This is a genomic window from Cyclobacterium sp. 1_MG-2023, from assembly GCF_030546805.1.
In the GTDB taxonomy this organism is placed as follows: Bacteria; Bacteroidota; Bacteroidia; order Cytophagales; family Cyclobacteriaceae; genus Cyclobacterium.
On the sequence record NZ_JAUOPC010000002.1, the window covers coordinates 1 to 57,671 of the forward strand.

Sequence of the window (57,671 nt, forward strand, 5' to 3'; positions counted from 1 at the left end):
AGACTTTCAACCATAAAAAATTCAGACATCATTTATTTGCTCAAGGATGGACAGATCTTAAACCATGGTAATTTTGAGTCACTTACGAATGAGTCTTCCAATTTTAAAAAGATGGTGGCTTTGCAAAACTTTGATAATTAATTTGTGAGCACCACACTCCGATGATCATATATTTATGGCGTAGAGGGGGTATTTGGAGATTGTTACAAAGTTTTGTCTGCTGAAATTACTGTGTTATAGTTTTGGTATAAAAGATTACTTGGTAAATAATACTAGAAACCTAAGTATAATTTTCAATTTTAAGATTTCAATAAAGCTTTTAGGTATGAAAAAAATTACTTTTCCCTTGACGTATGAGTATTTGCAAGAAATAAGAATGGCTCAGGCTGTGATGGAATCTGATTTCACATTGTGTGTGGAGCCTTGGCAAGATAATCGGTTTAAAAGACTTAAAGAATTTTTCCCAGTAAAATACGAATTGATTGAGCCAGATAGTAAAAATGTAACTGTCATTTCAGATATTCTTGTTGCTCATAAAACAATTACTCCGGAAACCAAAATTGGAGCACTTTCGCGACCATTGATCCTTCCTCATGCAATGCTTGACTATTGTAAAAAATTATGGCCGAAAAAAAGAAAATACAAATACGCATTTATTGGGAAAATCAATAAAGCTCGAAAAATATGGCTGCAAACATTTCTAAGCTCAAAAGTAAAGGGATATATGGGGATATCCGGAAAGGTGTTTATTGATTACCCTATTTTTAAAAAGTTAAGTGTAATTTTTAGAAATTTTGATAAACTTATAGTAACGGAATCTTTGAGAGGGAGAGAATTCCCAGGGAAAGCATGGGACGATGAGTATTTTCGAATTCAGTCCCAAGCTGAATTTATACTTTGTCCGTCAGGAGATGTAGGATGCCCTTGGACTTACCGATTTTTTGAGGCGATGCTTTGCGGGGCGATACCTATTATTGAAGCAGAGTCACCTTGCTATGAACCATTTAAATTCTATAGGGCAGAGCAAAATCCTGATTCATTTATTTATGACCAAGAAATTGTTGACTATAATTTCAAGCAATGTGAGAAATACCTCACCATTGATACCAAAGAATTAAATAGTGAATTGTCTAAACTTTATGATAAGTTGAATGCTCTTTCGGATAAATAGTTAAAGTATGGATGGTTTTATAATGAAATAAAATATTGAGCAAACCTTCGCTTAATAGCCCATTGTGATGAAAGAGGATAATGCTTATATAGTTAGCCACCTATTTCTTGAAAATTTAGCAATTCCCAACTTAACTGATACTTGTAATCAAGGAGTATATCTAACAGTTTGGTGGAAGGAGATACCACTTGGTCATTTTGAATTGGCACCAAATACCAGTTTTTCCGCAAATGACTTTTATCAAAAGGTTGTCTGGTCTATTGAAGCAACCCTTGAATTTTATTTAAAAAACCAAAATACGCTACTTAAAGATGATTGGAAAAAAATGATCCTAGAGGGGAGGGGAAATGATTTAAGGGTATTTCTGGAAAAGGTTTTTTTTTCGATTACTCATGTTGAATTTCCAAAAGTCGTACCCATATCAATAATAATTTGCACTCGAAATAGAGCTAAGGATTTAAAAAGATGTTTAGATTCTATTATGAGAATGGCAAGTTTACCGGCTGAATTGATAGTCATAGACAATGCGCCTAATGATGATCAAACTAAGGAGTTGGTAAATGACTATGGCAATGTCAAGTACTATGAAGAAACAAAGCCAGGTTTGTCCAATGCCAGGAATAAGGGTGTAGTTGAGAGTTCTCAAACGATAATTTCATTCACTGATGATGATGTAGAAGTTCATAAAGATTGGGCCTTTAGGATATGGGAAGCATTTGAAAATAATAAAAAATTATATGCCATCACAGGGCTTGTGTTGCCCAAAGAACTTAATTCACCGGCACAAGTGCTTTTTGAGAAATCTTGGAGCTTTAATAGAGGTTATATAAATACAGAATATGGTGCTATCTACTGGAGAAAAAATCTTTCTAAAGGCCCTCCTGTTTGGCAATTGGGAGCTGGAGCCAATATGGCTTTTAGGAAAGAGGTTTTCAACACAATTGGTTATTTTGATGAAAAGTTAGGAGCCGGGGCTTCTGGATGTAGTGAAGATTCTGAAGTTTGGTTTAGAATTTTAAACAATCATAATTATATGGAATACTGTCCTTTGGCAGTTGTTTTTCATAAACATCGGTATCAGCTCTCAGAACTAAAGTCCCAGATTTTTCAATATATGAAAGGGCATGTTGTTGCTGCCTTGGTCCAACAAACGCAAAATAATAATGCTGGTTATAGGAAGTATGTGTATGTTACATTACCAAAATATTATTTAAATAAAATTGTAAAAATTTGGAAAGGTAAGGGGCGGAATTTTAAGTTTCTTCGTAATGAGATTACGGGTGTTTTAGCAGGCGTTTTCTTTTATTATAAAAATTATAAGCATTAAGTTATACTTATAATAAAATATATAAGGTCATGACATCCAATTTTCTAATTGCTGCTGGAATTCTTTACCGCTCCAATTATTAACCTGAAATCTACCAAATAATAAGGGATCTGCTTTATACTTAATTAGTCGCGGTTTAGTTGTAAAAGCTGTCTCAAATCCTTGTGATTTTAATATTTCTAAGGTGTTTTGGTCAAATTTACCCGAAGGGTAGGCAAAAGAGTCTATAGGGGAGTTTATGGCCGATTCAAGAAATTGTTTGTTTTCACAAATTTCTTTCTCTTGTTCTACCTCATTTAACTGAGGTAATAGCGGATGACTGTTGGTATGTCCACCTATCTGAAATAATGGGTTGGATGATAAAGATTGAAGATGTGGTTTTTCCATGGAAATGTTATTGAACTCCAATTGTTTACTATTAATTCCAGCCCATTCTCTAAGCTTTTTCATAATTAATTGTTGTTCTTGGTAATCCAAAGTACTCAATAATCTCCAGAGATCTAAGTATAGTTGAGCCCTTAAACCGGGTGGGGGTAAGGTTGCATTCCAATTTTCATATAAATGCCTGAATTTTTCGGTTAGGATTATTTCATTTTTAAGGTCAAAAGAAAAGATTGAATCCCTATAATTTAAAACCAATTTATCAGGTAATATGGGGCTTTCTAGTATGATATAAGTAAGCTCATCCCACCAGAAAGATTTTTTAGTGCCTAAATGCTTGGTGGAGATAAAAAATGTCGCTGGTAAATCATAGGCTTCTAGGATAGGTTTGGCGTATAGGAAATTATCCATATACCCATCATCAAAGGTGATGAAGATGGTAGAATTGGGCTTTTTTTGATTGATCCCTTTGATGTTAGAAAGAGGAAGAACTAATTTACTTGCTTTTAAAATTTCCAGATGTTGCTCAAAATTCTGAGGACTAACTACTAAATTCCATGGGTCTAACGATGAGTTAATAACTCTATGGTACATTAACACCAACACTGGAGGGGTTGAGTTTATTTGTTTCCATTGTTTTTTTACCCAATTTTTAATTTTCATTTTCTTCTTTTATTGCCTTGACAGTTACTATTACCTGCATGCTAGGGTCTTGATAATCCAGCATTTCCTTATTGATTTCAGGAAGCCCCATGCCATAAAGAAAAGCAGTTGCTGCATACACATTTCCATAGGTCTTTATATCTAAATGACTTTGGGGGAAATACTCGGCCATTATTTTTTTCATTGCCTGACCTGTAAAAGACCAATACCAAGTGTAACCCCACTCGCCATAATCGATTGGTGTAATTCCCGGAACAGTTAATAACAGCGTTCCTCCTGGTTTTAATATTCTATGACAGGTTTTAATTACTGATTGATAATCGTAAACCAAATGAAGGGTTTGTGTTAATAAGATACAATCAAAGCTATTGTCTTCGATATGAGGGGCTTCACTAAGATCTCCTACGATGGTAGCCTTAGGGTTTGTATCATTTATGTGGAGAATGTCGCTGGTTTTAACCATTTCTTTTCCAAAGCGAAGGGTATAGTCATTGTCTCCGATTTCGAGGGCCCTTCCATAGATACTATCAGAAGATTCCGCTAAAAAATTCTCGATATAATATCGGTCTATTGGGCCACCTCTATCATAACCAAAGTTTTTACTAAATGGACGTAAACGCTTAAAATCCCCTGATTTTACATTTTTTATTGGCGGGATAAATCCTTTATAAATGCCCAAATTGAATAGTATGCGTTTACCTTTGAGCGGTATAATGTTTTTCAAAAATTTATATTTTTTAAATCTACCCATAAGGTTTGCCTTTATCTTTTTATAGAGAATACTAATGAAATTGCTGTCAAATAAAAATAATATATACTTAGAAGGATTGGGACTGTTTTTAAATTGATCATATAATAATTTCTGGTAATATTTTGTAAAGTTTTGTTTACCTTCTTGTAAGGCCAAAAGATCTTTTTTTGTTGATAAATTATCCTTTTGGCGGTCCAAAACTTTCAATACAGTTGAAAGCATCAATGAAATATTATTAGACATGTTTTCTTGATGCATCCTATAAACTGATAATACCTTTCTGTGGTGAGCAATAGGGTATTTTTGTGCTATTCTTAAATAAAGGTCATAATCTTCACAAGCTTTCAAAGTTGAGTCATACGATATTTCATCAAAAACCTTTCTTCTGAACATCACGGTGGCATGCATTCCTATGTAATTTCTTTTTAATAGCGTCTGGAAGTGATCTGAGGCAACATTTTCCCGGATTGTTTTTATTTTAATATTATCTATTGTGCTGACTTGATGTGCTCCTGAAACAAATGCCAATTGGGTCTCCTTTATCAAATATTCAATATTATAGGCGACAGCATCTTCAAACAGCAAATCATCTGCGTCCAAAAAAACCAAAAAATCACCCTTACTGTGTTTTATACCGGCATTTCTGGCTGATGGTAAACCTTGATTTTCCTGATAAAGGTAAATTATATTAGCATAATTTTTCGCTACATTTTTTGTGTTATCTGTAGACCCATCATCCACAATAATAATCTCTATCTTCTTATATGTTTGCCTTAAACAACTATCAATTGCTTCCGAAAGGTATTTCCCATGGTTAAAGCATGGGATGATTATGGAAACTAGCGGTGAATTCACCTTTGAGAAGTTGTCATGTTTTTCCATAAAGAGATTAGCTTAAGAAGCTCGATGTTTACTAGACGGTTGGATTTTTTTAAACAGTTGATGAAATATCTCTAAACCGCTTTTATTTGTTAGTTTGACAATCCTTTTTCTATACCTTTTCAAATAGGTTAATTGCTTGTGAAAAGCCGGGTGTTTTAATGAGAATTGTGCTTGGCTAATGATTTTCCCCAGTTTTTTAGGTGATCCGGGGTTTGACTTTTGGTATTCGTCTAGCCAATTTAAAAAAGAATACCTATGCCCATGGTAGGTTCCTTGTTGGTGTGAGGTGTTTACCATAGATTCCTGTCGTTGACGATAGAAATTGTTACAGCTGGAAGAAATGTAGACCTTTTCGTTAAGGTAGAACTTTGACAAGAAAATTTGATCCTCATACATCCCTTTGAAGTTCTCTTCAAACCCGCCATGTTTTTGTAAGATTTTTTTGTCGACTAAAATGCCACACATGCAAGGTGCTGCACCGGTACCCAATGGGTATAATGTGAAAATCAAATTAGGGGGTTCATGAATACAGTCTTGATCTGCTCCTACCGGTATGATAATGTTTTTGGAATTAGAATGACACCAATTGTTCCAATAATAGGTGGCTTCACAATACAAAGGTGAGGAGTTGATTAACATAGTGTAAACACTTGTGGTCAAAAAATCCGGTAGCCAAACATCATCGCCATCTAAAAATGCAATAATTTCTCCCTTTGCTAAATCAACAGCCAAATTTCTGCTTGCACTTAAACCTTTATTAATATGGCCATCATGGTCATGGTATTTGATTTTAGAGTATTTTTTGGCAAAGGATTTAGCTATTGTTGTACTCCCATCTTTCGACCCATCGTCAACTAATATTAATTCCCAATTGCTGTATTTTTGGCCTAAAACACTTTCAATAGCTTCCGTAAGGTATTTCTCTTCATTAAAAAAACAGGTGATTACCGTCACAAACAATTCGTTTGTATGATTTCCTGATTTTTTTTGCATCGTTAGAGGTTTCGTAGCTATCATTTTTCGCCAATTAAATACTTTTTGATTTAGTTTGTACCAAGCATTTCAGTGTTCCATTCAAACTTGGGACGAACCAGCCCCCCTATATAATCGGTGTACTCTTTTCTCATATTACCAGAATCCACAATAGTAAAAGAAACAGCTTCTTCTATAAATGCAATACTTGTAGATGCTTCCCGATTTATTAAAGCATTGATGAAATACCCTCCTTCATTTAAAAAGTACTTTGGGATTTTTACTCTGGAACGATAAGTACCTGCGTTCAAATTCACATTTGAAAATTTGTCAATATTTGTGGTGGTAGAGGGCCAGTTTCCTGATGATAATATCAATATTCCACTTTCGGAAAATAACTGAATATTACTTGTAAGTTGATTGCCATTTTGATTGGTTTCAAATTCAATTTCAATAAAAAACGGATCATTGTCATTTAATATGTTACCTATTTGATGAGACTGATCTAAAACCCTTACGGCATTAATTTTGACACCATATTTCCCTACTCCTGTCATTCCAGGCTCAGATAACCACACGGCCTTTGATTTATTAAAAGCGATTTCACTATAAGTAGAGATTGTTGCATTAGTGGGGCCATCCATTGTCAAATTTCCGGCCTGTAATAAAATTGCTCTACTACATAGCGCTTGTACAGCACCCATATTATGACTAACAAAAAGAATCGTTCTTCCTTCCTTGCTTACTTGCCCTAGCTTTCCCAAACATTTTTTCTGAAATTCTGCATCTCCTACAGCCAATACTTCATCCACTATAAGAATTTCTGGTTCTAAATGAGCAGCTACAGCAAAAGCTAAACGAACATACATTCCACTACTATATCGCTTTACAGGGGTGTCAATGTGTTTCTCAACCCCCGAAAAGTCAATGATTTCATCAATTTTCCCTCTAATCTCAGCCTTGGTCATTCCCAAAATCGCACCATTGAGAAATATATTTTCTCTACCTGTTAACTCGGGGTGGAAACCTGTGCCTACCTCCAATAAACTTGCTATCCTACCCTTTGCCTTTATAATGCCAGTAGTAGGGGAAGTTACCCTAGAGAGGATTTTAAGAAGGGTTGATTTACCCGCTCCATTCTTGCCTATTATTCCCAAGACTTCTCCCTGATTCACATTGAAACTTATATCTTTTAATGCCCAATAGTCCCCATATTGGGTAGGTTTAAAGTTGTCTTGTTCAATACTTTTAAATGGGTCTTCCTTCCCTCGTATTTTTGCCCACCATTGGGTTAAATCCTGACTTAGTCTACCTGTGCCAATAACCCCAAGTCTGTACTTTTTACCTAAACCATCTATACTTATAACTGTGTCTGACATACAATTAAGATTAAACAACATCCATAAAACTTTTCTCAATTCTATTGAAAATTAACACGCCAATAAATAGAGATAAAAAAGTAATTAAAGTACTGTATAGTAAGTGCCAAGGATTAAATTCACCAACTCCCAAAAGTGAATATCTAAATAACTCAATAATTGGTGTCAAAGGGTTAGCTAGAATAAATAGCTTATATTTTCCTTCAAAAAAAGACAAAGGATAAATGACAGGAGTTGCATACATTAACAGTTGTGTCCCAAAAGAGACAAGGTGTACCATATCCCTATATTTCGTAGTCAAAGAAGATATGATTATTCCAACACCCAATCCCAATGCCGCTACCAATAATAGTAAAAATGGGATAAAAATCAGGTAGGTGTTTAATTGAATATTAATGCCTAAAACCCAATGGTGATAAGCAATAAGCAAAAGAAGTAGTGTTAGTTGAATTGCAAATCCAATCAGTGCTGAAACAACATTGGATAAAGGAATAATTAACCTTGGGAAATATACCTTTCCGAATATTCCTGCATTGGCAGTGAAGGTAACAGATGTTTTATTTAAACAAGAGGAAAAATAGTTCCAAATTACCAGCCCGGAAAGGTAAAACAATGCAGGAGGAGCACTATCCGTTGGGATTTTCGCTACCTTATCAAAAACCAGAATAAACATTATGGTAGTTAGTAATGGTTGAATAAGAAACCACAATGGGCCAAGAATAGTCTGTTTATAAACTGCAATGAAATCTCTTTTTACAAACATGAGTAATAAATCACGATAAGTCCAAATGTCCTTAAGATGGAGATCAAACCAAGAGGTTTTAGGTTTTATTATTAAAGTCCATTTTTCCATTATCGTCTGTTGTTTCCGAAAGTTACTTGATGAGTAGGCTTCAAAATAGTCTTGACCTTGCGGTAGGTTAAAGTTTGGGAGGAGTAATTTTCTTTGAAAAATAATTTGAATAGTTAACCTCGTTTTTCTTTATTTTGAAGATGATTTTAATGTATAGCTTGAATAATAAATAATAAAAATTGCGGTCACTAGTTTGAATTGAAAGGGCTTTCTTTATTAATTGATGAGCTTTTTTTCTATCGCTGATTTGTTGCCAAATTAGGTTTGCACTTTTAATGAAGGATTTTTTACATGCTAATTTTTGATCCCACATAATGTGTTTCATGTCTTCAGGAAGTTGTTTCTCAATATTTAAAATTGTCTGAGCCAAGTCGATTACATTTTGTCCGGTTTCCTGTTCCGGGTAGGATATAGAACCAATATGTCTTCTGTATTCCGCCAGTATAGAAGTGGAGTAGGCTATGGGATAATTTTTTGCAATTCTTACCCACATTTCCCAATCTTCTCCGAAAACTACTCCATAAAAGCTTCCTAATTTTTCATATACTTCCCGCTTAACCACAGTTGCCACATATTGTGTAGGTTGTTCGGCTGACATTATGTGTAATGCATCCTTTAATATTCCTTCTCTATCATGGTTAAATTTACCTTCCTTCTTTATTTGGCCATTTCCGTCAATAAAATGGTACCTACAAAAGGCTGCGCCCGCTTCAGGATGAACTTTAAATAAATCTGAAATTTTATCATAAAACCCTTCCTTCACTCGATCATCTCCATGCAGAAGGTGTACCAATTTCCCTTTTGATCTATTGATGCATGTCTCAAAATTCCTTAAGCTACCAACATTTTTTTGTTGCCTGTAATAAGTCACCCTGTCACCTCCTATTTTTTTAACCAAGCTTTCAACGTCCGCATCAGTGCTGCAATCATCAATTACTTCTATCTGCATAAGGTTTTCACCTAAATCCTGAGCCAATACACTATTTAAGGAGTCGATTATAAATTCAGAGCAATTATAGACTGGGATCATTATCGACCAAAGTGGTCTTTCGTCAAAGGGGGGAATTGGTTGAATTTTAGGTGGTGATTGGGGGATTCGTTCCATTTAAATACATGCTTATTATGAGATTTTGAAAACGATAAGAAATTATACTTACCGTTATCCATAAATGGTTATATAAATAAAATTAAAATAGTATTTAATAAATTTTGAAAGAAACTAAGGAATAAAGGATTGATGATTAAGCTTCCTTTAAAATTACATATTAAAATTAGTTAAAACAATAAAAATACACTTAAAGCTATTTTAAATAGTTAAAAGTGTTGTTTGTTTTTTTTGTTAGGGGTTATGGTTTTTGATTTTGAGGAAAAATACCATTGAAGCGAGTGTTGTATTCATTGCTGACAAATACAAAAAATGGGAAGGCTTAAATCACTTACTAGTGAAACCAAAATCATTGCAGCTAATTTTAAAAAAGTTTTATTAAGGAATGGAAGACTTATTGTTAATTTAATTTTTTGAAGGATTCGCTAGAATTGTGTACTTGCAAAAGCCACTTTTCTTGCCCATTTAACAGAGAATAGTGAATGGGTTTTATTTCTAAATTAAATGACAGGTGGATAAATGAATTTTATCCACGTAACAGCATGTGAAAAAATTATATCCTCCCTTCAGATTTTAGCTTCCAATACCTCAGTAAGCCTCCCACAGACATCCAGCTGGGGTTGGCAAGCTCATACAACTTCTGAATTTCTTTGCCTGCCCCTTTACTTTCCAATTGCTTGGCTGTGTATTTCATAAATTCCGGCGTTATATCTTCAGCTTGATCCTTATTGTCAAACCGTCTTTTTATATAAAGGGCCCAGTCCTCAAGAATTTCTATCAATTGAGATAAGTGTTCTTTTGGATTGGTGATTTTACCAAAATGAGTTAAGTACAATTCCTTTGGATGACGATCTAAAATTTTGATTATGGAAGCCTTCCATGCTTCAATATCAATATCCGGAGGAGGGCAAGGAGGCACTACAGGTCCATTTTTTATTTTGACTCCGCCTACATCACCTGTAAATACCAAGTCATCTAATTGCCAAGCAATATGATGACTGGCATGGCCCGGGCTGTGAATGGGAATGAATGTTAGCTCTTCAATCAAAATCTTTTTTGTGTCTTCCACAGGTACCAGTAAACTTTGGTCAATGCTTTCCATTGGCCCCCATAAGGTGTCCATTTGCTCATGTCCATAGATTTTAGCAGCAGAGTTCCAAAGTCTTTCAGGCTTGGATAAGTGTGCCAAACCTTTTGGGTGGAGGTATACCTTAACTCCGGCTTTAGCAAATTCCCATGCAGCACCGGCATGATCAAAATGTATATGGGTTAACAGAACAGCAGCTAAATCTTTGGGTTGAAGACCAAGGTGCTGCAGGCTAAACTTCAACTGATTCCAAGTACTGTGGGGGCCTGTTTCAATTAATACAGGCTTGCCTTTACCTTGAATAAGAAAACTGGCTATCGTTTCTTCAACTTGCTGAAACTTCAGGTCAATTATGTGGATTGAATACATTATCCAAAAAGGGTATAGTTGCCAAACTGATCCATAGGAAGTGTTTTCCTAATCACAAAAGGGCTGTCGTTTACTACTTGGTTAACCATAGGTGATACGGTATATTTGGTCATATTCTCATCCGGATAGGGGGATAGCATATCCAAAAGCTCTTCTTCGCTACTGTTTAGGTTCAGCCACTTTTCTTCATTCTCTTTTTTTAAGATTACCGGCATTCTATCATGTATTTCTGAGGTAAGACCGTTGGGGCGGGTTGTTAATATGGTAAATGTGTGAGCAATTTCTCCTTTTTCAGTTTCAAACTCTTCCCATATTCCTGCAAATGAAAACAAAGACTCATCAAGGAAGACAAATCTGTAAGGAACCTTGGTTTTTTTACCCACTTTTTTCCATTCAAAAAAGCCATCTGCCGGAACCAGGCACCTGCTCTTTTTAAAGGCATTCTTAAAAGAAATTTTTTCTGTGATGGTTTCTGACCTTGCATTGATAAGTCTATTGGCCACAGGCTTGTTTTTGGCAAAAGCCGGGGTGATCCCCCAATAAAAATGAGAAAAGCCTTTGGGGCTGTCGGAAGTGATGACCGGAACAAGTTGAGAAGGGGCAATATTGTACCGAGGTTTGAAGTCTTCCAGCATTTCTGCTTGAAATCTTTCTTCCAGTTCCATTTTTGATTTTGCTAGCGAATATCTTCCACACATATTATTTATATCAAAATCCTAATTAATATTTTCATTTTGGATAAATTCCAAAGCCCTTGTTTCCGACCAGAATCTTTCCTTAACTGTTCTTGGGCTAAACCCAACATGACCTCCATGTTTTGGGTATTCCAAGTATAATGATGCTTCATAGCTTCCGGCATTGGTTGGAAAACAATCCTTACTTAAAAATGGATCATTTTGTGCATTCAATACCAAGGTTGGATGCTTAATTTGGGATAAAAAATGCAGGGAGGAGCACTGTTGGTAATAATCTGAAGCATCCTTAAACCCATGAAGTGGGGCTGTATATTCATTGTCGAAATCCCTTAGTGAATGAATGCCGGAGAGGTTTTCAACCGATAATTTTTCCGGAAATAGTAAAGCTTTTTTTCTTATTTTCTGCTTTAATGAATAAAGGAAGTTATAGGCATATAATTTATTTCCAAATTCGTCAATTTTGTCACAAGAGCCACCCAAATCCAAAGGTACGGAAATAGCAACTGCCTTCTTTATGTGCTTTTTACTTTCCCAAGCGGTCTCACCTAGATATTTTAGCGTAAGATTGGCCCCCAAGCTAAATCCTATAAGGTGAATAGTAGAATAGTGCTTGGCAGCATGAGAAATTACCAAGTCTAAATCATGAGTTGCTCCGGAATGATAAAATACAGGTTGAGCATTCATGGATTCACTACAGCCTCTAAAATTCCAATTGAGGACATCGTAGCCTGATTCAAAAAACATTTTTGCCATCCCTGTCATATAAGGTCTCTGGCTATTTCCCTCCAAACCATGACTCAAAATAACTAAACTGTTTTTGCCGTTTTTTAACCAGTCAAGATCTAGGAAATCCCCATCAGGAGTGTTAATTCTCTCCCTTTCAAATGGTAAAGCCTCTTTTTTTCTGAAGATGGCAGGGTATATGGTTTGTAAATGGCCATTGAAAAGAAGCTGATTTCGGAGATATTTTGATGTTTTAACTACTGGCATTCTATGACTTTACTCGATTCACTTTTCTATCTTACGTGAAAATACTATTATTAAATTTGAATAAACATATTTTAAGAACTATTTTTGGATTGCTGAAAATATGAATTCGAATAATTTAACTTATGGCCGAAATAATACGAATGCCCAAAATGAGCGACACCATGGAAGAAGGGGTGATTGCTCAATGGTTGAAAAAGGTAGGTGATAAAGTAAAACCCGGAGATATTCTGGCAGAAGTGGAAACTGATAAAGCGACCATGGAACTAGAATCTTACGATGAGGGTACCTTGCTTCACATTGGCGTAAAGGAAAAGGATGCTGTTCCTGTCAATGGAGTAATTGCCATTCTGGGTGAAGAAGGTGAGAATATAGACGATCTCTTGAAAGATGTGGACTCAGGAGGAAGCTCAGAAAGTGTAGCTTCTGAAAGTAAGGAAGAAACAACTGAGGAAAAGTCTGAAGATAAAGCTAAGGAAACAACCACTGCTGAAATAGATGTGTCTGGAATTGCTGCTACGGTAATTACCATGCCTAAGATGAGTGATACCATGCAGGAAGGTACCATCGCCAGTTGGTTGAAAAAGGAGGGAGACGAAGTCAAGTCAGGTGATGTCTTGGCAGAAGTGGAAACCGATAAAGCGACCATGGAATTGGAATCTTATGATGATGGAACGCTACTTTACATTGGTGTGTCTGAAGGTGATTCGGTTGAAGTGAATGGGGTCATTGCCATTATTGGTGAGAAAGATGCTGATTATGAAACCTTGCTTAAAGCCCACCAACAAAAATCAACAGGTGCTGAAGAAGTAAAAGAAGAACCTGCAAAAGAAGAGAAACCTGCTCCAAAAGCAGAGGAAAGTAAGCCATCTAGTGCTGTAGCTGATTCTACTACCAATTCAACGGATAAAGGTAGAATAAAAGCCTCTCCTCTTGCCAAGAAAATGGCAAGCGAAAAAGGTATTGATATTTCACTTGTAAAAGGAACGGGTGATAATGGCAGGATAATTAAAAAGGACATAGAGAATTTTGATCCTTCAAAGGTTGCTGCAGCCAGTACATCAAGTAGTGATGTGGCGGCAGGCGTTGCCATAGGCCAAGAGTCATTTACTGATGTGAAAGTCTCTCAAATGAGGAAGGTGATTGCCAAGCGATTGGCCGAAAGTAAATTTACTGCGCCTCATTTTTACTTGACCATGGAGATCAACATGGACAAAGCGATCGAGGCTAGGAAAAGTATGAATGAAGTTGCTCCAGTGAAAATATCTTTCAATGATATGGTCATCAAAGCAGCTGCTGCCTCTCTTAAACAACATCCGGCAGTTAATTCTGCATGGATGGATGACAAAATCAGATACAACGATCATGTTCACATAGGCATGGCTGTGGCCATAGACGATGGGTTATTGGTTCCTGTTATTCGATTTACAGATAGTAAATCACTATCTCAAATTTCTAATGAAGCCAAATCTTTGGCAGGGAAGGCCAAAAATAAAGAATTACAACCAAAAGATTGGGAAGGTAATACCTTCACAGTTTCTAATTTGGGGATGTTTGGCATTGAAGAATTTACTGCTATCATAAATCCGCCGGATGCTTGTATTTTGGCTATTGGAGGAATCAAACAAACACCAATTGTAAAAGATGGAGAAATCAAGATAGGCAATGTAATGAAAGTTACTTTGTCTTGTGATCACCGAGTAGTGGATGGAGCTGTAGGTTCAGCTTTCCTTAAAACTTTGAAAAGTTTACTTGAGGATCCGGTTAGGTTGTTAATCTGACATATCCAATCATTAAACAATGTCAAAAAGTCCTAGAAATAGGACTTTTTGTTTTAAGTATGGTTTTTGAGAAGTAGTATAAAAACAAAAATGGAAAAAATTAAATCGACTACCGTAGTTGCTATAAAACATGATGGTAAAGTAGCCATAGGTGCTGATGGGCAAGCGACGATGGGAAATACTATTGCCAAAAGCAGTGTTAATAAAATCAGGAAACTGCAAGGAGGTAAAATCGTAACCGGCTTTGCAGGATCAACTGCTGATGCTTTTACGCTCTTGGAAAAATTTGAAGAGAAACTTGGCGCCTACAGCAACAATATGAAAAGAGCTGCAGTGGAATTGGCAAAGGAATGGAGAACAGATAGGATGTTAAGCAAGTTGGAAGCCATGATGATTGTGGCAGATGCTGAGGATATACTGATCATTTCAGGAACTGGCGATGTCATTGAGCCGGATATGGGGATAGCTTCTATTGGTTCCGGTAGCATGTATGCACAGTCTGCGGCTAGGGCACTAAAGAAATTTGCCACCAACCTATCGGCAAAGGAAATGGTGGAAGAAAGCTTGACCATAGCAGCCGATATTTGCATTTATACCAACCACAATACGATAATCGAAGAAGTGATTAATTAAAATTAATTGAGGCTTTCTTGGAGAAAGAAAGCCTCAATTTAATTAAACTTCAAAATCATAGATCTTGACAGAAGCCCATTTATCTTTATGATCTTTTATAAATTTAAGGTGGATTGGATCTATTTGATACTGGTCATGATCCGCAATGCTATCAAAATTAACCATTAGGGCAATATCATAGCTATCATCAATTACCTCTCTTTTTTCCGTAGCCGCCGGTTTGCCTATGGAATAACTTTTCACACTATCTGCTTGAGCAATTTCTTTGCAGCCTTCAAGCACTGCGTTTAAATCTTTTTCTGGCTGGTGAAGCCAAAAGAATACTTGGTGTACAATCATAATAATATTTTGTTTGAAATGGGTTTTTGGGACCAAATAACCAACAATAGTGATTGTGAGTTATTTGGTTGGTTCTATTAATAGCTTGAACCAACAAAAAATAAAGGTAAAAAGATAAGTTTAAAAAAGATATAAACTCGACGATTATGAAAAGCATAAATCAAAGAAGAACAAATTTGGTATTAGGCTGGCTTTGATGCCAGGGCTAGAGGAGACACTGAGACGTAGGATTACATGTTAGCGGCTATCCATTGTATTTTTGCCTTTCCTTTCTTCCAAAAAGCGGTGTATAAGATGTTAGAAGTATAAAACATAAACCCTAGATGCAGGATCGCATATGCTTGCTGTATCTAGGATTTATGTTTGCTTAGAAATCAGGCCTTGGACTTATCACCTAAAAGCAATACATCGTTGATCTGGACTTCTGTAATGTATTTTTTTTGTCCTTCTTTGTCTTCATAAGACCTATTTACCAACTTACCCTGGACGCATATTTCAGAACCTTTGTCGGTGTATTTATTTATGATTTCGGCCGTTTTTCCAAAGGCCACCAGGTTGTGCCAATAGGTTTCTTCCACTTTCTCCCCTTTGCTGTTTTTGTAGAACTCATTAGTGGCAAGGTTTAATTTTACCATCGGAGTATCTCCTTTAACTGTTTTAAAATCAGCTTTTGCGCCTAATCTTCCAATCAATTGTACATTGTTTCTAATACTGTTCATGATATTGTTATTTAGTGTGAATAGATAAATTCGTTTCCGATTTTGGAACAGTACAAAGTTGGGGTCAGCAGCTGTATTTAGCCCGATGTTATACGTTTATTTCCGTTTGTAAACGTTTGTAAACGTTTACAAACGTTTTTTTAAATTTATTTTATGCTTATATTATGTTTAAATAAGCATTTTTATCGAAGATGTCCCCACGAATTCAAAATTGTATAGACTGCGGAGCTCCCCTAAACGGAAGGGCTGATAAACGGTTTTGTGATGATTATTGTAGAATTCATTACAACAATAAAATGAAATCCGGTAGCAATAATTTGGTTCGAAACATCAACAATGCCTTGAAAAAAAACAGAAACATTCTTGCAGGCTTTCTTAAGGATGGAGAAGATACCACTAAAATTTCAAGAGAAAAATTATTGGAAAATGGCTTTATCTTTAAGTATGGAACCCATAGTTACACAACAAAAAAAGGCAGTAAATACATTTACTGTTATGATTATGGCTACCTAAAACTGGAGCACAATTTGTTTTTGGTAGTACGATTAAAGAATGAACATTTGGACAAGCCTAATTTTATCAAAGGATAAAATTAGGCTTGTCCAGTTTTTTGTCAATTCTGTAGGCTGCATTCAATAGCCCTACGTGGCTGTAGGTTTGGGGGAAATTACCCCACTGGCTACCTGTATGCTGGTCCACATCCTCTGAAAATAATTGCAAGTGGTTGCAATATTTACTGAGTGTCTCAAAACCTTCTAAAGCTTCATCCAAACGATTGACGCAGGCTAAGGCTTCAATGTACCAAAATGCACATATTAAAAAAGTGGTTTCTGGAGCGCCAAAATCATCTTGATGTTTGTACCTGTAAAACAAATAGTTTTTGGCCAAGAGGTCTTCTTCCAATGCTTTCAAATGATCGTTGGCTTTTTCTATATCGTCACCAAAATATCCCATGGTGATCAATTGCAAGGTGCTCGCATCCATGTGTTTGGACCCTATGGCTTGTGCATAAGCTTTTCTTTCAGGGATATAACAAGCTTCTATTTTTTGGATGGATTTATTTTTCAAATCGATGGCTTTTTCCATCATTTCTGTGTCGTTCATCCTTTCCGCTATTTTGATGGCCGCACATGATCCCGCCCAATGGAATAGAAAGGTGTAACAGTGCTCTTGCTGTAAATTTCTAAATTCCCACAGTCCGGCATCTTTTTCATCCATTGTCTCTTCTATTTTATCAAGTAGGTTATTGATAAAAGGTTTTGAATGACTTTTTTCGGATTCTACGAATCTTTTGTCAGCGTAAAGAGGGAGTAAGGTTACCAATACTTGTCCATAAAGGTCGTTTTGAATATGGGTATAAGCATCGTTTCCAAACCTGACGGGTTTTTCTCCTTTGTAACCGTCCAGATCGGAGATTATCTCAATAAGTTTGGATGAACCAGTAATCGCATACAGGGGCTGATACCTGCCTCTATTGTCTGTTGGGAGATTTTGTAAATATTCAAAATACCTTTCCAGTTCCTCAAAATGGCCAAGATGATTAAAAACATTCAGGGTATAGTAAGCATCTCTCATCCAACAATACCGGTAATCCCAATTTCTTGTTGAGCCGGGAGATTCAGGCAGGCTGGAAGTGGAAGAGGCAATAATCCCACCAGTATCTTCGTATTGGTGAATTTTCAGAATCAGAGAAGATCGGACCACCAACCTCTGGTGAAAATTCGGGATACTTGTGGATTTCACCCAATTTCTCCAATATTTGAGTGTGGCAATTAAAAATTTCTCAACTGTACTTTCTATAGGGGCTTCCAAAGGACTGCCATAAGTAAGCACCAAATATACTGTCTTTTGAAGATGGAAAGCCTCGTCCTCCATTATATAAGTAATGGAGCAGTTGGTTGTAAGTCTCACTTCTTGATCTCTTCCTGAGTATTGGATGTGATTGCTTTCCGGAATCGCTTTTAGTTTATTTTTACCATAGTCAGAAACGGGATGGCAATTGATTTTGATCTTAGGCTCACCTTTAATCGGCTTAATTTTACGGATTACCATTGATGGTTTAAAATACCTTTCGTAATTGAAAAACCTTGGGGCAAAATCTGTTACTTTATAAGCCTCTCCATCGGCCGTTTCAATAAATGTATCTAGGATGTTTGAATTTTCACGGTACTCTTGGCGAGAAGTAAAGTTATTGTCAGGAGGCAGGATGGTGAATTCTCCGCCTTTTTCCTTATCAAGCATGCTGCCAAATAAAAAATCACTGTCAAACCTTGGCATACAAAGCCAACTTATATTTGTGTTTTTTTCGATGTGAGCGATATAGCTACAATTGCCAATTAGTCCGGTGCCGTAGGTGTGTTTTTCCATAAAAGTAGGATGTATTTAGAATGATTAGATTATTGGTTTTTTAACAATATGAAACCAAAAACCGCCATCGGTGGTACAAGTTATTAAAAATATTGTGCTTTATTAGTGATTTGATAATAATTTATTGTATGATTTTTAAAAATTTTCTTGGGACATTCACGAGCATACTTTGATTAATGCTGGGAATACGGATAATAAAGTAATCCTGATTGGACTTTTTAATACATTCTCCTTGCAAACCTTGCAAAGGCCCCCCGAGAATTTTAACGGTTTCTCCTTTTTCAATATTATCAGTGTCAACTTCTACAGAAACCCCCGTTTCAATGATGCGTTGGATGGTTTCAATTTCTTCTTGTTGTATGTAGGAATGTTCCCCGGAAAAGTTGATAAACTTAACTGCTCCCGTTACTTGTAGCGATTCCCATAATCTCTCTTTGCTTGTATGAACGAAAACATAACCGTTGAATAAAGGTTTTTGAATTTTTTTCTTTCGATCACTCCACTGTCTAATTTCTTCAACCATAGGGAGGTACACTTCTGTGCCCTTCTCTTTTAGCCTCTCGGCTACTTTTTTTTCTGCTCTTGGGGCGGTGTACATCACATACCAATTAAGCTTTTCAGTCATATTTTACTTAGGGTTAAAATCCGAAAGTACCAAAAATATTGGCCATACTTCAAATATGAAATGATAAAAAAAATATTTTTTCTAAAAATTAACCTTTTTCTACAACTACAAAACAATATAAATGTGTTTTAAATATAATAAAATGCTATTTAAAAAAATATTAACACAATAGGCAATTTTTAATTACTTTTGTATCAGGCTTTATTTACATATTGTTTTAGTTTTAACAAATTAAAAAGCCTCTAATTTTGTTAGGTATTTTTGTTGTTACCACCTATTTTTGAAAAATATTAAAGAACCTATTTTGAATTTTAATTGATTATATTTTGTGGAAAGGTAGTCAAATAGGTTTTGGTCTACCACTAACAGTGAAAATGCAAATACATGAAAATCGTTAATGTAATATTATCAGGGGGAGTAGGCAGTAGATTGTGGCCTCTGTCCCGGAAAAGCAGACCCAAACAATATTTACCCATTTTTGAAGATCAATCACTTTTTGAGAAAACTGTTATTAGAAATTCAAAAGTATGCAACCAGGTAATGGTGGTGGGAGGAGTAGACAACTACCAACTCTCAAGAGATATTTTAAATAAAGAAGAAAGCGCCAATTATTTGGAATTGGTAGAAGCAGCACCTAGAAATACAGCTGCAGCTATAGCCTTTGCAGCACTTTCATTACCTGAAGACGCAATCATGTTGGTTACCCCTTCAGATCATTTGATTGGGGATCAAGAGGTGTATGATGCGTCAATAAATCAGGCGATTGAAATGGCCAAAAAGGGTTTTTTGGTTACTTTCGGACTTATTCCTAGTAAACCCGAAACAGGATTTGGATACATTGAGCATGAGGGGAACGATGTACTTGGCTTTAGAGAAAAACCAGGTTTAGCACAAGCTCAGTCCTATTTGGATCAAGGAAACTTTTTATGGAATAGCGGCATGTTCTGCTTTGAGGCAGGAACTTATCTAAGTGAACTGAAAAAACATGAGCCGGAAGTTTATAAAACTTCTAAAATAGCTTTAGAGAATGCTAAGGATGGCTTTTTGCCACTGGATTTAAGTATGAAAATTCCATCAATTAGTGTAGATTATGCTGTGATGGAAAAATCAGACAAAATTAAAGTAGTACCTTCAAGCTTTTCATGGTCAGACATGGGGTCGTTTGAAGCCTTGTTCGATTATTATCCTGAGGGAAGTAAGGAAAAGATAGATGGGAATTTAGTATTGGGCTCCGGAAAACATGTTGAATTTGTAGGCTTGGAAGACGTTGTGTTGGTGGAGACAAAGGATGCTATTCTTGTTTTGAACCGGAGTAATGCACAAGATGTTAAAAAAGTATATGAACGTTTGGAAAAGGAAAATCCAGGATTACTAAGTTAAGGAAATGGTAGATAAAAACACTAAAATATATATTGCAGGGCACCGAGGAATGGTAGGTTCTGCTATTCAAAGGTCTCTTGAAAGTAAGGGATATACAAATATTATAGGCTTTAGTAGTAAAGACCTGGATTTGACCAATCAGTTAGCTGTTAAAGATTTTTTTGAAAAAGAAAAACCACAAATAGTAATTGATGCAGCTGCAAGGGTAGGAGGAATTCTGGCCAATAATAATTATCCATATACTTTTCTTATGGATAATATGTTGATTCAAAATAATTTGATCAACTGTTCTCACCAGTATGGGGTGGAAAAGTTTATTTTCCTTGGAAGCTCTTGTATTTATCCTAAGTTGGCACCTCAGCCATTGAAAGAGGATAGTCTACTCACCTCCTCATTGGAGCCAACCAATGAATGGTATGCTTTGGCAAAAATCACAGGCGTCAAGGCTTGTGATGCGATTCGAAAGCAATATGGTAAAGACTTTATAAGTTTAATGCCTACCAATCTTTATGGTCCTTACGATAATTTTGATTTGGAGACTTCACATGTGATGCCTGCCATGATCAGGAAATTTCATGAGGCCAAAGAAAATGACAACAGCCCAGTTACCCTCTGGGGCTCAGGCTCTCCTATGAGAGAGTTTTTACATGTAAATGATATGGCAGATGCTGTTGTATTTGCTGTTGAAAATAGCTTTAAAGATAATCTTTACAATGTAGGGACAGGTAAAGATTTAACCATAAAATCCCTAGCGGAACTGATTCAAAAAATTACAGGACATACTGGTGAAATTGAGTGGGATAGTGAAAAGCCTGATGGTACTCCTCGTAAATTAATGGATGTGAGTAAAATGTCTGATGCCGGATGGCAGGCAAAAATTGGCCTTGAGGAGGGTGTAAGAGAAACCTACGAATGGTTTTTGAATAACATCGGCCAGTATAAACAAGTGAAACTTTAACTATAAAATTTATTAATTTAACAGCTCATTAATTTAGATGTCTATGAAAACGGCGTTAATAACAGGTATAACAGGACAGGATGGTGCTTATCTTGCAGAACTCTTATTGTCAAAAGGATATATTGTTCACGGAATAAAAAGGAGAGCCTCTTTGTTTAATACAGATAGGATTGATCACCTTTACCAAGATCCACATGAAGACGAAAAGCGTTTATTCCTTCATTATGGTGACTTGACAGATTCAATGAACTTGACAAGAATCATCCAGGAAACTAAACCGGATGAAATTTACAATCTGGCAGCAATGAGTCACGTAAAAGTGAGCTTTGACACCCCAGAATATACGGCAAATGCTGATGGAATAGGTACCCTAAGGATTTTGGAAGCTGTACGTCTATTGGGAATGGAAAAAAGCACCAAAATTTATCAAGCATCTACTTCTGAGCTTTATGGTTTGGTACAGGCAGTTCCTCAGTCAGAAACTACCCCGTTCTATCCAAGATCTCCTTATGCTGTTGCTAAGCTTTATGGTTATTGGATAACCGTGAATTACAGAGAAGCTTACGGTATGTATGCTTGTAATGGTATCCTATTCAACCATGAATCCCCTTTAAGAGGTGAAACTTTTGTAACCAGAAAAATTACTAGAGCTGTTGCAAAAATTGCATTGGGTTTTCAGAAAAACCTTTATATGGGAAACTTAGATGCCAAAAGAGATTGGGGACATGCTAAGGATTATGTTGATGCCATGTGGAGAATACTTCAGCAAGACGAACCTGAAGATTATGTGATCGCTACAGGGGTAACTACTAAAGTAAGAGACTTTATTAAAATGGCTTTTGAATTAGTTGGATTTACCTTGAAGTTCGAAGGTGAAGGTTTGGAAGAAAAAGGGATTTTAGAATCCATTGACAAAGAAAAAGCATTTGAGGTTCTGGGAACTTCAACTTTTAATGTAAAAGTTGGTGATGTTTTGGTTAATGTTGACCCGGCATATTTTAGACCTACCGAGGTTGATTTATTAATTGGTGATCCTAATAAGGCGATGACCAAACTGGACTGGAAACCAAAATATGATCTAAAACTATTGGTTGAAGACATGGTTCTTTCAGACGTAAGTTTGTTTAAAAGAGATGTTCACCTAATGAAAGGTGGTCACAAAGTCTTAAATCAGGCTGAATAGTCATTTTATTAAACAATTGAGTTTAATAGGGAGCAAAACATTTATTTGTTTTGCTCCTTTATATTTTACAGAAATTTGAATTAATTTTGTATACTGTTATTTAAGTTTGGAAATTAATTGTACTTCACTTTTTAGTCTAACCTCATAGTTATACGGTTAGAGGAACCCTTTTCTTTTTAAACAAACCTTAAAATAGAGATTCCGTATTTACCAATGGTTTAATTTATGTTCACTTTCCATTGTGAAAAGTTCCATTAAATTTCGACCAGTAAGACTATGGATTTAAAAATTCCATGTTATGTTAATTCCATAGGTATTGCTTACTTTTGTGGTGTAATTTGAATAGGGCCAATTCTTTGTGCAATTGGGCCATTTCATTGATGGAATGCTCTATTACTAAATGTAACTGAGGTGGCGAAGCTGTAGGTTTTTGTAAACATGAATCTCCAAAAATTCATCAGTTTTTATTCTTCCTTTAAATTAAAGAATCCTTAAAATGATCAGTAAATTCATTCATAACTTAAGATTTTCACCAATAATACTTCTTCTTTTTGTTGGTTCAATAGGTTATAGCCAGTCTATTCAAGACATACAAAACCTTAAAGTAGACGAGCTTTCAGATGCTCAGATAGAGCAATTGATAAAACGCGCAGAATCTTCCGGTATGAATGAAGTTCAACTGGAAGCCATGGCCAGGGAGAAAGGTATGCCGGCAACTGAGATTGCTAAACTACGGCAGCGTATTGAATCCTTAAAGTCCGGGAATAATGAAGAAGCAGCCGGTAGAAGTACCGGAAGAAATAGTCAGAGAGAGGTAGTGGATGCAGACCAGCAACAAAATGTTTTTGATAGCTTAAGGAAAGCTGATCCTTATTATGACCTCAGTCCTCAACAAAAAAAGATTTTTGGCTATACTTTGTTTCACAATCAAGAATTAAATTTCAATCCTAATTTAAATATACCTACACCTGAAAGTTATATACTCGGGACAGGGGATCAGATTTTGGTAGATGTTTATGGTGCCTCTCAGGCTGCCTTTGATATGACAGTTTCCCCTGAAGGTAAAATCTTAATTCCAAATGTTGGTCCTGTAAATATTGGTGGTTCCAGTGTGGAAAGTGCTAGGTTAAGGGTAAAGAACGCTTTAGGGCAAATTTATTCAGGATTGAAAGGGGCGAATCCAAATACATTTTTACAATTACGAGTGGGGAATATAAGGAGCATTCAGGTGACCATGGCCGGAGAATTGAACAAGCCGGGAACCTATACTTTGCCTTCCTTTGCCAATGTTTTCAATGCCCTTTATTTGGCAGGTGGACCAAATGAAATTGGTTCGTTTAGAAATATCCAGGTTTATAGAGACAGCAAATCTGTAGGACAGGTGGATGTGTATGATTTTTTGGTGAATGGAAACCAGAAGGGGAATATTGTTTTACAAGACAATGATGTAGTGATCGTACCCCCTATTCAGACAAGGGTGGAACTGGAAGGCCCGGTCCGCCGATCTGGACTATTTGAAGTTAAGGGGGATGAAAATATTCATGATTTATTGACATTTGCAGGAGGTTTCAAAAGCGAGGCCTACAAGGAGCTTATAACAGTTAAAAGAACGACCAATCAAAATTTAAGAGTGGATAATATTTTCAACAAAGATTTTGATTCCTTTTCTATCAAGGATGGAGATTTGTTTGTGGTAGGTAGTATACTTGAAAGGTATGACAACAGGGTTCAAGTTTCTGGGGCTGTTTTCAGGCCCGGTGAATTTGCTATTACTGATGAGATGACTGTACGGTCACTTGTAGAGATTGCAGGAGGTCTTCGAGGAGATGCCTTTTCTGAAAGAGCCACATTATACAGAACAAACCCTGATTTTACCATGGAAGTTTTAACCCTGGACTTGGGTGCGATTCTTTCTGGGAATGCAGAAGATGTACCCCTTGTGCGTGAAGATATCTTAAATATTCCAAGTAAATATGATCTGAAAGAAGAGTATTATGTGCAGATTTCGGGGGAAGTAAACAAGACCGGGGTATTCCAGTATGCAAAAAACATGACCGTAGCCGATTTGATTACCAAGGCCAGTGGTTTTAAAGAGTCTGCATCTAGCGCGAATATCGAGATAGCAAGGAGAGTGAAGGGGGAAGTTGGAGGTGAGATTGCAAAAATATTAACGGTTTCTATTGATGAAAACTTAAGAATAAGTGAAGCTGAGAGGGAAATAATTTTAGAACCCTTTGATCATGTATTTGTTAGAAAAAGCCCTGGTTTTCAAGAAGAAAAGATTGTATATGTAGAAGGTGAGGTTTTTTATCCCGGAGGCTTTACCCTTGAAAAAAGAGATGAGAGGATTTCCGATGTCCTAAAGCGGGCTGGAGGACTAAATAATTATGCCTATCCTAAAGGAGCCACACTGATTAGAAGAACAGAGTTTTTTAAAACCAAGACAGAGGAAAACATTAAGCTTGAGCAATTGGAATCATTGCATAGGAATATCATTCGTGAAGATGAGATTGAAAATGCTGAAGCAGAAGGGAAACTTTTAGAAAGGATTGATGATAGAATGGCGCTGCTTATGCATGAGGAGAGAAAAACCAACGAGGAGTTAAAACAGTCCGATAGTATATCCGAAGACAAATATCAATTCTTAGGTGAGGGAGACAGTACGGTAATGGAGGTAGCAACTAGAGATAAAGAGCTAATTGGTATAGATCTTATGAAAATTCTTTCTCAACCTGGCTCTAAGTATGATTTGATATTGCAAGAAGGAGATGTTATAAGTATTCCAAAAGAGCTGCAAACTGTTAGAATGCGAGGAGAAGTACTCTATCCAACTACGGCCAGGTATGACATGTCACGCGGTTTTAGAAATTATATATCAAGGGCCGGAGGTTTTACGGAACAGGCTAGAAAATCTAGAGCTTACGTAGTCTATGCTAATGGAGATGTTCATCGAACCAATAAGTTCTTGTTCTTTAACTTTTTCCCTAAAATAGAGCCCGGAGCAGAGATAATTGTTCCGCAAAAGCCGAAACGTGAACCAATGTCTGTCCAAGCATGGATAGGAATAGCATCAAGTCTTGCAACTTTAGGGATTTTGATAGACCGACTGTCTAATTAGCAAGTTTGTGTTTCACCCTTTCCAATCCATAATTGATAAGGGAGCCTGGAGGAATAGACCTGGTTTCACGATAAATTGTGTAGGATTATTTAGAATGGTCAACCGTATTTTAAAGGAAAAAAGGGAATGGGTAAAGCATTTTTTCTTAATCCTAAATGGCTTTTTGAAAAAAATGAAGCGGGTATCATTGCAAACCTGAAATTTAAATTTAACAAGCGTTAATTTCTTTTGAGCAAATTAAAAAAGCAAGCCTTAACCGGCGTGATTTGGAATGGTATTCAATTAGTGATCAACCAGTCCTTTGGATTTATTATCAAACTGGTTTTGGCAAAGTTACTTTTCCCGGAGCAGTTTGGGCTTGTGGGGATGGCTACAGTATTTACTGGATTCGTTCAAGTATTCAATGACCTCGGTATAGGAGCAGCATTGATACAAAGGAAAGATGAAGATTTAAAGCCTGTTCATTATCACACAGCATTTTGGACAGGAGTTGGTTGGTCTATTTTAATGTATTTAATAATGGCCTTTGTTGTAGGCCCATTAGCCACCCAGTTTTACGATGAGCCTCTTTTAGAAAAATTGGTACCTGTTTTAGGTTTAGGGGTCCTGTTTAGTCCAGTTAACCTTATCCATAAGGCCCAGCTAACCAAAAAAATGAACTTTAAACGCATGGCGTTTATTGAAAATACGGCAACCATTATTTCTGGAACCTTGGCCTTGCTGTTGGCTTATCTGGGTGCCGGTGTTTGGACGCTTGTCTTCAACGCAATTGCCACCATGGTTTTTGCTATGCCACTCTATTTTATTTCCACAAAATGGCTACCAAAGTTAATCTATGATAAAACTGCATTTAAAGATGTTTTCGGCTTTGGTATATTTACTACAGGAACAAATATTGTAAATTATTTGATTTCAAATGTGGATTATTTACTCATCGGGAAATTTGTTTCCTCAAGTGCACTTGGGGCTTATACCTTTGCCTTTGTGCTTACCAACACATTTAGGGGAAGGTTAATGGCTGTAATGAATAGGGTTTTTTACCCATTATACAGTAAGATGCAGGATAATCCGGACACACTAAAAAAGTACTACCTAAAAGTAGTCAATTACAATAGCGTTGTAATTTTCCCTATTATGGTCTTCTTTATACTTTTGGCAGACCCTGTTATTGTCCGCGTCTTCGGAGAAAAATGGATCGACTCCATAAGTCCTTTGCAGATACTTTCTGCTTCTGTTATGGTACATATGATGGTCAACAGCAATACCTCTTTAATCCGAGGTATAGGGAGGCCTGATCTGGAATTTAAAATTCAATTGGTAAAAGCTATAATATTTGTTCCTGTATTAATTTTAGGAGTGTTGAAATTTGGAATTGTAGGAGCTGCTTATGCAACACTTATTAATAAAGTGATGGCGGTGATAATTGCTCAATATACTTTCAATAATCTATTGAAAATCAAAATTTCAACTTTAGAGTTTTTGAAGGCAGTAAAGGAACCTTGGATAGCCTCATTTATTTCTTTTACAATTTGCTATTCTTTGCTTCATTTCATGGGTTTAAATTATATCGTTACTTCTATCCTCTTTTTCATTTTATATGGTTTGTCAATTTGGTGGCTGATGAAAGCAGAGTTGGCATCTATTATTAAAGAGTTGAAGCAGTTGAAAACGAAAAAAATATGACGATGGATAATTTTTTAAGAAAAGTATATTACCGTTTAGCTCTTTTTGTTTTTTATAAATTTAGGGCAGCTTCCAATTGGTTTTATAAAGAGAAATTGAGAAGGGAAAGCTTTATTGTAGGAAACGGGGTAAGGATAAATGGGAAGGCTGAAATAGTTTATCCCAGAGGACTGACCTTGGGGAACAATGTACATTTGGGTAAAGAACTTTATGTAGATGCACGTGCTGGGGTTTCTATAGGAGATCATACCCATATTTCAAGAAGGGTGACAATTTATAGTACCAATCACAATTATGAAGGTCAACTAATTCCTTATGATGATAACCTAGCAGGTAAACCTGTAATCATAAAGGAGGCTGTTTGGATTGGAATGAATGTGTCCATTACTTCCGGAGTTACCATTGGAGAAGGAGCGATAATAGGTATGGGAGCCATAATAAGTAAGGATGTACAGCCCTACGAAATTGTTGTCTCAGCCGGGCAAAGAGTGGTGGGGAAGCGTGATGCGAATACCTTTAAAGAAAAAAATACTCATAATCAATTTGGAGGAGTAAGTGGTAAGCCTCTTCATTCTGATCTCTATAAAGATTTTAAATTAAATCCAATCTCGCAATCAGAATCAGGGTTGGGCATAGTGTTTATTTTATCCACCGGTAGAGCTGGTTCTAATGCACTTGCAAAAATTCTTGAGGATGTACCCGGAGTGTCTGCCTACCATGAACCCATTTATGTTTTCTTAAAAACAATATCCGCCCAATACCTGTGTGGTAAAATAGATAGAGAAACTGCGAAAAACCAAATTTTAGAAATATACAAAGGTTTGTCACTTATTAAGAAGGGAACAATTTATGTTGAGTCGGACCAGAAATCTGTTGCAATTTTGGATATACTCCAAGAAATTTTCCCTAGTGCCAAATACATTTGGTTGATCAGAAACCCATATGCCTTTGCCTTGTCCGCCAGTTCAAGAGGTTGGTTCTCAGATGGGGATAAAATTCAATTTAACTCCAAGGGCACCGCGCTTATAAATCCTAAATTTCATTCTGAAGGATTACGGAATTTTTTAACTTATGGCTCAGGTATACCTGACGAGGAGTTCGATAAATTATCTGTGTTTGATAGAAATGTTTATTATTGGAAAGTTTGGAATGGTAAAATATTTGATTTCTTCAAGGGTCTTTCGGAAGAAAAGAAACTATTCGTTCAATTGGAAGAGTTGGATTTAAGTCTACAAGAGATTAGAAAATTCTTAGGTTTAGGTGAAGAAATAACCCTTAAAAATATTCAAACCAATGAAGTGAGGCGAGGCCATAAAACCAATTATGAAAAAACAAAGGCCAAGTTAAATACCTATATAGATCAATGTAAAGTGGATATTTCTTTAGAATTGGAACAATGGTTTCCTGAAAAAAAATAAAACCTGATGCCTAAGATATCCATTATCGTCCCCGTTTATAATAGAGAGAAATTACTTCCAGAGACGTTGGAAAGTATAAGTAACCAAACTTATACAGATTGGGAATGCGTTTTGGTGGATGATGGATCTACGGATAATAGTTTGCAACTATTACACAACCTGGCCTCTAAAGATTTTAGGCTTAAAGTATATTCTAGGCCGGAGGAGTATAAAAAAGGAGCTCCATCATGTAGGAACTATGGCTATGAATTAGCCACAGGGGAATATATTCAGTTTTTTGACTCTGATGACCTCATGCTACAAGACATGCTAGAAAGGAAAATTACAGTTCTTGAGCAAAACAAGAACAGTCCTTTTGTAGTAGCAAAAATGGGGGAGTTTAATTCTCAGGGAACTTTACCTACTCCCAAATATAACCTGAAAACGCCAACAAATAACCTTTGGAATTTTATGAGGTACCGTGTTTTCTTTTTAACTCCGGGGCCCTTATTCAGAAAAGATTTTCTCGATACTTTTGCTTTAAAGTTTGACACGAGTCTTGAAAGAAGGCAAGAACGGGAGTTTTTTACAAGAATTATGTTAACATCTCCCAATTATTTGGTTATTGATGAGGTTTTGTGTCTTAGGCGAATTCATGATTCTTCAATCAAGAAATTTCATGAAGAGTTATCTAAATTGCAAAAATCTAAATCCAGTTATAACTTTTACCTGAAGCTATCAAAAAATGCCGGTTCAAAATATGCTGGATTACTTTTCAATGCCTATAATGAATTGATCTTTCATTTGATTGTGACCTTTGTAAAGGAAAAATCAATAAAATTTGCATTCAAAGCTACCATTCTTTTTTGTTCCTTGTATTTAAAGAAGACACTATTAAAACAAGTTAATTACTGAAGTGAAGACCAGAGAATCAGAAAAAAGTAAGGATTCATTAGTAGAAGTCTCGGTAATAATCCCAACCTATAAAGATTGGGAAAGATTGAATCTTTGCTTACTTGGATTAAAAAAGCAGAGCTTCCCTTCAAGTAAGTTTGAAGTTATCATAATCAATAATGACCCCACCGACCCAATTCCTGAATTATTGATCGAGGAAGGATGGAAAATAATTGAAGAGAAAAAGCCGGGTTCCTATGCTGCTAGAAACGCAGGCATGGGAATTGCCAAAGGGAATATTTATGCCTTTACGGATTCAGACTGTATTCCTGATCCTAATTGGATTAAAGAAGGGGTACGAGCATTGGAGAGTACTAAGATTCCGAGAGTAGGGGGTAAAATTAACTTGTTTCGCCCTGAAAAGGGAAGCTATTTTGCATTTGTTTACGAAAAGTATTTGGCCTTTCAACAAGAACGAAATGTTAAAGTCTATAAAAAATCAGTTACGGGAAATTTTTTTGCAAAAAAACATCTTTTTGAGCAATATGGAGGCTTTGATGAAGAGTTGATGTCGGGAGGTGATTTTTTTTGGAACCTTCGATTAAGTGAACATGGTGAAAAAATTGCTTTCGCTGAAATGGCTATCATAAATCATCCTTCACGTACATCCTTGTCAGAGATAGCAATTAAGAAAAAACGAACAATTTCAGGTTATTATAAAGAAACATATTCTAAATTTAACTTTGGGGAGAAGTTGCGATTACTATTAAAACGATTAATGCCTCCAATAAATAGGATTAATCATATAGTATATGAGTCAACAATGGATTATTTCCAAGTGCTTTTTATTCGCTGGTATGTTGAGTTAGTAGGTGTCAAGCACTTGATTATGCTACAGTGGAAGGGTGACAAAAATAAAAACAATTAAAATTCCAATTAATGAAAAAGTACATTTCCGGCTTGGATTCATTTATCAAAAAATCCTTTACTCAAGAAGAAATTCTTTTCAAGGAATTGATCAATGAAATTATAGCTTTTAAAAAGTGGATGATTATGGTGATCATTACGGTCTTTTCTTTAGGCTTACTATATATTTTTACGTCATCTGATGAATATTCCACCACATCCAAGCTATTAATGGAGCAGTCAAATGGGCTCAACTCCAAGGCTTTGGGAGGCTTGGCGTCTATTTCGGGCTTAGGTAATTTAGGAATTGGAAACCAAAATACAGAAGCCCTACCTCCAGAATTGATTCCTGAACTTGTACTAGAAAGTGACTTTTTAAAACGTCTTATGTATGAAAAGGTGTACTATGAGGAGGCTGGAGACAGCATTACTTTATTACAATTCGTCAATGATTATGAAAAACATAATTTTTACTATCATTTGTTAAGATTGCCTAGTAAAGTAAAAGCTATTTTTTCAGCCGACAAAAAAGAGGTGATAGAAGACACCATCCAAACTAAAAAAATTGAAGAAGAGGCCATTTTAGCCTTTGACTCCAGAGAAAGAAAGACCATTGCTCAATTAAAAAAGCGGATTGAGGTAGAGAAAGAAGAACGTTTATTGGTAATTCAAACCAAAATGCCGGAACCATTGGCCAGTGCTCAGTTCAATGAGGTTTTAAGCAGACTTCTCAAAGAGTATTTAACTAATATAATATTAGATAAGGATGTCCAGAATTTTGAGTTTATAAAAGAGCGTACCCATGAAGCTAAAAATAGGGTGGAAAAAACGCAAATGAAATTGGCAAACTTTAGAGATAGCAATAGGGGAATCAACTCCCAGTTGTTAAAAACCGAAGAAGACAGACTTTTGGCTGATTTCAATCTTGAGTTTAGCCTTTATAACTCACTGGCCCAACAAATGGAGCAAGCTCGAATCAAAGTACAAAATGCTACGCCCCTTATGACCGTATTCCAGAAACCTCAATTGCCTACCTCACCAAGTGAACCGAAGATTGTTTTATTAAGTATTGCATTTTTGGTTTTGGGTGGAATTATCGGAGTATTGTTCTTTTTTGGACTATTGATTTTAAGAATGCTAATGATACATTTTACAAATGTTTAGTGTAATAATTCCCATATTTAATAAATTCCCACACTTAGATCGTTCGATTAATTCGGTCTTGAATCAAAAGTTTAAGGATTGGGAACTACTTCTAGTGGATGATGGCTCTACTGATGGTAGTTTGGAGAAAGCCAAATCTTTTTCAGATGAAAGAATTCAGGTATTCCAAAGAAATGAACCAGGCCCGGGAGGGTATGCTGCTAGAAATTTAGGTATATCCAAAGCCAAATATGATTGGGTTGCATTTTTGGATGCTGATGATGAATGGTTGGAAAATCATTTGTTAAACTTTTGTGAGCTTATTGATCATCAGTCTGGGGCTAAAATAGTTTCCAGCTCCTGGACGGATAATTTTGAAGGAAATAAGGAAGGAAGGTTCTTTCCCAACAGTTACCACAAAAAACACCAAGCAAAAGGAATACATGAAATTGAGCTCAAGTCTTATTTAAAGAATAGTATCAATGGAGCCCCTCCTTTTTGGACAGGAGCTGTTGGTTTTCGCAAAGATCTCCTTACTGAAATTGGTGGTTTCCCTGAAGGAAGATGTAAAAGGGGAGGTGATGTAGATACTTGGTTAAGAGCAATTTTTTATGGAAAATTGGCCATTTGGTCTCCAGAACTAACTGTTGTTTACCACAGAGATTCTGTCAATATGGTGACAAAGGTTGAGGGATTTGAAATAGGCTGTGAAGCGACTACGGTTAAACAATTGGCCTCCTTAACCAAAGACAAACAAATCAAAAGACTTTTATTTCAATTTCTTAATGCTAGGGTTGTAAGTAGATGGTTACAAACTTTAAGGGTTGGAAAAAACCCGGATCCATTATGGGGTAAAGTAAAATGGAAGTACCTTACTAGAAAAGGGTTTGCTATTGCATTTTGGTCTATTCTTCCCACAGCTATTACCCAGCAATTGTACCGTTTGGCGAGCAAAGCTAAATATGATTAATTAGAATCAATTGAAATTTCAACTACCAAATAGCATTCAATTAAAAGAAATCCAACAATGGGATTTCTTTTCTGTCTTAATAATGGTTCTGCTTTTTATGAGAATTCTCGTAGACAGGTCGGGTTTTGGAGCTGTTATTGGGCTAGTCTTGCTTGGATGTTTTTTTCTATTGTTTGTGTTTAAGTTAAGGTTGCCTAAATACCTCTTACTTTATTCCTCCTTGTTTTTTCTTTTAGTAGGTTATGCAGCTACCAATGCCGTCTTAATACATAATGAGCCAATATTTACTATTCGGGGAGTAATTCGTTACTTTTCCTATTTTGCTGTATTTATTGTGGCTTATTACAGCAAGGTTTCTTTTAAGCAAATTTTCTTGTTGTATACAGTTATCGTTTTAATTGAGAGTGGGTTGGCAGTAGTCCAGTTTTTGTTTTTTGGGAAGGCAAGGCCAAGTGGGACATTTATCAATTCAAATCACTTTAGTTATTTTTTAGTACCCTATTTCTCCATTTTACTGATCGTCTATAAAAGTTACATTCCGGCCTTTTTTGTCTTTCTATTATCAGCCTTTCTAGGGGGAATGGGAGGAGTTATTAGTTTGCTTTTGGTTCTCTTCCTTTTCTTATCTCATTATGCCAGAAGATGGCAAAAATTAGTGGCCATTCTTCTCTTTCCTGTTTTTATTGCAGGAGCGGGTTTTTTAATGCAAAATAGAGTTAAAGAATTAACGGATGTTACTGCTGTTTCAGAGCGATTGGCCGAAAATCAGGCAGGTGGAGGTAGTTCCCTTGTATGGAGGATCGTGACATGGAAACTTATGTACGATGAACTTGTTGAAAAAGATGGATTGTATTCAGGGATGGGCTTAGAGTATGCTTCACTTGTAAGCCCTTATTTTTTGGAAAGTAGTATAAGGGAACCGCACAATGATTATTTAAGGGTACTGTTGGAGTTTGGTTTGTTTGGGTTTGCACTTTTTTTATATGCCCTTTATTATGGTTTATATAAGTTGAGGAAAAATGCCATCAAACAGAACTCTTCCTATTACTATGCCATATATGCTGCTTTGGCAGCGATTTATTTAGGAATGATTGTTGGTAATATTGTAGTATTGAACACACTTTGGTGGTTACTACTGACGATAATAGCTATCATACATAAAGGAGAAAAGCAAAAAGAATCAAAAGCGTTCGTATAAAATGACAGGAAAACTTGCTATAGTAACACCGGCGAAAAATGAGGCCAAAAATATCCCCAAATTAGTTGGAAGTATGGCTGGGCAAACAAAAAGGCCGGATTTATGGATATTTATAAATGATGGAAGTACAGACAATACAGTTGAAGTATTTGAGGAGGAAATAAAGAAATACAGTGTTGCTTTTGAAAATACTAGTATTCAACTCATCAATTATGAAGATGAAGATCAGTCTTATGCCTTGGGGCCAAAGTATAGCCGAATTATTAAATTTGGACTGAACAAGCTATTATCGCATGAAAAGGAATTTAAATATGAGTATGTAGGGATTCTAGATAGCGATGTATTCCCTGAAAAAGCATATTATGAAATTCTACTAAATAAATTTGAGAATAATCCTAAACTAGGGATTGCTTCGGCATCAAAGCAACAGGAAGATTATGGGAATGAAATTATTACGAGCTATGTAAACAAAAGCTTTGCTCCAAGCGGTTTTAGAGTTTGGCGTAGGGCTTGTTTAGATCAAACCGATTATTCAATCTCCATTTCACAGGATTCTGTTTCTGCTGCTAGAGCCATTATGTTAGGCTGGGAGGTAAAGTCGTTTCCTGACTTAGAAGTGAGCCTTAGGCAACGTGGTGCGAAATTTGGGTTTGAATACTATGGCAAATCGGCCTATATGCGACATGTCCCATATTTATACGTACTAGCCGGAGCTGCAAGAATGTTTCTCTTGGGAAAAAAAGATGATGCAAGGCAATATATCAATGGCTACAAAGAATCAGCTAAAAATAATATAGATAGGATTGAAGACCCCTTGGCAATAAAATACTTCAAAAATAGGTTCTTTTATAAACTACTGGGCAAATAATGAAACCTAAAGTTATTCTTTTGATTTATGGTTCAGGAGGTCATAAGGCTCAGATGGAGAAGTTGTTAATTAAAATCAACAAAGAGTATGAAGAAGGGGGAGTGAGCTTTATTGGCATTACTGAAAGTGAAGCATCAATTCTTCATCCAGATATTATTGAGACCTTCGAACAGCCACCATTTAGAAATAAGTATTTTTCTTTTATAAATCTTTTTAGCATTCCGCGGAAATATTATAATTTTATTTCGTGTTTTTCTAAGATTAATAAGAAATATAAAGTGCTTTCTGTGATTTCAACAGGTCCTGGATTGGCCATTCCTTTTTCTCTTTTATTTAAAATAAAGAAAACAAAAATAGTTTTTATTGAAACATGGTCACGATTTGAAACCCAGTCTTATGCTGGAAAAGTGATGTACAAAATTGCCGATAAATTCTATATTCAAAACAGGTCTTTATTTAAGTTTTACCCTAAAGCCATCTATTCGGGATTATTATGAAAATTTTGGTTACTGTAGGAACAACCAGGTTTGACTCCTTAATTAGGTATTTGGATGAAACATTTGCCGGATTAGCCTATGAATTCACCTTTCAAATAGCGGACGGGAAATACAAACCAATTAATTTTCCCTATTTTAGATTTAGCGCTGATATTAAAACTTATTATGAAGCTTCGGATTTGGTGATTTGCCATGCAGGGGCGGGTACTATTTATAAATTACTTGAGATAAAAAAGAAAATAATCATTGTACCAAATACCGAAAGAGTCGATAATCATCAGTTAGATATAGCGGGTTATATGGCCTCCAATGGGTATGCTATTTCCGTACAAGAATTCACTGAATTAGCAGAAGGGATAAAAAAAGCAAGTGTTGCTGAAATGAAAGTTTTTGAAAAACATGATTTTGATAAAACCCTGGAAATTATTTCTTTTTGTATGGGAGATCTTGAAAACAAGAAAATCAGGAATAATTAAATGATAGAGAATTACCAATTACAAAGGTGGCTGATTATCCTGCTCTTTTTTTTCTGGATAAATAATGCTTTCTCCCAGAATTTCGCCCCTGGCACAGCTATTTTTGAAGAGTATGGCAGGCGAAGACAATTGCTGGTAGATGGATTGGATTCGCTTAAACAGGAAGGCTTAAGGCCTGACCTTTCAGTTCAATCCTTGTTCTTATCTCCTCAAAAAAAGTCTGAAAGCCAGATAAGCTATACTGTGTTTCCAATACAGTCAACCATGCTTTATAACAATAAAAGGCCTTATGGGTATGGTGGATTTGGTATGCACAATGGAAGAGGGTACGAACAATTTATAAGTGCAGGAGTTTATGGTAGACTTGGATTTTTACACCTTCAATTGCAACCTGAATTCGTCTTTGCACAAAACAAAAGTTACCAAGGGTTCGGTAGCGATTTTCCCAGTCAGGTTTTAAAAGACAGGTTTCATTATTGGAATAGAAATGACAAGCCGGAATTACTCGCAAAAGGGAATTCCAGCAGGACATGGTGGGGCCAATCTAGTCTAACTGCACGGTTTGGAGGTTTTGAAACGGGGATTTCCACCCGTACTATATGGTGGGGACCGGGACAATGGAGTTCTTTGACATTTTCCGGTAATGCTGAAAGTTTCCCTCACCTTACCTTAAACTCCCACCGTCCCCTAAAAACCTTTTTGGGACATTTTGAAGGACAATTGATCTTGGGTAGGTTAGAAAGTTCAAGAATGGCAGCCTCACAAGATGAGGAGCTTAATGAATTGTATTTTCTTCCACTAGATGACGATTGGAGGTATTTGAATGCCATTAATATAAGTTATCAACCAAAATGGGTTCCCGGTTTATATTTAGGATTTATTCGAACATTTCAACAGTACAGCGCCAAACAAGGAAACCAATTCCGAGATTATTTCCCAATTTTTGATGCTTTCCAAAAAAAGGGATTTTTTGAAGACGGAAACTCCGTGGCCTTTGATAGCGAGGCCAGAGACCAGCAAGCAACCCTGTTTTTCAAATTCCTAAATAAGAAGGCACAGTTTGAAATATATGGGGAGTATGGCAGAAGAGACCATGCCTTGACTTGGAGGGATGCCATACTGAATCCCGAACATTCTCGTGCCTATTTAATAGGTTTTCAAAAACTAGTAAGCCTTGCCAAGGAAAATTCCTACCTGCAAATCCGAAGTGAGATCCTCCATCAACAGGAATCTGTTAATAGATACATCCGGTATGAAGGCCTTGGTGGAAGAACTTCTTGGGCTGCACATTATCAAGTAAGAGGTTTTACCAATAGAGGAAAAGCCTTAGGTTCAGGGATTGGTACCGGTAGTAATAGCCAAACTTTTGAGGTGGCCTTTGTTGAAGATTTCAACAAACTGGGGATAATGGTGGAACGGATAGCCAACCATCAAGACTTTTATTATCGTGCATTTGGTCAGAATAGCGAGATGTTGCCTTGGATCGATTTTACAGTGGGTATTCTGGCCAATAAAAAATGGAAAAACTTTTTGTTAGGGTCTCAATTCCAATTGGTGAATAGCACAAATTATCAATGGCAAAGTGAATTATCTACTTCCGAATTATTTCCTAAAGGAAAAGATATGCTTTCTTTTCATGGGAAAATCCATTTGGTGTATTTAATAGGGGCCAACAAATAAAAATCTAATTTCCTTTTTATTTTAAAGAAGGGTAATAAATATTTTGATTACAGAAAGCGAAGGTTTTATAAAGAGGCATTTTGGTTAAGTGTGATTAGATAAAGGAGAAGAAGTAATAAGGCTAGATAGCATTACTGATTTTACATCTTAATTCTTTTCAGTGATTGATTTAATGGAACAGGTATTTACCCAAATAAAATTCACTATGGGTGAGCACTTAATGAATATTTCCGCTCCAAATCACATTTTTTATAAATTTAATTTAAAATATAAAAAAGGTTTAGATAAGCTTTTCAAAGAATTATGTTTTCCTAAAGGGAAGAAATTCTGATTGCTTAGGCTGGTTTACGGTACTACCCGATAAATATGAAAGTCTATTCCCTGTCAATCAGTACAAAGGTTGAAATAGGGTGGAGCCCTAACGACACAATAATATAGGGTATTTAAACTATGCATTTTACGCTTCTATTTTTGGTTTAAATACTGAAAGACTATTTCCACCCCGCAAATTGAAAATCTTCCGGTTTCTGCAACTTCCATTAAACCAATCGAACTAATAGAGGATAGTTGTAATAATATTATTTAACTGTATATCAAATGTTTATGGTTTTTATCTATGTATGGGCGTTGGGGTAGACAAGGTATGGCACTATTTCTGTTTATTAGAACTATAAATATGGGAAAACAGCTATATGTTTTCAATTAGAAAAAAGCACTGAGATTTCGGCTTTATTGATGACGTAGTAATAGGCGTATTAAAAGTTTTGGATAATACTGGGGAAGCTGATTCTAATTGGCTCCTAAATAAAGGGAGTATAGTAAATCTAAAGTGCCTTATGCGATTTATAATATAATACTATTGGTAACTTCAGGCCAAACTGTTTGCCGGATGTTATATTAGAAATAGAAAAGCAACTTGATTTGAAAGCCAATTTAAATTTACTTCCTTTGCTATCTGGGGATGTTGTGAAAACCTGTGTGGAGGCCATTAAAACGAAAGAGAAAAATTTAGGTTATAAGCCAGATACACAGTTAAGTTACGGTGTAACTCTATTTGTAGATTGGATTAGAAACTATTATAAAGTGTAAGCGTTAATGATTTTTTTATGAAATTTTATAGAGTAATTATAATATTGTAAGATGCTTATGTGTATTTTTGTCAAAATCCTTTTACTATGAACATTTTTCTGGCAACAGTAACTTCATTTTTCTTTGGTTTTTTAATGACTCCTGTTCTGATTTTGATTCTTAAAAAAATCAATTTTACTGAGACTCCAGGCGGGAGGAGGATTCATGCAGGAAAGATTCCGTCAATGGGGGGTATTGCTATTGTGTTTGCTACTTTTGTGGGCTTGTTTGCTTGGTTAAGTTTTGATCAGATTGTTGAAACCCGTTATTTTTTAGTTGCCTTAGCGATTATGTTCTCGGTTGGTTTAAGAGATGATCTTATCGAGTTAACTGCCGTGCAAAAGTTGATAGGGCAATCCATACCTGCTTTTTTTGTAATCGTAATGGCTGATATTAGGATTTCCAGCTTGTATGGTTTTATGGGAATATATGAAATTCCCTATCTTATTAGTGTTGGAATAACTTTTTTTGCCATTTTAGCACTAACCAATTCCTTTAACTTAATTGATGGGGCGGACGGTTTAGCCGGTTCCCTTAGCTTAGTAACCTTAAGCATTCTTGGTTTTTGGTTTTATACTGCCGGAATGATTTCTTACAGCCTAATCTCCTTTACTTTGGTAGGGGGAATTTTGGCTTTTCTGGTGTTTAATTGGCACCCTGCTAAAATCTTTATGGGAGATACCGGATCCTTAAGTGTGGGGTTTTGTCTTACCGTATTGGTGATCTTATTTGTAGACAAAACAGGTTTAATGGCTCCTTGGGAGGGATTGAAGTTAAATGCACCTTTTTCAGCCGGATTAGCTTTCTTGATTGTCCCGGTTTATGATACTGTCAGAATATTTATTAAAAGGACTAAAAATGGTAAATCTCCATTGAAGCCTGATAAAAGCCACGTTCATCATTTTTTACTAAGAATGGGATTACAACATGATCAAGTTTCCTTGATTTTAGTGGTTGTGAAGTTGACTTTTATATCAATTGTGTTTTTTGGTTATGCATTAAATGATCATATTTTGCTTCCTATACTTGTATTAATTGCTACAACTTTAGGGATATGGATGGACAAGAAAACGTTACAAAAAGTTAAAGATAACTGTAAGAAAGCACCTTTAATTTCCGGGGAAAATTATACTCGGAAAAAGAGGAAGCAAGCGAAGAGAAAACCTTCCATTGAAAAAAATATATTTACAGACAATAAAATTAATATGAACTGAGAAATCTCTCTTAGGACAAAAAAGGCGTTGTTAATCAACGCCTTTTTTATGCCTGTATTTTTCAAAACTGGGTGGTGATATAGATAGTCACTTGCATATTTTGAGATAATTCACGAAATTCTATTCATCTTTAGAAACCTTAAAACCATTTATCCATCCGAAAAATTGCTGATGGATGATCTTACTCATTTTGCCAATACGCATATTTATGACGCTCTACTTTTTCCAGATATATTTTATTCAAACATCGCAGATTTCTACTCCTTGCTGTAGTGAAGCCAATTTATCAGGTCTTTTTGGAATAAATTCCTGGCCGATATAGCCTGTATATCCGGTGGCCAATATGGCTTTAACAATAGCTGGGTAATAAAGCTCTTGACTCTCATCTATTTCATTGCGGCCGGGGACTCCACCAGTATGGTAATGGGAAATATATGGATGAGATTCTTTAATGGTGGCTATTACATCTCCTTCCATAATTTGCATATGGTAGATGTCATACAATAGTTTCATGTTTTCGCTAGCTACCTCCTTACATAAAGCCACTCCCCATGCTGTGTGATCGGCTTGGTAATCCTTGTGGTCTACTTTGCTGTTAAGTAGTTCCATGCACATAATTACACCATGTTTTTCCGCGATTGGCATGATTTTCTTTAAACCCATCGCGCAATTTTTTAAACCCAATTCATCATCCAATCCATTTCTGTTGCCAGAAAAGCAGATAATCTGCTTGTGTCCTGCTGCTGCCACTTTAGGTATGACTTCAGTGTAACTTTCAATCAATTCATCGTGTAGTTCAGGATTGTTCCACCCCCTTTCAATTCCCAATCCTGCGCCCCATGGCATTGCACAATCTAGTCCATATTTAGAAAGTATTGGCCACTCATCCGGCCCTGCCAATTCAATGGATTTCAACCCGATTTCTACTGCTGCTTTACAAAGGTCTTCAAAGGCAATGTCATTGTAACACCACCTACAAACAGAATGATTGACATTGCCCTTTAAGCCTTCAGGTAAGCTTGATTCTGCCGCCGCTAGCCTGTTTGATAATGATGGGGCAAGCAAACCTGCAAGTCCCGTTCCTGCCATTTTTTTTAGCACACTTCTTCTTGGGTTAGTATTTTTCATGGGTTCAATTGGTTTATTGTTAAGCAATTTAGGAGGATTAATGTAAAGTATTAAATTTGATGGTCATCTTTCTTTCATCTTTTACTACACATTTATAGTTGAAGCGTGATTTTGAAATCGTTTAAATAATAATTCTACCAAATAGGGGTCGTTCAACACTTTTGTATTAAGTTTCAGATAAGCTTAGTCTACTGTCGTTTATTGTTTGTAAATCAATAGTATATCGCATAATTTATCAAATATTCTTGCCCTTTATTAGGTCTTCATTTTCCGTTTGTGCAATATGGTGTTTGGATTAATTCTCAGTTTGCTATATTTAAATGTTTATAATCTTTGTGAATACAGTATTTACTTAATGAAGGTTCCGGATTAAAAAATGCAATAGTAAAGTGTGTCAATTTTTTATTAAAGGACAATTATTCCTTTTTATCTATTCTGGCTTTATGGCAATTTTTTAATTCAAACTTAATTTTATTTTACCAATTGACACTGTGAAAAGAAGACAATTTATTCAGAAAACAGGCCTTTTTACCGGCTTTGTAGGCCTAGGTCCCTTTCATGCATTTTCCTCCGACTTGTTAGCTACCGAGAAAGTGCGAATAGGAATAGTGGGTGGAAGGTTTGGCGCCTCATTTCAATTTCATGAACACCCAAACTGCATTGTAGAAGCTGTTAGTGATCTTCGGGAGGATAGAAGAAGTCATTTAAAGAAAACTTACAGATGCGAAAAGGCGTACAATTCCCTTGCTTTACTGTTAAAGGACCCCAATATAGATGCCGTTTTTCTTGCAACACCTGCTCCCGATCATGCCAAACATACCCTAGCTAGTTTAAAAGCCGGGAAACACGTGATGTGTGCCGTACCATTGGGGATGACTATTGAGGAATGCCGGGAAATAAAAGAAGCCGTTTTAAGTACCGGGAAAAACTTTATGATGGCAGAAACCAGTGTGTACATGCAAGGGACCATTACCGCTAGAAAGTTTTATGAAGAAGGTCGTTTTGGAGAGATTTTTAGCGCTGCTGCAGAATACAATCATCCGGGATTGGAAGTTCTTTGGTTTGAAAACGGAAAGCCTACCTGGCGCCATGGGTTAGCCCCTATGAACTATCCAACACATTGCACAGCTTTATTGGTAAGCGTGACAGGAGAGAGATTAAAGAAAGTAAGTTGCCTTGGTTATGGAAAAGGGGAGGGCTTATTGGAAAATAACCCTTACAACAACCCATTTTGGAATGAAACCGCATTTTTTCAGACCGATCAAGGGCATCCTTTTAGGGTGGAAGTGAACTGGAAAGGAGCACTAAGAAATGCAGAAAGAGGTGAGTGGCGGGGTGAAAAGATGAGCTTCTACCTACCTACAGGTCATTCCTCGGAGCCTACATTAGTCACCAATGCATCGGAGATGGGGAAGGATGATGCAGGTTTTGAACATACCAGAAATAAAGTAGCACCTTATGAAATTACCAAGTGGTGGGAAACCGATATGCTTCCAGAGAAAATGAGGCACAACAGTGGTCATGATGGTTCTCATACTTTTCTCACGCACGAATTTATCCAATCCATTGTGGAAGAACGTATGCCCAAAATAAATATATATGAAGCCATGGCTTATACGGTTCCCGGTATTGTGGCGCATCAGTCTGCTTTAAAAGGGGGCGAACTATTGACGATACCTAATTTTGATGATTGATTCATAAGAAGAAGGAATTGAATTGAAAATTCTTCTAAATTGGTTGTTTCATGCGGTAAATTCAACTGATTGCTTATCATACGGTAAATACCTTCTTTTTTTACCCCGGCTTTGATCATTTGACGAATAGCATAACTTCCATTCGATTTGGATAGTTTTTCGCCTTCTTCTTTAATTAATTGATGGTGGTAGAAAATCGTTTGATTAAAAGTCTGCTGCTGTTTCAGCTGGTTTGAAAGGTAAACCTGTGCAATGGTAGAAGGCCAGAGGTCTTTTCCTCTTACTATAAAATCCACATCAAAATAAATATCATCTAACATGGATGCCAATTGGTAACTTGGGTATGCATCCTTTTTTTGGACCATGAAAAAATTCATGGCATCCGGTAATTGATGTGCTTTTTGAGTGTCAGTATATTGGTTGATATAAATTGTTTGACTTAAATCGGTAACTAACCTGAGTGCTGTTTGTTTCTTACCCAAAGGCAAGTCTCGATGAAGGCAAGTGCCTGTATAGTACCTCTTGGAATGATTTTTTAAGAGCGTTTTTCTAGAACAATCGCAGGCGAAGATCAGTTTTTTTTCTTTTAATCCGTGGATATAATCTTTGTAAATAGATAGCCGATTGAGCTGAGAATAATCTTGAATAAATTCCTTGGTGCTCTTGGGGCCTTCATCATAGGGGATTTCCAGAAAGTCTAGTGTATCAAAAATATCCTGAATGTATTCCATCTGCACGCGCTTTTGATCCAAATCATCTATTCGAAGTAGTATTTTGGCGGCATGCTTTTTAGCCAAGCTGGCAGTAATAAGAAATGAAAGTACATTCCCTATATGAAGGTATCCACTAGGGGTTGGTGCCAATCTGGTTTTGGTAATCTTCATGTCTGCGATTCCGGGATTTTGTTAATCTCTATTGGAATAAATCTCGCAAAAAGTTCTTCCTTATACCATTTCTCAATTTTTACCTTTTTGATCACCTCCTTATGTGCAGTTCCATAAGCATAGTCCTCCATTTGCGCTTGACTGTTCCAATAGCTGAAAGTAGCTTGTTCTATTATAGGCCATTCTCCTATCCCCTTTGTAAAGATTAGTCCGGATGCTTTTTCTGCAGATCGGCTAGTGTTTGGGGTATATTTCAGAAATCGAAATACTTTGTGGAGTTTTACGCGAGCTCTGGTGATTACCATAATCGGTCCATCGGTTTTCTCATGGCTGGGGTTGAAAGGTTCCTTTCCATACCAAGTTCCATGACTTTGAATACAACGCATCCAATAAGTGAAATTGCTGATGCACTGTTGATTGAACCTAAGATAAGCTTCTGATAAATTAAAATTTCTTGCAGCCTCAACGTCCTCCCAAACCATAAGTAAAGCGTAGGTGGAAAAGTCTGGCTTAAGAGAAAACCCGAATCCTCCTCCGGTACCCATCAATTTAAAAAATTTCTTTCCTTGGACTTTCTTTAATGGTGAAATGGCCAACTGCATTTGATTGAATGCCCACCAACGGTTTCTTTTGGGATATTGGAAAAAGGTGATGGAAACAATTTCCTTATTTTCATTCATGACCAAAAAAGATTGATTATTTTTAATAGGTTAATCTCTTTTAACAATATTAAGCATGTTATAATTGAAACCAATAGCGATCAATCGAAAACTTTTTTGATAATTATTCTGATTAAAAGTATGGCGAGGGCGATTGTGGTACCTGCAATTACGAATTCCATATTATATTTGACTTTTATTTGTGAATGGACAGCAATTGAAATTCGTGGGAATAATCTCAGCAATTCAATGGAATACCATTTAATTTATAAATAACTCAAAAATAGCCATTATAGTTTGTTGAATTGTTCACAAAAAGTTAAAAATGACTTTTGTTATTCATAGACTTTCTGTCTTACCTTTATGAATTATTTAAAATACAATGGTGCAATTAAAAACAAGAAGAATTTCAGCAGGTGCTTTCTTTTTCCTCACAGGATTGTGTTTTTCCTCATGGGCTTCAAGAATCCCTGATTTTCAGCAAAAGTTTGGGCTAAGTGAAGGGCAGTTAGGCTCTGTTCTATTAGGCCTTCCTTTAGGTTCATTACTGGCTTTGCCATTAGCTACTTGGGCTGTGATTAAATTTGGGAGCAAGTCGGTAATAATGGTGGGGCTTTCCCTGTATATTTTGGTGCTGGTAGGTATAGGAATTTCTATGGATGCCTTCTTTTTAACCGTCATGGTTTTCATCTTTGGCATGTTGGGTAATATGATGAATATTTCTTTAAATACTCAGGCACTAAACCTTGAAAAAGATTATGGGAGAAATATTTTAGGTTCTTTACATGGCTTGTGGAGCTTGGCAGGCTTTGCCGGTGCAGGAGTTGGTGGGCTTATGGTTTATTTGTCCTTGTCCCCTTTTCAACATTATACAGTTATATTTTTGCTAGGAATCGTAGTGGTTTTTTCCTTTAGGAAAGGATTTGTGCAGGAAGTAAAAGACAATTCAAGCTCCGTTAAGGGAATGGTTTGGAGAAAACCCGATCAATCATTAATGAAATTGGGAATGATTGGTTTTTGCGGGATGATGTGTGAAGGTTGTATGTTTGACTGGTCCGGTGTATACATGAACAAGGTGGTGCAGGCACCGGCTTATTTGGTCCCTACAGGTTATATTTCCTATATGGGTGCCATGGCCTTAGGAAGGTTTGCTGCAGATAAATTGGCGCATCGATTTGGTATGATGAACGTTTTACAGGGTTCCGGTATATTAATTTTTACAGGGCTGATTTTGTCAATTGCTTTTGCACAGGTAGGCGTTGTTATTGTAGGGTTTTTAATGGTTGGTTTGGGGACTGCAGCCATTGTTCCGCTGTGTTTTAGCCTTGCCGCAAATGCAACCTCTCTTCCCACTGGTATGGCCATTGCAATGGTATCTACCATTTCTTTTTTTGGTTTCTTGCTAGGTCCTCCCTTAATTGGTTTTATTGCCGAATGGACAGATTTGAAAATGTCTTTTGCCTTGATGGCTTTCGTTGGTTTGATGGTTACCTTTCTTGTTTGGGTAAGTAAAAAAAGTTTTGCTTTAAAGATTGCCTCATAGTGCTTTTTGGTATAAAAAAGTAAGGGTATTGTTTTTTAGATATTAATCACTATTTTTACGAAAATTTAATACCATACCAAATTGGTAGGTTTTGTAGAATAATAATAAAAAACACCTGGCATGCAGGAATCCACTATATCAAAAAAAGTTTATTCAAAGGAAGAAATTAAAGCCCTTAATGAAAAATACAGGGATTTAACAGTAGAAGAACGCGTAAAGCAATTGTATAAGGATTTTGCCCCCGGTGAAGTGATGCTGACAAGTTCCTTTGCGGCTACTTCCGCTTTGTTGTTAAGTGTATTTTCCAAAAGTAATTCAGAGCAAAAAATTTATTTTATCGATACGGGATATCATTTTCCTGAAACTTTGGAATATCGGGAGAAATTAACCGAATTATATGGGTTGAATGTGGAATCGGTAAGTGCAGGAAAAGAAGACCATGATTTTACCAGTAAAAACCAAACGTGGAAGACTGACCCTGAATTGTGTTGTTCCATTAATAAAGTGAAGCCTCTTGAGTTAATCAAGCAAAGGTTTTCTGTTTGGGTTTCAGGTCTAATGAGTTGGCAAAGTGATCATAGGGCTACCTTGGATATCTTTGAAGAACGAGGGGGAATTCTTAAATTTTACCCGCTATTGGATGTGACTGAGGAAGAAAGAGATGAGTACATCAACAAACATAAGTTGCCTTTTCATCCTCTGATAGCATTTGGCTACCATTCTATTGGATGTAAACACTGTACTGTTCCCGGAGAAGATAGAAGTGGGAGATGGAACAATAGTCCGAAGACTGAATGTGGTTTGCACCTTTAAGCCTGCCTTACCTCTCTAATTGATTGATGATTTTAAATGTATTTTTAACACAAAGCCCATCCATTCTATTGGATGGGTTTTGCATTTTATATAATTTTACTTTTTATATAAAATCTAACCCAATGAAAAAAAACCTGTTCTTAATACCATTACTCCTTATTTTTTTGGCCTGTAAGCCTGAAAAAAAGGTTGAAATTATTGAGTCTCAAACTTCACCATCTCTAGACTCTCTGAGTCAATCTTTGGAATGGCCGGATGACTTGGCAGTCCAGGCTTTTTCCGGTCCGGAAATAACCCCAAGCCCAGCTTGTCTAGCAGTCTCTCCCTATGGAGAGGTTTATGTAGGTGTAGATGCCATAGGCTCCTTAGGGAAAACACCCGGTAAAGGAAGGATAGTTAAATTAATAGACCATGACAATGATGGGAAAGCAGATTCCCATACTGTCTTTGCTGAAGTGGATAATCCCAGAGGAATAATCTCTTTGGGGGATAAATTATATGTTCTGCATACTGTTTTTTCTGAAGCCGATAGTTTGGCCACCGGAATGGATCTTGTTGTTTTTGAAGACAAGGATGGAGACGGTGTGGCTGATGGTCCTTCCCAGCCTTTAATCCAGCATATCAGCTCACCCAAATTTCTTCAAAGTAGAGGGACGGATCATGCCACCAATGGGATTCGCTTAGGAATTGATGGATGGATATATATAGCAGTTGGAGATTTTGGATTCCACGGTGCAGTGGATAGAGAAGGAACTGAATTAACCATGCTCGGAGGAGGGATTCTCAGGGTACGTCCGGATGGTACCGAAATGGAAGTGTATACCCATGGACTTAGAAATATATATGATGTCGCCATCGATCCTTATATGAACATGTTTACCCGTGGCAATACCAATGATGGTGGAGGTTGGAACATTCGTTTTATCCATCAAATCCAGTCGGGTGAATATGGTTATCCGGTATTGTTTAAAAATTTCACAGAAGAAATTATTCCTGCATTAATAGATGTAGGAGGTGGCTCTGGAACCGGTTCTTTGTATTTACAGGACGACCGATGGCCCGACCAATATGACAACAATCCATTGATGGCCGATTGGGGTAGAAGTCAAGTGTTTATACACAAAGTCACAGAAGATGGACCCTCTTATGTGCAAGAAGAAACGCCGTTTTTTAAACTACCTCAGGTCACCGATTTAGACATAGATGGTTCCGGAAGAATGTTTATGGCTGCTTGGGATGGAGCCGGATATTCGGGAAATGAAAGCAAAGGTTATGTCGTAAGAATTGTTCCAAAGGTTTTGGAATACAGTGAAATGCCTGATCTTTCTTTAGCTGATATTGATGACCTGGTGGATTTGTTAATGGAGAATAGCGCTACCATTAGAATTTATGCCCAGCAAGAGTTGGTCAAAAGAGGAAGCCAAGAAGCAGCTTCTGGAGCCTGGGATTTAGTTACTGATGCTGAAGCACCGGATTATTCGAGAGTAGCAGCCATGTATGCTTATAGCCAAATTCTCGGAGAAGAGGCGGTTCCTCAATTATTGGAACTGATGAATGACTCAGCCATTAAGGAATACGTTATTCGGGCAATTACAGACCGAAAAGCATTTCTAAGCAGTTTGTCCATAGCGCCTTTTGTTGAGGCATTGGATGACCCTTCAGTGAGGGTAAAAGCAGCTGCACTTATCGCTTTGGGTAGGATAGGAGACAAAGCTGCCATTCCTCATTTATTGAATACGGAAGTGCCTGATTCATTCCGGGCTCCGGCCTTCGGGGAAGAGGGACCACATGCCACGCCAAACTCAGAAATAATTTTACCTCACTTGGCGGTGAGAGCTTTGGTAGCCTTAGATGCAGATAAAGAGAGTTTGAATGCGGTGGGTACAGAGAATTCTAAATTAGGCCTCTGGGCCTTGCGTTATATGCACTCCAAAGCTGCAATTGAAGGTCTGATTGCTAAATATAATGGCGCAGGAACTGAAGATCTAGAATTAAAACAAGGCATTCTAACCACACTTGCGAGACTGTACACCAAAGAAGCTCCTTATGATGGCTCTTGGTGGTGGGGCACTAGGCCTGATACCCATGGCCCATATTATAAATCAGTATTATGGTCCGGATCGGCACAAATTAAAGAACTGTTTAAAAATATTTGGGACAATGGAACTTCAAGGGAACGGGATGTAATTGCAATGCTTAACGAAAAAAACCGAATGGGAATTACAGCATTTGGTGGAGAATTTTCTGTCACCGAAACAATTGAGGAACCGGAAGTTGATTTGGAAAAAATTAAAAACCAAAAAGGCCAGGTGGGTGAATCCTCTATAGAAGACATTCTTTTGGCCATGCAGGAAGTGAAAGGTGATCCGGTTAAAGGGAAAGCAATCTTCCAAAAACAAGGTTGCAAAGCCTGTCACAGTATTTCGGCCGATGAAGCAATGAAAGGCCCTTTTATGGGGCAAATAGGTAGTATTATGAGTAGAGAGCAGATTGCTGAGTCTATTTTAAAACCCAATGCGTCTATTTCTCAAGGTTTTGCTACCGTAATGGTGGATACCAAAGACGATAAATCCTATGTTGGATTTGTTACTGCTGAGAGTGCCGAAAGGATAGTGATCCGAAATATAGCCGGACAGGCTTTTACTATTTTGACGGAAAATATTAAAGATAGAAAAGAATTGGAAAATTCTATGATGCCGGAAGGTTTAGCCAATGCATTGTCCTATGAGGAATTTGCTTCCTTGATTACTTATCTTTCTGAACAAAAATAAGTCTTAACAATAAGGTTAGAAGGTGCAATAAAAACCCAATCAAAACATGATTTATCATGTTTTGATTGGGTTTTTATTTTTGACTCAAATTTTTTTGGCTAGCCTAAAACATTTCTTTCACTTTTTTAAACCAGGAATTGGAATTCTTTTCGTTTTCATTGAACTGATCATCACCAAGTAACATGCCGAAGGGTTTAAGTTGTTCGTAATGATCACAAACAACCTTTAGCATGGCAGCAAAAGGTAAAAACAATATCATCCCTGCCACGCCCCATACGGATGCCCCAACTATTAAACTTAGAATGGCAGCAAGGGCGTTTATATTGACACTGTTTCCTACCACTTTAGGGCTTAAGAAATTGCTTTCGATAACTTGAATAAGCCAGAACATAAGCCCAACGGCCAAAGGAACCCATAGTTCATCTTTAGACATAAAGGCATAAAGTACAGGAATACTTGCACCGATTGTGGTTCCTACGTAAGGAATAATGGAGAGTGAGGCTGCTAAAAAACCAAAAAGAAATGGATTGTCAAGACCTATAATCCATAGTCCTATGCTATTGGCGAAGCCAAGAATAAGGATTAAGGTAAGCATTCCCGATAGGTATTTTTGGCCGACTAGCTGGATCTTTTTGAGCATATGAAGATATTCAGACTCTTTGTCCTCAGGGGCAAATCGGGTAAATGCAGACACCAATCCTTCCTTATAAATCAAAAATAGGAAGCAATAAATAATCGTAGTGAACAGGCCTGTAAAAAAGCTGGTGGTACTACTAAAAGTAGTGCCTATAAGGTCTGTTGCACCACTTTTTGCCCATGATTTAGCATCGGATAGAATTTTTTCCTTCTCCAGATTACCCAAAAAACTAACGTTTTCATTCAGGTAGACAATGGAATCGGTGAATAGTGTCATCAACTTGTCTCTGAAATTGCTTAACTCATCTGATAGAGAGATGATTTCCGCAGAAAAGAAAGTGAACACCCCAATTATGATCAAGAAAAAGGTGATCAGCACCAAAAAGGCTCCTAGAATTATAGGAACCCCTTTTCGCATCAATAAGTTATGCAGCGGGTGCAGGATAAATGATAGTAATAAGGCAAAGCATAAAGATATTAACACACTCTTGGCCATAACCATAGCAAACAACAGGAGGAATACGAAAGCTAATGCGTAAAAGGATTTTTGGAAGGAGAGTTGCATAAGTATCTTTATTACAATTTTAAGTTAAATAGTTAATACTTTTATTCGGAAAGAATTTTAAATTGAAGAAGTATATTTTTTGGTACTATGTTTTTTGAAATCACCACATTTCCTTAAATTTACTTTCAGGCACAATTTTAACATTAGTTTTGGTATATGTTTTAACTAAATTTTTGAAATGAATCATTGGTAAAGATTATTTAATTTTAAAACGAATTAATTAACCTTTTCGGTGTCAAGTTCTTTTCATTTCAAATCGCCAAGATGCCGAATAAGTGTACGACAATATTAGATTTTTTAGCTGAACTCGAAACAAAATGTTATTTAATTCTTTTGAATTTCTATTAGGTTTTCTACCTGTAACCCTTTTTGTTTTTTATTTTTTCGGCCCAAAGCTAAAATCTCCTTTTACAGGTCTTTGGCTCCTCATCTGCTCATTATTTTTCTATGGTTGGTGGAACCCTGCTTACTTGGCTTTGATTCTGTTTTCCATAGGTTTTAATTACTTAATCTCTAAAAGAATTTATCCGGGAAAGAAAAAAACACTTGTATTTGGCATAACTGTCAATCTACTGGGTATAGTGTTTTTCAAATACACCGATTTTCTCATTTACAACCTCAACCTACTTCCTGACCTTTCACTTGGTTATCTAAACCTCGTACTTCCGCTGGGAATATCTTTCTATACTTTCCAGCAAATTGCCTATTTGGTAGACAGTTATAAAGGAACGCCAAAGGAGAAAAGTTTATTTTCTTACGGATTATTTGTCTCCTTTTTCCCTCAATTGATAGCCGGTCCTATTGTGCACCATTCTGAAATGATGGGTCAGTTTAGGAAACCTAACCTTACTAAACTCAATTACGACAACCTGTCCAGAGGCTTGTTTATTTTCATGATGGGGCTGGCAAAGAAGATTGTAATCGCTGACAGCTTCGCTTTAATAGCTAACAAAGGATATGCCAATATTAATTCCTTAGGATCTGCAGAAGCTTGGGCATCTTCTTTGGCTTATTCCTTACAACTATATTTTGATTTTAGTGGTTATTCCGCCATGGCCATTGGGCTAGGGCTTTTGTTTAATATTAGGCTTCCTCAAAATTTCAATTCCCCCTACAAATCATTAAGCATTAAGGAGTTTTGGAGGAATTGGCACATGACCTTAAGCCGATTTCTCAGGGATTATGTCTATATCCCTTTGGGAGGAAATAAAAATGGGAACTTGAGAACAAGCATCAATCTGATCATTACTTTTTTGCTTGGAGGGATCTGGCATGGTGCCGGATGGACTTTTGTTTTCTGGGGCTTTTTGCATGGTATAGCATTAGTAATTCACCGAGAGTGGACCAAGTTAGGCTTGAATCTGCCCAAAGTTTTGGCACTTTTGCTGACTTTTATGTTTGTGAACATCACCTGGGTATTTTTTAGGGCAGAATCTTGGAATGGCTCCTTAGACATGTTACAACGCATGTTTTTTAAAATGTCGGGTGAGGAGGGGTTTTACCTTGTAAGTAATTTTTATGACCTACCTGTCTGGATAGCCGGGGTGGTATTGCTTTTTATGCCCAATGCCATAGAATTAGGAAGAAGACTGAAGCCAACGTTTACTTATTTATTATTAAATATCCTGTTGTTTTTGCTCAATGTGATTTACCTTAACTCCATTGTTAAGAATGACTTTTTGTATTTTGACTTTTAATCTATGGAAAAACAATTCAAGAAATACCTTCAGGTTTTACTTCTTTGTTTTGCGGGAGCCATGTTGGGTTTCGGGCTTCTCAATGTGTTTTTGGATGTTTTTGGGTTGTTTGGTTTTAAGAGCAAAGAGCAGGTGCGGGTTTATGGAGAGGAGAGATTTTCAAAGTACCTGATGACTTTTGAGTTTGTGCCGCAAAACTTTGAAGGGATGATCTTGGGGCCCTCACTTTCTGCCAACCTAAATCCCGATCATATTCAGGGTAAAAATTATTTTAATCTAAGTCTTATGGGGGCTAGAATTAACAATGTCTTGTCCCTGACCACCAATGTGATCGAAAACAATGGAAACATCAAAGAAGCCATTGTTTGTATCCATCCCTATGTTACCTCTAATGTCGGCACAGATGAGTCAGACTATATGAATCCTGATGCCTATTGGAAAGCTTTAGGTTCTGTGAATTTATTAAGGGTGTATGGACTGGGAATTATCAGGAATTTTAACCTTTGGCCAAACAAATATCCCAAAAATCAGTATAATACCAATGGGAGCAATTCTTTTGAGCCACTATTTAAGGTGGAGGATGTGTCCAATAGGATTTTGGAAGAAGTGGACAATGTCAAGGTAAGTGAGTTTGAAATCAGGGCTGATCAAAGAAAAGATTTTGAAGAACTATTGATCTTGTTACAAAATAATAGCATACGAACTTTCGTCTATTATCACCCGGTGCCTTTCCCTATATACAATGCCCACAAGAAGAAAATGGATAAATATTGGAAGGATATTCTTTCAGTTGCCAATAGCAATCAAGGGAGCCTGTTGAATTTTTATAATTTCAATAATCCTGAATTCTTTAATTTTTCTAAGGATGTGTCCAATTATATAGACCATGGGCATTTAAGTGAAAAAGGACAAGAAACCTTGATTCAAGAAATAATGACCCGCTGGGAAAATTGAATTCATCCATTTCTCAATATTGTAGGCAAGATGGTTGTTAAATTTCTTCCTTAACCAAAATTAACCTTTTCCCTAAGTGGTGGCCTTCAGAATAAGAGGGATTGTCCATATATTTGAAGAATATTAAATAAATAAAAAATGAAATTTCTATCCAAAACATTCTTTGCATTACTGGTCTTTTCATTGGTGAGCTGTACAGCAGCAGAAGTCAATAAATTTTTAGCTGCTGCCAGTGAATCAGCACTTACAGAAAATGAAGTTGGCAATGGCCTTAAGGAAGCGCTCATTAAAGGGGTGACCGAAGGAGCTAATTTAGCATCTGCTACAGATGGCTTTTTAAAGAATGATCTGATAAGAATAGCCCTTCCCGAAGATGTGCAACGGGTAGAATCAACACTAAGGAAAATTGGTTTGGGGTCGCAAGTAGACCGGGTGATTACCACCATTAACAGAGGAGCTGAAAATGCAGCCATAGAAGCGAAGCCAATTTTTATTGCGGCCATCAAGCAAATGACCATTACAGATGCCTGGAATATATTAAAAGGAGAAGATGATGCAGCCACCCAATACCTCCAAAGAACCACCACTGAAGAATTAACGGCTCTATTCCAGCCACATGTTCAGGAATCTTTGGATGAGGTAGGCGCTACACGTTATTATGGAGATTTGGTCAATAAATACAATGCTTTCCCTACCACCTCACGCAAGTTAGATCCGGATTTGAATGCTTATGTGACACAAATGGCCATTCAGGGTTTGTTTAAGCTGGTGGCCCAAGAAGAAAAAGCCATTCGAGAAAATCCGGCCGAAAGAACAACAGCATTGCTTAAAAGGGTGTTTTCTGCCCAAGATAGTTCCGCAGAGTAATTTTAGGATTTACCTAATGGGATGGTAAGTGCAACATTTGCAATGGCTTTTGTAAGGGTATTCCGGTTACTCTTTGCTGTCAAACCTATCGTCCAGAAGTTTTAGCCGGGTCAGGGTTTTGTCACCATATTCATGAATTTTCGATGTAAAAGTGATTTTGCCCCAGTTATTTTCAATTTTCTTGACTACAGAAGCATACTGTCTTCCCCCTTCCCAGGCAATTTGAAGTTCACCGCTGCTGCTGTCAAATGACCAATTACCTCTCAATCGTGAATCGGGTTTACCATTGATTAGGGCATATACGGTACCTTCCGGTTTAAATTGGAAGTCGATATAGCTCCCATACCTGCTTTGCCAGAAAAATTCTGTTGCAGTCAATTTGGATTCAAAATTTTCCAGTTCCTCAGTAGATACCCCAATAGGACCTTTGCAACCTAATGTTGTCGATAGTACCAAAAGAAGAGCGAATGGAGTAAGTAGCTTCATGCTTCAATTAAATTTAAATGAAAAGGAATTTAATCCTTTTGCAATATTGAAAGAAAATTACAGAACATCAGTTTTAGGGGGGTAAAAATTGAATGTCTTGGAAATCAAAGCCTATTTGTAAAGGCCTAAAATATCATGCTTTCACCATTGCCTTTAACAAAATCTTTCTCAATCCTTTCCTTCATCAGTACGAGATTGGCATTTTTTTATCTCATATAACATATTTCTCTAAAAAGCTGAAATCATTTAGGTTCAATCGGGTTACCTATAGGCAATAAGTTTTATGCTGTTAAAGAATATTTCATCCTAGATACTAAATGGTAACTTTAATGTTTTTAGGTCTGATTTTAAAATTTCGATATAGTATTGTTTTCCATTTAGATGAATATCTAATGAGAAGACCTTGACAGTTAATTGGGTATAGAAAATAACTTTATTCATTTTCAATTGTTATTACCACTCAAGTAAATAATTTCAGTATCGGGAAAAGTTCAATAATGTAGTGTAGTTATAGTGATGCTACACTCCACCTGATCAGGGAATCTAAAAATGTGTAAAGCAATTTAAGTAATAATAAAATTCATGAAAAAGTTTAAAAAGTCCGAAATCGTACTGATCGTATTGGTAGTAATTTTGATCGGGGTATCAGAATATTATTTTCTTATAAAAAATGAACCACTCAAAGCCATTTTCATAGGTTTATGGTGCCCGACTATACTTGGCTTTTTGATTTTATTTAAAATGAAAAGGTAATATGGAAAATTTAGATGTAATTATTCTGACAATTGTGGTGGTAATATCTTTTGTTGTATTTATTTTTTCCTCAGTACAGGAATTTATCCGAATGGAAGGGGAGTCCTGGAAATATGAAAAGGCAACTGGCCCTAGTAGGGTAGCTTTATTTAATGCTTTGAGTGCCCTTTTTGAGGATGATGAAATCCCTAGAAAAGACAGGGAAGAACTTAAAAAAGCCATTAAACGCAGTATTTCTGACATGGAAACGGACGGTGTGTATTTCGATAAGACCAAAAAAAAATCTCCTAAATAGAAAGCCCTGCCAATCAGTAGGTCTTAGAAAAAGTAAAAATATCTTTCGAAGGAATTTTCGTAATTAGGAAAAGCTGCAGCATATTTTAGTTTTTTTTATCTAAAAAGTAGAATATAGCGAGAGGTTAAAGAAAACTTTTTTTTCCAATTCAAGCTTTCTTAGTATCATTAAAAAACGTAAAAACCCCTTCAGATTTTCATCTGAAGGGGTTTTGTGTACTCAGGCCTGCCTACCGAAGGAAGGGCTGGAACCTACCTCCGGTAGGCAGGTCGAACTGGCACACCCGAAGGCATTGGTGTTTGAGACCAGTGTACCTACCTTCACCGGTAGACAAACCTAACGTTATCGGCAAGCAGGCCTGCCTGCCGGTAGGCAGGTCTGCCAGGTCCGGGGCCTAGCATTTAACTAAAACCCAAAAGGCAACTTATATTAGATATTTCAGAATTTCTTGATTCCCCTAGTCCAGGAAGCTGCTATTTAAAAACGGATTGCCAAAAAACGCAAAAACCCCTCCAAAATTGCTTTTTAAGTGGTTTTGAGTACCCAGGCCTGCCTACCGAAGGAAGGGCTGGAACCTACCTCCGGTAGGCAGGTCGAACCGGCACGCCCGAAGGTATTGGTGTTTGAGACCAGTGTACCTACCTTCACCGGTAGACAAACCTACCGTTATCTGCAAGCAGGCCTGCCTGCCGGTAGGCAGGTCTGCCAGGTCCGGGGCCTAGCATTTAACTAAAACCCAAAAGGCAACTTATATTAGATATTTCAGAATTTCTTGATTCCCCTAGTCCAGGAAGCTGCTATTTAAAAACGGATTGCCAAAAAACGCAAAAACCCCTCCAAATTCACATCTGAAGGGGTTTTGTGTACCCAGGGCCGGAGTCTAACCCTATGTATTTTGTGTTTTTTATTTTCTGTCTCTATTTCCTTAAAATACCCTATTTAAGTCTTTAATGGACTATTTTAAGGGTTTTAACCTTGATGTACCCCTAGCATAGAATAGTATGTAATCCATTTAAATCCAATAAATGTTTGCCAATGGTTTGCCAAAAGTAGGAAATTGGCTAACTTCGAAAAAACACAAAGACAATGTTCCATGGCAACAATTAAATATTTGATTCGCAGCCAAGCGAATAGACATGTACCCATTTACTTTTATGTGTCCCTAGGGAGAGGGAGTTTTTTTCGTATGAAAACAGGTTTTAATATTCTTCCTAAAAATTGGAGTTCAGTTAAAGGATTTCCTAAACCCAATGACGAAGAAAACAAACGACTAATGGAACGGTTGAAATCACTTGAATCCTTTTTAATGGAAAAAGTGAATGAAGCACAGGCCAAAGGAATCAATATAGATAAAAGTTTTTTTGAAAGACAGGTTGATGAATGCTTCAACAGGGTTAAGCCCACAAACAAAACTATGCTTAGTAACCATATTAAGCATATCATCGAGACTGCACCAACCAGGAAAATTAAGGGTAAAAATAAAATCGGATTATCAGAGAATACAGTAAAAAATTACAATACTTTTTTGAAGGTAGTCTTGAACTACGAGAAGCATTTAGGTAAACCCATTCACTTTTTGGATATTGACTTTAATTTTATTGAAGGATTTAAAAATTGGCTCATCAATGACCAAAAGTATTCGGCCAATAGTTCGGGAAAATCTCTGGCCTTTATAAAATCTATTTCAATTGATGCAGAAAAACATGGCGTTTCTGTAAACCCTTTTGTAAACAAGATTGAAGCTTTTTCGGAGGCCAATGAAGACAGGTATATTATTACTTTAACCTTCGGTGAATTAGATCAAATTAAAAATACAAACCTCAAGAGGGAAGCCCTTATCAATGCGAGAAAGTGGCTTTTGTTAGGTTGTGAGATTGGACAAAGAGTGGAGGATCTGTTGAAAATTACTGAAGCAAATCTGAGAAAAACATCTCAAGGAACTTTTATAGACCTCCAACAAAATAAAACCAAAAAAGATGTGACCATTCCTGTAAATGACCGTGCCATGGAAGTTTTAAACGAAGGATTTCCTTATAGGATTGCAGATCAAAATTTCAATGATTACATCAAAAAAATTGCTAAAGAGGCTAAATTGAATGAATTGGTAAAGGGTAAAAAATATGATAAAAGTAGTAAACGGAAGGTCC

Annotated in this window: 49 protein-coding genes (1 of these 49 running past the window's edge); 31 read left to right on the plus strand and 18 right to left on the minus strand. The window is 36.6% G+C overall.

The annotated features are described in order from the left end of the window. Positions 1 to 325: 325 nt before the first annotated feature. Together Q4534_RS02355 and Q4534_RS02360 are read left to right on the plus strand one after the other, a co-directional pair. Positions 326 to 1,171 carry a hypothetical protein gene (locus Q4534_RS02355; RefSeq protein WP_303611566.1) on the plus strand — a complete coding sequence of 282 codons (846 nt, stop codon included), beginning with the start codon at positions 326 to 328 and terminating at the stop codon, positions 1,169 to 1,171. Between the two features lie 67 nt (positions 1,172 to 1,238). After that, positions 1,239 to 2,498: a glycosyltransferase family 2 protein gene (locus tag Q4534_RS02360; protein WP_303611567.1), complete on the plus strand. Its 1,260-nt coding sequence runs from the start codon at positions 1,239 to 1,241 to the stop codon at positions 2,496 to 2,498. 27 nt (positions 2,499 to 2,525) lie between these two features. Here Q4534_RS02360 and Q4534_RS02365 read toward each other — a convergent pair whose 3' ends face one another. The 9 genes from Q4534_RS02365 to Q4534_RS02405 form a co-directional block, all read right to left on the minus strand. After that, complete coding sequence (locus Q4534_RS02365) at positions 2,526 to 3,542, minus strand: polysaccharide deacetylase family protein (protein ID WP_303611568.1); 1,017 nt, start codon at positions 3,540 to 3,542, stop codon at positions 2,526 to 2,528. After that, positions 3,532 to 5,175 (minus strand): glycosyltransferase, encoded by a 1,644-nt coding sequence (locus tag Q4534_RS02370; RefSeq protein WP_303611569.1) that lies wholly within the window; start codon positions 5,173 to 5,175, stop codon positions 3,532 to 3,534. The genes Q4534_RS02365 and Q4534_RS02370 overlap by 11 nt, the downstream gene beginning before the upstream one ends. Before the next feature lie 12 nt (positions 5,176 to 5,187). After that, positions 5,188 to 6,168: a glycosyltransferase family A protein gene (locus Q4534_RS02375; protein WP_303611570.1), complete on the minus strand. Its 981-nt coding sequence runs from the start codon at positions 6,166 to 6,168 to the stop codon at positions 5,188 to 5,190. Between the two features lie 50 nt (positions 6,169 to 6,218). Then, positions 6,219 to 7,526 (minus strand): ABC transporter ATP-binding protein, encoded by a 1,308-nt coding sequence (locus tag Q4534_RS02380; protein ID WP_303611571.1) that lies wholly within the window; start codon positions 7,524 to 7,526, stop codon positions 6,219 to 6,221. Between the two features lie 10 nt (positions 7,527 to 7,536). Continuing rightward, a complete protein-coding gene (locus tag Q4534_RS02385; RefSeq protein ID WP_303611572.1) occupies positions 7,537 to 8,379 on the minus strand; it encodes an ABC transporter permease in 843 nt (280 codons plus the stop codon). 67 nt (positions 8,380 to 8,446) lie between these two features. After that, positions 8,447 to 9,484 carry a glycosyltransferase gene (locus Q4534_RS02390; protein ID WP_303611573.1) on the minus strand — a complete coding sequence of 346 codons (1,038 nt, stop codon included), beginning with the start codon at positions 9,482 to 9,484 and terminating at the stop codon, positions 8,447 to 8,449. Positions 9,485 to 10,037: 553 nt separating this feature from the next. Beyond that, positions 10,038 to 10,940, minus strand: coding sequence for an MBL fold metallo-hydrolase (locus Q4534_RS02395; RefSeq protein WP_303611574.1), 903 nt, complete (start codon positions 10,938 to 10,940; stop codon positions 10,038 to 10,040). After that, the gene (locus Q4534_RS02400) at positions 10,940 to 11,638 is read right to left on the minus strand and encodes an SOS response-associated peptidase (RefSeq protein WP_303611575.1); all 699 of its coding nucleotides are present in this window, start codon (positions 11,636 to 11,638) and stop codon (positions 10,940 to 10,942) included. The genes Q4534_RS02395 and Q4534_RS02400 overlap by 1 nt, the downstream gene beginning before the upstream one ends. 18 nt (positions 11,639 to 11,656) lie before the next feature. Then, entirely contained in the window at positions 11,657 to 12,625 is a 969-nt protein-coding gene (locus Q4534_RS02405) for a YheT family hydrolase (protein ID WP_303611576.1), read from the minus strand. A gap of 122 nt (positions 12,626 to 12,747) precedes the next feature. Between Q4534_RS02405 and Q4534_RS02410 the strand changes: the two genes are divergently transcribed. Together Q4534_RS02410 and hslV are read left to right on the plus strand one after the other, a co-directional pair. Then, positions 12,748 to 14,403, plus strand: coding sequence for a pyruvate dehydrogenase complex dihydrolipoamide acetyltransferase (locus Q4534_RS02410; protein ID WP_303611577.1), 1,656 nt, complete (start codon positions 12,748 to 12,750; stop codon positions 14,401 to 14,403). A 90-nt stretch (positions 14,404 to 14,493) separates the two neighbouring features. Next, the gene (gene hslV, locus Q4534_RS02415) at positions 14,494 to 15,036 is read left to right on the plus strand and encodes an ATP-dependent protease subunit HslV (RefSeq protein WP_303611578.1); all 543 of its coding nucleotides are present in this window, start codon (positions 14,494 to 14,496) and stop codon (positions 15,034 to 15,036) included. 42 nt (positions 15,037 to 15,078) lie between these two features. Here the strand turns inward: hslV and Q4534_RS02420 are convergent, their stop codons facing one another. Further along, positions 15,079 to 15,375 (minus strand): Dabb family protein, encoded by a 297-nt coding sequence (locus tag Q4534_RS02420; RefSeq protein ID WP_303611579.1) that lies wholly within the window; start codon positions 15,373 to 15,375, stop codon positions 15,079 to 15,081. 374 nt (positions 15,376 to 15,749) lie between these two features. Then, positions 15,750 to 16,094, minus strand: a complete 345-nt coding sequence (locus Q4534_RS02425; RefSeq protein ID WP_303611580.1) for a single-stranded DNA-binding protein — start codon at positions 16,092 to 16,094, stop codon at positions 15,750 to 15,752. 191 nt (positions 16,095 to 16,285) lie between these two features. Here Q4534_RS02425 and Q4534_RS02430 point away from each other — a divergent pair, with 191 nt between their 5' ends. Continuing rightward, positions 16,286 to 16,684, plus strand: a complete 399-nt coding sequence (locus Q4534_RS02430) for a hypothetical protein (RefSeq protein ID WP_303611581.1) — start codon at positions 16,286 to 16,288, stop codon at positions 16,682 to 16,684. Here the strand turns inward: Q4534_RS02430 and Q4534_RS02435 are convergent. Together Q4534_RS02435 and Q4534_RS02440 are read right to left on the minus strand one after the other, a co-directional pair. Next, positions 16,674 to 18,461 carry a glycoside hydrolase family 15 protein gene (locus Q4534_RS02435; RefSeq protein ID WP_303611582.1) on the minus strand — a complete coding sequence of 596 codons (1,788 nt, stop codon included), beginning with the start codon at positions 18,459 to 18,461 and terminating at the stop codon, positions 16,674 to 16,676. The two genes, Q4534_RS02430 and Q4534_RS02435, sit on opposite strands and share 11 nt — an antisense overlap. 121 nt (positions 18,462 to 18,582) lie before the next feature. Then, positions 18,583 to 19,086: a UpxY family transcription antiterminator gene (locus tag Q4534_RS02440; protein WP_303611583.1), complete on the minus strand. Its 504-nt coding sequence runs from the start codon at positions 19,084 to 19,086 to the stop codon at positions 18,583 to 18,585. Between the two features lie 384 nt (positions 19,087 to 19,470). Here Q4534_RS02440 and Q4534_RS02445 point away from each other — a divergent pair, with 384 nt between their 5' ends. The 17 genes from Q4534_RS02445 (at position 19,471) to Q4534_RS02525 (ending at position 39,779) form a co-directional block, all read left to right on the plus strand. Further along, positions 19,471 to 20,466, plus strand: coding sequence for a mannose-1-phosphate guanylyltransferase (locus tag Q4534_RS02445; protein WP_303611584.1), 996 nt, complete (start codon positions 19,471 to 19,473; stop codon positions 20,464 to 20,466). Between the two features lie 4 nt (positions 20,467 to 20,470). Continuing rightward, entirely contained in the window at positions 20,471 to 21,424 is a 954-nt protein-coding gene (locus tag Q4534_RS02450) for a GDP-L-fucose synthase (RefSeq protein WP_303611585.1), read from the plus strand. 43 nt (positions 21,425 to 21,467) lie between these two features. Continuing rightward, positions 21,468 to 22,607, plus strand: a complete 1,140-nt coding sequence (gene gmd / locus Q4534_RS02455) for a GDP-mannose 4,6-dehydratase (protein ID WP_303611586.1) — start codon at positions 21,468 to 21,470, stop codon at positions 22,605 to 22,607. A gap of 496 nt (positions 22,608 to 23,103) precedes the next feature. Beyond that, entirely contained in the window at positions 23,104 to 25,725 is a 2,622-nt protein-coding gene (locus tag Q4534_RS02460; protein WP_303611587.1) for an SLBB domain-containing protein, read from the plus strand. 228 nt (positions 25,726 to 25,953) lie between these two features. Next, entirely contained in the window at positions 25,954 to 27,408 is a 1,455-nt protein-coding gene (locus tag Q4534_RS02465) for a lipopolysaccharide biosynthesis protein (RefSeq protein ID WP_303611588.1), read from the plus strand. A 2-nt stretch (positions 27,409 to 27,410) separates the two neighbouring features. Next, positions 27,411 to 28,826 (plus strand): acyltransferase, encoded by a 1,416-nt coding sequence (locus Q4534_RS02470; RefSeq protein WP_303611589.1) that lies wholly within the window; start codon positions 27,411 to 27,413, stop codon positions 28,824 to 28,826. A gap of 6 nt (positions 28,827 to 28,832) precedes the next feature. Then, positions 28,833 to 29,720 (plus strand): glycosyltransferase family 2 protein, encoded by an 888-nt coding sequence (locus tag Q4534_RS02475; RefSeq protein ID WP_303611590.1) that lies wholly within the window; start codon positions 28,833 to 28,835, stop codon positions 29,718 to 29,720. Between the two features lies 1 nt (position 29,721). After that, positions 29,722 to 30,627, plus strand: coding sequence for a glycosyltransferase family 2 protein (locus Q4534_RS02480; protein ID WP_303611591.1), 906 nt, complete (start codon positions 29,722 to 29,724; stop codon positions 30,625 to 30,627). Between the two features lie 11 nt (positions 30,628 to 30,638). Continuing rightward, a complete protein-coding gene (locus tag Q4534_RS02485; protein WP_303611592.1) occupies positions 30,639 to 31,769 on the plus strand; it encodes a Wzz/FepE/Etk N-terminal domain-containing protein in 1,131 nt (376 codons plus the stop codon). Then, the gene (locus Q4534_RS02490) at positions 31,762 to 32,718 is read left to right on the plus strand and encodes a glycosyltransferase family A protein (RefSeq protein ID WP_303611593.1); all 957 of its coding nucleotides are present in this window, start codon (positions 31,762 to 31,764) and stop codon (positions 32,716 to 32,718) included. The genes Q4534_RS02485 and Q4534_RS02490 overlap by 8 nt, the downstream gene beginning before the upstream one ends. A gap of 10 nt (positions 32,719 to 32,728) precedes the next feature. Further along, positions 32,729 to 33,916, plus strand: a complete 1,188-nt coding sequence (locus tag Q4534_RS02495) for an O-antigen ligase (RefSeq protein ID WP_303611594.1) — start codon at positions 32,729 to 32,731, stop codon at positions 33,914 to 33,916. A 1-nt stretch (position 33,917) separates the two neighbouring features. Next, on the plus strand, positions 33,918 to 34,784 hold the full coding sequence (locus tag Q4534_RS02500) for a glycosyltransferase family 2 protein (RefSeq protein WP_303611595.1): 867 nt from the start codon (positions 33,918 to 33,920) through the stop codon (positions 34,782 to 34,784). Then, on the plus strand, positions 34,784 to 35,281 hold the full coding sequence (gene pssD, locus Q4534_RS02505; RefSeq protein WP_303611596.1) for a PssD/Cps14F family polysaccharide biosynthesis glycosyltransferase: 498 nt from the start codon (positions 34,784 to 34,786) through the stop codon (positions 35,279 to 35,281). Before Q4534_RS02500 ends, pssD begins: the two co-directional genes overlap by 1 nt. Further along, positions 35,278 to 35,757, plus strand: a complete 480-nt coding sequence (gene pssE / locus Q4534_RS02510; protein WP_303611597.1) for a PssE/Cps14G family polysaccharide biosynthesis glycosyltransferase — start codon at positions 35,278 to 35,280, stop codon at positions 35,755 to 35,757. Before pssD ends, pssE begins: the two co-directional genes overlap by 4 nt. Then, positions 35,758 to 37,437 (plus strand): capsule assembly Wzi family protein, encoded by a 1,680-nt coding sequence (locus Q4534_RS02515; protein WP_303611598.1) that lies wholly within the window; start codon positions 35,758 to 35,760, stop codon positions 37,435 to 37,437. 882 nt (positions 37,438 to 38,319) lie between these two features. Further along, the gene (locus Q4534_RS02520) at positions 38,320 to 38,526 is read left to right on the plus strand and encodes a hypothetical protein (protein ID WP_303611599.1); all 207 of its coding nucleotides are present in this window, start codon (positions 38,320 to 38,322) and stop codon (positions 38,524 to 38,526) included. An 86-nt stretch (positions 38,527 to 38,612) separates the two neighbouring features. Continuing rightward, positions 38,613 to 39,779: a glycosyltransferase family 4 protein gene (locus Q4534_RS02525; protein ID WP_303611600.1), complete on the plus strand. Its 1,167-nt coding sequence runs from the start codon at positions 38,613 to 38,615 to the stop codon at positions 39,777 to 39,779. A 240-nt stretch (positions 39,780 to 40,019) separates the two neighbouring features. Here the strand turns inward: Q4534_RS02525 and Q4534_RS02530 are convergent, their stop codons facing one another. Beyond that, on the minus strand, positions 40,020 to 40,907 hold the full coding sequence (locus tag Q4534_RS02530; RefSeq protein WP_303611601.1) for a hydroxypyruvate isomerase family protein: 888 nt from the start codon (positions 40,905 to 40,907) through the stop codon (positions 40,020 to 40,022). 491 nt (positions 40,908 to 41,398) lie between these two features. On the opposite strand from Q4534_RS02530, the gene Q4534_RS02535 reads away from it, so the two are divergent. Then, positions 41,399 to 42,601 (plus strand): Gfo/Idh/MocA family protein, encoded by a 1,203-nt coding sequence (locus tag Q4534_RS02535; RefSeq protein WP_303611602.1) that lies wholly within the window; start codon positions 41,399 to 41,401, stop codon positions 42,599 to 42,601. On the opposite strand, the gene Q4534_RS02540 is transcribed toward Q4534_RS02535, so the two are convergent. Together Q4534_RS02540 and Q4534_RS02545 are read right to left on the minus strand one after the other, a co-directional pair. After that, the gene (locus tag Q4534_RS02540) at positions 42,547 to 43,485 is read right to left on the minus strand and encodes a glutamate--tRNA ligase family protein (protein ID WP_303611603.1); all 939 of its coding nucleotides are present in this window, start codon (positions 43,483 to 43,485) and stop codon (positions 42,547 to 42,549) included. The two genes, Q4534_RS02535 and Q4534_RS02540, sit on opposite strands and share 55 nt — an antisense overlap. Further along, positions 43,482 to 44,165: a spheroidene monooxygenase gene (locus Q4534_RS02545; RefSeq protein ID WP_303611604.1), complete on the minus strand. Its 684-nt coding sequence runs from the start codon at positions 44,163 to 44,165 to the stop codon at positions 43,482 to 43,484. Before Q4534_RS02545 ends, Q4534_RS02540 begins: the two co-directional genes overlap by 4 nt. A gap of 361 nt (positions 44,166 to 44,526) precedes the next feature. Here Q4534_RS02545 and Q4534_RS02550 point away from each other — a divergent pair, with 361 nt between their 5' ends. The 3 genes from Q4534_RS02550 (at position 44,527) to Q4534_RS02560 (ending at position 49,271) form a co-directional block, all read left to right on the plus strand. Then, complete coding sequence (locus Q4534_RS02550; RefSeq protein WP_303611605.1) at positions 44,527 to 45,687, plus strand: MFS transporter; 1,161 nt, start codon at positions 44,527 to 44,529, stop codon at positions 45,685 to 45,687. Positions 45,688 to 45,807: 120 nt separating this feature from the next. Further along, positions 45,808 to 46,500, plus strand: coding sequence for a phosphoadenylyl-sulfate reductase (locus Q4534_RS02555; protein ID WP_303611606.1), 693 nt, complete (start codon positions 45,808 to 45,810; stop codon positions 46,498 to 46,500). Positions 46,501 to 46,622: 122 nt separating this feature from the next. After that, positions 46,623 to 49,271 (plus strand): HEAT repeat domain-containing protein, encoded by a 2,649-nt coding sequence (locus tag Q4534_RS02560; RefSeq protein ID WP_303611607.1) that lies wholly within the window; start codon positions 46,623 to 46,625, stop codon positions 49,269 to 49,271. 103 nt (positions 49,272 to 49,374) lie between these two features. Here Q4534_RS02560 and Q4534_RS02565 read toward each other — a convergent pair whose 3' ends face one another. Further along, positions 49,375 to 50,472, minus strand: coding sequence for an AI-2E family transporter (locus tag Q4534_RS02565; RefSeq protein ID WP_303611608.1), 1,098 nt, complete (start codon positions 50,470 to 50,472; stop codon positions 49,375 to 49,377). Between the two features lie 317 nt (positions 50,473 to 50,789). Between Q4534_RS02565 and Q4534_RS02570 the strand changes: the two genes are divergently transcribed. From Q4534_RS02570 to Q4534_RS02580, 3 genes are all read left to right on the plus strand, one after another. Beyond that, on the plus strand, positions 50,790 to 52,169 hold the full coding sequence (locus Q4534_RS02570) for an MBOAT family protein (protein WP_303611609.1): 1,380 nt from the start codon (positions 50,790 to 50,792) through the stop codon (positions 52,167 to 52,169). Positions 52,170 to 52,172: 3 nt separating this feature from the next. After that, positions 52,173 to 53,123: a hypothetical protein gene (locus tag Q4534_RS02575; RefSeq protein WP_303611610.1), complete on the plus strand. Its 951-nt coding sequence runs from the start codon at positions 52,173 to 52,175 to the stop codon at positions 53,121 to 53,123. 138 nt (positions 53,124 to 53,261) lie between these two features. After that, positions 53,262 to 53,990 (plus strand): DUF4197 domain-containing protein, encoded by a 729-nt coding sequence (locus tag Q4534_RS02580; protein WP_303611611.1) that lies wholly within the window; start codon positions 53,262 to 53,264, stop codon positions 53,988 to 53,990. Between the two features lie 66 nt (positions 53,991 to 54,056). On the opposite strand, the gene Q4534_RS02585 is transcribed toward Q4534_RS02580, so the two are convergent. After that, positions 54,057 to 54,476 (minus strand): hypothetical protein, encoded by a 420-nt coding sequence (locus Q4534_RS02585; RefSeq protein ID WP_303611612.1) that lies wholly within the window; start codon positions 54,474 to 54,476, stop codon positions 54,057 to 54,059. 754 nt (positions 54,477 to 55,230) lie between these two features. Here Q4534_RS02585 and Q4534_RS02590 point away from each other — a divergent pair. Further along, on the plus strand, positions 55,231 to 55,524 hold the full coding sequence (locus Q4534_RS02590) for a hypothetical protein (RefSeq protein ID WP_303611613.1): 294 nt from the start codon (positions 55,231 to 55,233) through the stop codon (positions 55,522 to 55,524). Between the two features lie 1,093 nt (positions 55,525 to 56,617). Then, on the plus strand, positions 56,618 to 57,671 hold the 5' portion of the coding sequence (locus Q4534_RS02595; protein ID WP_303611614.1) for a tyrosine-type recombinase/integrase. It continues 209 nt past the right edge of the window; the window shows 1,054 of its 1,263 coding nt (coding positions 1-1,054); the start codon lies at positions 56,618 to 56,620; its stop codon lies off the right edge, out of view.

What these genes read in the sequence shown, in the direction of transcription:
- hslV (WP_303611578.1), top strand. Translation starts at nt 14,494, where the DNA reads ATGGAAAAAATTAAATCGACTACCGTAGTTGCTATAAAACATGATGGT.
- Q4534_RS02525 (WP_303611600.1), top strand. Translation starts at nt 38,613, where the DNA reads ATGAACATTTTTCTGGCAACAGTAACTTCATTTTTCTTTGGTTTTTTA.
- Q4534_RS02570 (WP_303611609.1), top strand. Translation starts at nt 50,790, where the DNA reads ATGTTATTTAATTCTTTTGAATTTCTATTAGGTTTTCTACCTGTAACC.
- Q4534_RS02585 (WP_303611612.1), bottom strand. Translation starts at nt 54,476, where the DNA reads ATGAAGCTACTTACTCCATTCGCTCTTCTTTTGGTACTATCGACAACA.
- Q4534_RS02515 (WP_303611598.1), top strand. Translation starts at nt 35,758, where the DNA reads ATGATAGAGAATTACCAATTACAAAGGTGGCTGATTATCCTGCTCTTT.
- Q4534_RS02540 (WP_303611603.1), bottom strand. Translation starts at nt 43,485, where the DNA reads ATGAAGATTACCAAAACCAGATTGGCACCAACCCCTAGTGGATACCTT.
- Q4534_RS02375 (WP_303611570.1), bottom strand. Translation starts at nt 6,168, where the DNA reads ATGCAAAAAAAATCAGGAAATCATACAAACGAATTGTTTGTGACGGTA.
- Q4534_RS02435 (WP_303611582.1), bottom strand. Translation starts at nt 18,461, where the DNA reads ATGGAAAAACACACCTACGGCACCGGACTAATTGGCAATTGTAGCTAT.
- Q4534_RS02560 (WP_303611607.1), top strand. Translation starts at nt 46,623, where the DNA reads ATGAAAAAAAACCTGTTCTTAATACCATTACTCCTTATTTTTTTGGCC.
- pssD (WP_303611596.1), top strand. Translation starts at nt 34,784, where the DNA reads ATGAAACCTAAAGTTATTCTTTTGATTTATGGTTCAGGAGGTCATAAG.
- Q4534_RS02485 (WP_303611592.1), top strand. Translation starts at nt 30,639, where the DNA reads ATGAAAAAGTACATTTCCGGCTTGGATTCATTTATCAAAAAATCCTTT.
- Q4534_RS02370 (WP_303611569.1), bottom strand. Translation starts at nt 5,175, where the DNA reads ATGGAAAAACATGACAACTTCTCAAAGGTGAATTCACCGCTAGTTTCC.
- Q4534_RS02575 (WP_303611610.1), top strand. Translation starts at nt 52,173, where the DNA reads ATGGAAAAACAATTCAAGAAATACCTTCAGGTTTTACTTCTTTGTTTT.
- Q4534_RS02550 (WP_303611605.1), top strand. Translation starts at nt 44,527, where the DNA reads ATGGTGCAATTAAAAACAAGAAGAATTTCAGCAGGTGCTTTCTTTTTC.
- Q4534_RS02490 (WP_303611593.1), top strand. Translation starts at nt 31,762, where the DNA reads ATGTTTAGTGTAATAATTCCCATATTTAATAAATTCCCACACTTAGAT.
- Q4534_RS02390 (WP_303611573.1), bottom strand. Translation starts at nt 9,484, where the DNA reads ATGGAACGAATCCCCCAATCACCACCTAAAATTCAACCAATTCCCCCC.
- pssE (WP_303611597.1), top strand. Translation starts at nt 35,278, where the DNA reads ATGAAAATTTTGGTTACTGTAGGAACAACCAGGTTTGACTCCTTAATT.
- Q4534_RS02380 (WP_303611571.1), bottom strand. Translation starts at nt 7,526, where the DNA reads ATGTCAGACACAGTTATAAGTATAGATGGTTTAGGTAAAAAGTACAGA.
- Q4534_RS02555 (WP_303611606.1), top strand. Translation starts at nt 45,808, where the DNA reads ATGCAGGAATCCACTATATCAAAAAAAGTTTATTCAAAGGAAGAAATT.
- Q4534_RS02530 (WP_303611601.1), bottom strand. Translation starts at nt 40,907, where the DNA reads ATGAAAAATACTAACCCAAGAAGAAGTGTGCTAAAAAAAATGGCAGGA.
- Q4534_RS02470 (WP_303611589.1), top strand. Translation starts at nt 27,411, where the DNA reads ATGGATAATTTTTTAAGAAAAGTATATTACCGTTTAGCTCTTTTTGTT.
- Q4534_RS02440 (WP_303611583.1), bottom strand. Translation starts at nt 19,086, where the DNA reads ATGACTGAAAAGCTTAATTGGTATGTGATGTACACCGCCCCAAGAGCA.
- Q4534_RS02445 (WP_303611584.1), top strand. Translation starts at nt 19,471, where the DNA reads ATGAAAATCGTTAATGTAATATTATCAGGGGGAGTAGGCAGTAGATTG.
- Q4534_RS02590 (WP_303611613.1), top strand. Translation starts at nt 55,231, where the DNA reads ATGGAAAATTTAGATGTAATTATTCTGACAATTGTGGTGGTAATATCT.
- Q4534_RS02460 (WP_303611587.1), top strand. Translation starts at nt 23,104, where the DNA reads ATGATCAGTAAATTCATTCATAACTTAAGATTTTCACCAATAATACTT.
- Q4534_RS02410 (WP_303611577.1), top strand. Translation starts at nt 12,748, where the DNA reads ATGGCCGAAATAATACGAATGCCCAAAATGAGCGACACCATGGAAGAA.
- Q4534_RS02580 (WP_303611611.1), top strand. Translation starts at nt 53,262, where the DNA reads ATGAAATTTCTATCCAAAACATTCTTTGCATTACTGGTCTTTTCATTG.
- Q4534_RS02365 (WP_303611568.1), bottom strand. Translation starts at nt 3,542, where the DNA reads ATGAAAATTAAAAATTGGGTAAAAAAACAATGGAAACAAATAAACTCA.
- Q4534_RS02355 (WP_303611566.1), top strand. Translation starts at nt 326, where the DNA reads ATGAAAAAAATTACTTTTCCCTTGACGTATGAGTATTTGCAAGAAATA.
- Q4534_RS02395 (WP_303611574.1), bottom strand. Translation starts at nt 10,940, where the DNA reads ATGTATTCAATCCACATAATTGACCTGAAGTTTCAGCAAGTTGAAGAA.
- Q4534_RS02420 (WP_303611579.1), bottom strand. Translation starts at nt 15,375, where the DNA reads ATGATTGTACACCAAGTATTCTTTTGGCTTCACCAGCCAGAAAAAGAT.
- Q4534_RS02545 (WP_303611604.1), bottom strand. Translation starts at nt 44,165, where the DNA reads ATGAATGAAAATAAGGAAATTGTTTCCATCACCTTTTTCCAATATCCC.
- Q4534_RS02385 (WP_303611572.1), bottom strand. Translation starts at nt 8,379, where the DNA reads ATGGAAAAATGGACTTTAATAATAAAACCTAAAACCTCTTGGTTTGAT.
- Q4534_RS02430 (WP_303611581.1), top strand. Translation starts at nt 16,286, where the DNA reads ATGTCCCCACGAATTCAAAATTGTATAGACTGCGGAGCTCCCCTAAAC.
- Q4534_RS02450 (WP_303611585.1), top strand. Translation starts at nt 20,471, where the DNA reads ATGGTAGATAAAAACACTAAAATATATATTGCAGGGCACCGAGGAATG.
- gmd (WP_303611586.1), top strand. Translation starts at nt 21,468, where the DNA reads ATGAAAACGGCGTTAATAACAGGTATAACAGGACAGGATGGTGCTTAT.
- Q4534_RS02360 (WP_303611567.1), top strand. Translation starts at nt 1,239, where the DNA reads ATGAAAGAGGATAATGCTTATATAGTTAGCCACCTATTTCTTGAAAAT.
- Q4534_RS02400 (WP_303611575.1), bottom strand. Translation starts at nt 11,638, where the DNA reads ATGTGTGGAAGATATTCGCTAGCAAAATCAAAAATGGAACTGGAAGAA.
- Q4534_RS02500 (WP_303611595.1), top strand. Translation starts at nt 33,918, where the DNA reads ATGACAGGAAAACTTGCTATAGTAACACCGGCGAAAAATGAGGCCAAA.
- Q4534_RS02425 (WP_303611580.1), bottom strand. Translation starts at nt 16,094, where the DNA reads ATGAACAGTATTAGAAACAATGTACAATTGATTGGAAGATTAGGCGCA.
- Q4534_RS02565 (WP_303611608.1), bottom strand. Translation starts at nt 50,472, where the DNA reads ATGCAACTCTCCTTCCAAAAATCCTTTTACGCATTAGCTTTCGTATTC.
- Q4534_RS02405 (WP_303611576.1), bottom strand. Translation starts at nt 12,625, where the DNA reads ATGCCAGTAGTTAAAACATCAAAATATCTCCGAAATCAGCTTCTTTTC.
- Q4534_RS02475 (WP_303611590.1), top strand. Translation starts at nt 28,833, where the DNA reads ATGCCTAAGATATCCATTATCGTCCCCGTTTATAATAGAGAGAAATTA.